Source organism: Clostridium fungisolvens (assembly GCF_014193895.1).
In the GTDB taxonomy this organism is placed as follows: domain Bacteria; phylum Bacillota; class Clostridia; order Clostridiales; family Clostridiaceae; genus Clostridium_AR; species Clostridium_AR fungisolvens.
The window spans coordinates 1,153,429-1,211,099 of sequence record NZ_BLZR01000001.1; the positions used below are offsets into that span (position 1 = coordinate 1,153,429).

At 31.2% G+C, this 57,671-nt stretch carries 56 protein-coding genes and 1 other annotated feature (2 of these 57 only partly in view); of the genes, 44 read left to right on the top strand and 12 right to left on the bottom strand.

Annotated features, from left to right (window positions below; all coding sequences use genetic code 11):
• The 11 genes from bsdtw1_RS04485 to bsdtw1_RS04535 all read left to right on the top strand — a co-directional run.
• Nucleotides 1–982, top strand: the 3' portion of a protein-coding gene (locus bsdtw1_RS04485; RefSeq protein ID WP_183276406.1) for an aspartate ammonia-lyase. The gene continues 416 nt to the left of window position 1, outside the view; only the last 982 of its 1,398 coding nucleotides appear in the window; the start codon falls outside the window, past its left edge; it ends in the stop codon at nucleotides 980–982.
• 14 nt (nucleotides 983–996) lie between these two features.
• Complete coding sequence (hydF, locus tag bsdtw1_RS04490; protein ID WP_183276407.1) at nucleotides 997–2,232, top strand: [FeFe] hydrogenase H-cluster maturation GTPase HydF; 1,236 nt, start codon at nucleotides 997–999, stop codon at nucleotides 2,230–2,232.
• 218 nt (nucleotides 2,233–2,450) lie between these two features.
• Nucleotides 2,451–3,113: a response regulator transcription factor gene (locus bsdtw1_RS04495; protein ID WP_183276408.1), complete on the top strand. Its 663-nt coding sequence runs from the start codon at nucleotides 2,451–2,453 to the stop codon at nucleotides 3,111–3,113.
• A gap of 21 nt (nucleotides 3,114–3,134) precedes the next feature.
• Nucleotides 3,135–4,505, top strand: a complete 1,371-nt coding sequence (locus bsdtw1_RS04500) for a sensor histidine kinase (protein ID WP_183276409.1) — start codon at nucleotides 3,135–3,137, stop codon at nucleotides 4,503–4,505.
• 14 nt (nucleotides 4,506–4,519) lie between these two features.
• Nucleotides 4,520–5,551: an adenosine deaminase gene (add, locus tag bsdtw1_RS04505; RefSeq protein WP_183276410.1), complete on the top strand. Its 1,032-nt coding sequence runs from the start codon at nucleotides 4,520–4,522 to the stop codon at nucleotides 5,549–5,551.
• 172 nt (nucleotides 5,552–5,723) lie between these two features.
• Nucleotides 5,724–6,206 carry a free L-methionine (R)-S-oxide reductase MsrC gene (gene msrC, locus bsdtw1_RS04510; RefSeq protein ID WP_183276411.1) on the top strand — a complete coding sequence of 161 codons (483 nt, stop codon included), beginning with the start codon at nucleotides 5,724–5,726 and terminating at the stop codon, nucleotides 6,204–6,206.
• A 782-nt stretch (nucleotides 6,207–6,988) separates the two neighbouring features.
• The gene (locus bsdtw1_RS04515) at nucleotides 6,989–7,180 is read left to right on the top strand and encodes a DUF4250 domain-containing protein (protein ID WP_183276412.1); all 192 of its coding nucleotides are present in this window, start codon (nucleotides 6,989–6,991) and stop codon (nucleotides 7,178–7,180) included.
• Between the two features lie 249 nt (nucleotides 7,181–7,429).
• Nucleotides 7,430–7,570: a hypothetical protein gene (locus bsdtw1_RS04520; protein ID WP_183276413.1), complete on the top strand. Its 141-nt coding sequence runs from the start codon at nucleotides 7,430–7,432 to the stop codon at nucleotides 7,568–7,570.
• A 36-nt stretch (nucleotides 7,571–7,606) separates the two neighbouring features.
• Nucleotides 7,607–9,484, top strand: coding sequence for a bifunctional diguanylate cyclase/phosphodiesterase (locus bsdtw1_RS04525; RefSeq protein WP_183276414.1), 1,878 nt, complete (start codon nucleotides 7,607–7,609; stop codon nucleotides 9,482–9,484).
• A gap of 133 nt (nucleotides 9,485–9,617) precedes the next feature.
• Nucleotides 9,618–10,997 (top strand): MATE family efflux transporter, encoded by a 1,380-nt coding sequence (locus tag bsdtw1_RS04530; protein ID WP_183276415.1) that lies wholly within the window; start codon nucleotides 9,618–9,620, stop codon nucleotides 10,995–10,997.
• A 43-nt stretch (nucleotides 10,998–11,040) separates the two neighbouring features.
• Nucleotides 11,041–11,276: a binding site (T-box leader), on the top strand.
• Between the two features lie 163 nt (nucleotides 11,277–11,439).
• Nucleotides 11,440–11,958 (top strand): tryptophan transporter, encoded by a 519-nt coding sequence (locus bsdtw1_RS04535; RefSeq protein ID WP_183276416.1) that lies wholly within the window; start codon nucleotides 11,440–11,442, stop codon nucleotides 11,956–11,958.
• A gap of 270 nt (nucleotides 11,959–12,228) precedes the next feature.
• Here the strand turns inward: bsdtw1_RS04535 and bsdtw1_RS04540 are convergent, their stop codons facing one another.
• The gene (locus bsdtw1_RS04540) at nucleotides 12,229–12,531 is read right to left on the bottom strand and encodes a hypothetical protein (RefSeq protein WP_183276417.1); all 303 of its coding nucleotides are present in this window, start codon (nucleotides 12,529–12,531) and stop codon (nucleotides 12,229–12,231) included.
• A gap of 413 nt (nucleotides 12,532–12,944) precedes the next feature.
• Nucleotides 12,945–13,883, bottom strand: coding sequence for a polysaccharide deacetylase family protein (locus bsdtw1_RS04545; protein WP_183276418.1), 939 nt, complete (start codon nucleotides 13,881–13,883; stop codon nucleotides 12,945–12,947).
• A 365-nt stretch (nucleotides 13,884–14,248) separates the two neighbouring features.
• Here bsdtw1_RS04545 and bsdtw1_RS04550 point away from each other — a divergent pair, with 365 nt between their 5' ends.
• From bsdtw1_RS04550 to bsdtw1_RS04560, 3 genes are all read left to right on the top strand, one after another.
• Nucleotides 14,249–14,890: a hypothetical protein gene (locus bsdtw1_RS04550; RefSeq protein ID WP_183276419.1), complete on the top strand. Its 642-nt coding sequence runs from the start codon at nucleotides 14,249–14,251 to the stop codon at nucleotides 14,888–14,890.
• 11 nt (nucleotides 14,891–14,901) lie between these two features.
• Nucleotides 14,902–15,459 (top strand): hemerythrin domain-containing protein, encoded by a 558-nt coding sequence (locus bsdtw1_RS04555; protein WP_183276420.1) that lies wholly within the window; start codon nucleotides 14,902–14,904, stop codon nucleotides 15,457–15,459.
• Between the two features lie 152 nt (nucleotides 15,460–15,611).
• A complete protein-coding gene (locus bsdtw1_RS04560) occupies nucleotides 15,612–16,175 on the top strand; it encodes an N-acetylmuramoyl-L-alanine amidase (protein WP_183276421.1) in 564 nt (187 codons plus the stop codon).
• A gap of 81 nt (nucleotides 16,176–16,256) precedes the next feature.
• On the opposite strand, the gene bsdtw1_RS04565 is transcribed toward bsdtw1_RS04560, so the two are convergent.
• Both bsdtw1_RS04565 and bsdtw1_RS04570 read right to left on the bottom strand, forming a co-directional pair.
• Nucleotides 16,257–16,760, bottom strand: a complete 504-nt coding sequence (locus tag bsdtw1_RS04565) for an amidase domain-containing protein (RefSeq protein WP_183276422.1) — start codon at nucleotides 16,758–16,760, stop codon at nucleotides 16,257–16,259.
• Nucleotides 16,761–16,939: 179 nt separating this feature from the next.
• Entirely contained in the window at nucleotides 16,940–17,659 is a 720-nt protein-coding gene (locus bsdtw1_RS04570) for a polysaccharide deacetylase family protein (RefSeq protein WP_183276423.1), read from the bottom strand.
• A 487-nt stretch (nucleotides 17,660–18,146) separates the two neighbouring features.
• Between bsdtw1_RS04570 and bsdtw1_RS04575 the strand changes: the two genes are divergently transcribed.
• The 7 genes from bsdtw1_RS04575 to bsdtw1_RS04605 all read left to right on the top strand — a co-directional run bounded on the left by bsdtw1_RS04575 (nucleotide 18,147) and on the right by bsdtw1_RS04605 (nucleotide 25,755).
• Entirely contained in the window at nucleotides 18,147–18,401 is a 255-nt protein-coding gene (locus bsdtw1_RS04575; RefSeq protein ID WP_183276424.1) for a hypothetical protein, read from the top strand.
• A gap of 577 nt (nucleotides 18,402–18,978) precedes the next feature.
• Nucleotides 18,979–20,205 (top strand): sugar ABC transporter substrate-binding protein, encoded by a 1,227-nt coding sequence (locus tag bsdtw1_RS04580; protein ID WP_183276425.1) that lies wholly within the window; start codon nucleotides 18,979–18,981, stop codon nucleotides 20,203–20,205.
• A 64-nt stretch (nucleotides 20,206–20,269) separates the two neighbouring features.
• A complete protein-coding gene (locus bsdtw1_RS04585) occupies nucleotides 20,270–21,199 on the top strand; it encodes a carbohydrate ABC transporter permease (protein ID WP_183276426.1) in 930 nt (309 codons plus the stop codon).
• A gap of 1 nt (nucleotide 21,200) precedes the next feature.
• Nucleotides 21,201–22,085 (top strand): sugar ABC transporter permease, encoded by an 885-nt coding sequence (locus bsdtw1_RS04590; RefSeq protein WP_183276427.1) that lies wholly within the window; start codon nucleotides 21,201–21,203, stop codon nucleotides 22,083–22,085.
• Nucleotides 22,086–22,373: 288 nt separating this feature from the next.
• Entirely contained in the window at nucleotides 22,374–24,095 is a 1,722-nt protein-coding gene (locus bsdtw1_RS04595) for a glycoside hydrolase family 13 protein (protein WP_183276428.1), read from the top strand.
• A 169-nt stretch (nucleotides 24,096–24,264) separates the two neighbouring features.
• Nucleotides 24,265–25,029 carry a prealbumin-like fold domain-containing protein gene (locus tag bsdtw1_RS04600; protein WP_183276429.1) on the top strand — a complete coding sequence of 255 codons (765 nt, stop codon included), beginning with the start codon at nucleotides 24,265–24,267 and terminating at the stop codon, nucleotides 25,027–25,029.
• Nucleotides 25,030–25,263: 234 nt separating this feature from the next.
• Complete coding sequence (locus bsdtw1_RS04605; protein WP_183276430.1) at nucleotides 25,264–25,755, top strand: dUTP diphosphatase; 492 nt, start codon at nucleotides 25,264–25,266, stop codon at nucleotides 25,753–25,755.
• A 129-nt stretch (nucleotides 25,756–25,884) separates the two neighbouring features.
• On the opposite strand, the gene bsdtw1_RS04610 is transcribed toward bsdtw1_RS04605, so the two are convergent.
• Complete coding sequence (locus bsdtw1_RS04610) at nucleotides 25,885–27,810, bottom strand: ABC-F family ATP-binding cassette domain-containing protein (protein ID WP_183276431.1); 1,926 nt, start codon at nucleotides 27,808–27,810, stop codon at nucleotides 25,885–25,887.
• Between the two features lie 227 nt (nucleotides 27,811–28,037).
• Here bsdtw1_RS04610 and bsdtw1_RS04615 point away from each other — a divergent pair, with 227 nt between their 5' ends.
• The 3 genes from bsdtw1_RS04615 to bsdtw1_RS04625 all read left to right on the top strand — a co-directional run bounded on the left by bsdtw1_RS04615 (nucleotide 28,038) and on the right by bsdtw1_RS04625 (nucleotide 31,419).
• Entirely contained in the window at nucleotides 28,038–29,423 is a 1,386-nt protein-coding gene (locus tag bsdtw1_RS04615) for an efflux RND transporter periplasmic adaptor subunit (RefSeq protein ID WP_183276432.1), read from the top strand.
• Nucleotides 29,416–30,129 carry an ABC transporter ATP-binding protein gene (locus bsdtw1_RS04620; protein ID WP_183276433.1) on the top strand — a complete coding sequence of 238 codons (714 nt, stop codon included), beginning with the start codon at nucleotides 29,416–29,418 and terminating at the stop codon, nucleotides 30,127–30,129. The genes bsdtw1_RS04615 and bsdtw1_RS04620 overlap by 8 nt, the downstream gene beginning before the upstream one ends.
• An 81-nt stretch (nucleotides 30,130–30,210) precedes the next feature.
• Complete coding sequence (locus bsdtw1_RS04625) at nucleotides 30,211–31,419, top strand: ABC transporter permease (RefSeq protein ID WP_183276434.1); 1,209 nt, start codon at nucleotides 30,211–30,213, stop codon at nucleotides 31,417–31,419.
• A 104-nt stretch (nucleotides 31,420–31,523) separates the two neighbouring features.
• Here bsdtw1_RS04625 and bsdtw1_RS04630 read toward each other — a convergent pair whose 3' ends face one another.
• Nucleotides 31,524–32,102 carry a hypothetical protein gene (locus bsdtw1_RS04630; protein ID WP_183276435.1) on the bottom strand — a complete coding sequence of 193 codons (579 nt, stop codon included), beginning with the start codon at nucleotides 32,100–32,102 and terminating at the stop codon, nucleotides 31,524–31,526.
• A 575-nt stretch (nucleotides 32,103–32,677) separates the two neighbouring features.
• Here bsdtw1_RS04630 and bsdtw1_RS04635 point away from each other — a divergent pair.
• Complete coding sequence (locus bsdtw1_RS04635) at nucleotides 32,678–33,979, top strand: aminotransferase class V-fold PLP-dependent enzyme (protein ID WP_183276436.1); 1,302 nt, start codon at nucleotides 32,678–32,680, stop codon at nucleotides 33,977–33,979.
• Nucleotides 33,980–34,083: 104 nt separating this feature from the next.
• Here the strand turns inward: bsdtw1_RS04635 and bsdtw1_RS04640 are convergent, their stop codons facing one another.
• Nucleotides 34,084–35,301 (bottom strand): 6-phosphofructokinase, encoded by a 1,218-nt coding sequence (locus tag bsdtw1_RS04640; protein ID WP_183276437.1) that lies wholly within the window; start codon nucleotides 35,299–35,301, stop codon nucleotides 34,084–34,086.
• A gap of 296 nt (nucleotides 35,302–35,597) precedes the next feature.
• Between bsdtw1_RS04640 and bsdtw1_RS04645 the strand changes: the two genes are divergently transcribed.
• The 14 genes from bsdtw1_RS04645 to bsdtw1_RS04710 all read left to right on the top strand — a co-directional run bounded on the left by bsdtw1_RS04645 (nucleotide 35,598) and on the right by bsdtw1_RS04710 (nucleotide 46,877).
• Nucleotides 35,598–36,149, top strand: a complete 552-nt coding sequence (locus bsdtw1_RS04645) for a manganese efflux pump MntP (protein ID WP_183276438.1) — start codon at nucleotides 35,598–35,600, stop codon at nucleotides 36,147–36,149.
• A 218-nt stretch (nucleotides 36,150–36,367) separates the two neighbouring features.
• Nucleotides 36,368–36,781: a Fur family transcriptional regulator gene (locus bsdtw1_RS04650; RefSeq protein WP_183276439.1), complete on the top strand. Its 414-nt coding sequence runs from the start codon at nucleotides 36,368–36,370 to the stop codon at nucleotides 36,779–36,781.
• A gap of 349 nt (nucleotides 36,782–37,130) precedes the next feature.
• Nucleotides 37,131–37,598 carry a MarR family winged helix-turn-helix transcriptional regulator gene (locus tag bsdtw1_RS04655; RefSeq protein ID WP_183276440.1) on the top strand — a complete coding sequence of 156 codons (468 nt, stop codon included), beginning with the start codon at nucleotides 37,131–37,133 and terminating at the stop codon, nucleotides 37,596–37,598.
• Nucleotides 37,599–37,600: 2 nt separating this feature from the next.
• Complete coding sequence (locus bsdtw1_RS04660) at nucleotides 37,601–38,578, top strand: beta-ketoacyl-ACP synthase III (protein ID WP_183276441.1); 978 nt, start codon at nucleotides 37,601–37,603, stop codon at nucleotides 38,576–38,578.
• A gap of 200 nt (nucleotides 38,579–38,778) precedes the next feature.
• Nucleotides 38,779–39,000: an acyl carrier protein gene (acpP, locus tag bsdtw1_RS04665; RefSeq protein WP_183276442.1), complete on the top strand. Its 222-nt coding sequence runs from the start codon at nucleotides 38,779–38,781 to the stop codon at nucleotides 38,998–39,000.
• Between the two features lie 16 nt (nucleotides 39,001–39,016).
• Entirely contained in the window at nucleotides 39,017–39,949 is a 933-nt protein-coding gene (fabK, locus tag bsdtw1_RS04670) for an enoyl-[acyl-carrier-protein] reductase FabK (protein ID WP_183276443.1), read from the top strand.
• Between the two features lie 6 nt (nucleotides 39,950–39,955).
• The gene (gene fabD, locus bsdtw1_RS04675) at nucleotides 39,956–40,897 is read left to right on the top strand and encodes an ACP S-malonyltransferase (protein WP_183276444.1); all 942 of its coding nucleotides are present in this window, start codon (nucleotides 39,956–39,958) and stop codon (nucleotides 40,895–40,897) included.
• Nucleotides 40,898–40,914: 17 nt separating this feature from the next.
• Complete coding sequence (gene fabG, locus bsdtw1_RS04680; RefSeq protein ID WP_183276445.1) at nucleotides 40,915–41,649, top strand: 3-oxoacyl-[acyl-carrier-protein] reductase; 735 nt, start codon at nucleotides 40,915–40,917, stop codon at nucleotides 41,647–41,649.
• Between the two features lie 13 nt (nucleotides 41,650–41,662).
• Complete coding sequence (fabF, locus tag bsdtw1_RS04685; RefSeq protein WP_183279734.1) at nucleotides 41,663–42,904, top strand: beta-ketoacyl-ACP synthase II; 1,242 nt, start codon at nucleotides 41,663–41,665, stop codon at nucleotides 42,902–42,904.
• 6 nt (nucleotides 42,905–42,910) lie between these two features.
• Complete coding sequence (gene accB / locus bsdtw1_RS04690; protein ID WP_183276446.1) at nucleotides 42,911–43,372, top strand: acetyl-CoA carboxylase biotin carboxyl carrier protein; 462 nt, start codon at nucleotides 42,911–42,913, stop codon at nucleotides 43,370–43,372.
• Between the two features lie 15 nt (nucleotides 43,373–43,387).
• Nucleotides 43,388–43,813: a 3-hydroxyacyl-ACP dehydratase FabZ gene (fabZ, locus tag bsdtw1_RS04695; RefSeq protein ID WP_183276447.1), complete on the top strand. Its 426-nt coding sequence runs from the start codon at nucleotides 43,388–43,390 to the stop codon at nucleotides 43,811–43,813.
• Nucleotides 43,814–43,834: 21 nt separating this feature from the next.
• On the top strand, nucleotides 43,835–45,178 hold the full coding sequence (locus tag bsdtw1_RS04700) for an acetyl-CoA carboxylase biotin carboxylase subunit (RefSeq protein WP_183276448.1): 1,344 nt from the start codon (nucleotides 43,835–43,837) through the stop codon (nucleotides 45,176–45,178).
• 13 nt (nucleotides 45,179–45,191) lie between these two features.
• Nucleotides 45,192–46,055 (top strand): acetyl-CoA carboxylase, carboxyltransferase subunit beta, encoded by an 864-nt coding sequence (accD, locus tag bsdtw1_RS04705; RefSeq protein ID WP_183276449.1) that lies wholly within the window; start codon nucleotides 45,192–45,194, stop codon nucleotides 46,053–46,055.
• Nucleotides 46,056–46,067: 12 nt separating this feature from the next.
• Complete coding sequence (locus bsdtw1_RS04710) at nucleotides 46,068–46,877, top strand: acetyl-CoA carboxylase carboxyltransferase subunit alpha (RefSeq protein WP_183276450.1); 810 nt, start codon at nucleotides 46,068–46,070, stop codon at nucleotides 46,875–46,877.
• A 98-nt stretch (nucleotides 46,878–46,975) separates the two neighbouring features.
• Here bsdtw1_RS04710 and bsdtw1_RS04715 read toward each other — a convergent pair whose 3' ends face one another.
• The 4 genes from bsdtw1_RS04715 to bsdtw1_RS04730 form a co-directional block, all read right to left on the bottom strand.
• Nucleotides 46,976–47,956: a biotin--[acetyl-CoA-carboxylase] ligase gene (locus tag bsdtw1_RS04715; RefSeq protein WP_183276451.1), complete on the bottom strand. Its 981-nt coding sequence runs from the start codon at nucleotides 47,954–47,956 to the stop codon at nucleotides 46,976–46,978.
• Nucleotides 47,957–47,977: 21 nt separating this feature from the next.
• A complete protein-coding gene (locus bsdtw1_RS04720) occupies nucleotides 47,978–48,766 on the bottom strand; it encodes a metal ABC transporter permease (RefSeq protein ID WP_183276452.1) in 789 nt (262 codons plus the stop codon).
• 1 nt (nucleotide 48,767) lies between these two features.
• On the bottom strand, nucleotides 48,768–49,448 hold the full coding sequence (locus tag bsdtw1_RS04725) for a metal ABC transporter ATP-binding protein (RefSeq protein WP_183276453.1): 681 nt from the start codon (nucleotides 49,446–49,448) through the stop codon (nucleotides 48,768–48,770).
• A gap of 99 nt (nucleotides 49,449–49,547) precedes the next feature.
• Entirely contained in the window at nucleotides 49,548–49,934 is a 387-nt protein-coding gene (locus tag bsdtw1_RS04730) for a hypothetical protein (protein ID WP_183276454.1), read from the bottom strand.
• 246 nt (nucleotides 49,935–50,180) lie between these two features.
• On the opposite strand from bsdtw1_RS04730, the gene bsdtw1_RS04735 reads away from it, so the two are divergent.
• From bsdtw1_RS04735 to bsdtw1_RS04745, 3 genes are all read left to right on the top strand, one after another.
• Nucleotides 50,181–50,579: a DUF6762 family protein gene (locus tag bsdtw1_RS04735; protein ID WP_183276455.1), complete on the top strand. Its 399-nt coding sequence runs from the start codon at nucleotides 50,181–50,183 to the stop codon at nucleotides 50,577–50,579.
• 102 nt (nucleotides 50,580–50,681) lie between these two features.
• Nucleotides 50,682–52,481: an oligoendopeptidase F gene (gene pepF / locus bsdtw1_RS04740; protein WP_183276456.1), complete on the top strand. Its 1,800-nt coding sequence runs from the start codon at nucleotides 50,682–50,684 to the stop codon at nucleotides 52,479–52,481.
• A 142-nt stretch (nucleotides 52,482–52,623) separates the two neighbouring features.
• Complete coding sequence (locus bsdtw1_RS04745; RefSeq protein WP_183276457.1) at nucleotides 52,624–53,604, top strand: rhomboid family intramembrane serine protease; 981 nt, start codon at nucleotides 52,624–52,626, stop codon at nucleotides 53,602–53,604.
• Nucleotides 53,605–53,912: 308 nt separating this feature from the next.
• Here bsdtw1_RS04745 and bsdtw1_RS04750 read toward each other — a convergent pair whose 3' ends face one another.
• The gene (locus bsdtw1_RS04750; RefSeq protein WP_183276458.1) at nucleotides 53,913–55,661 is read right to left on the bottom strand and encodes an ATP-dependent metallopeptidase FtsH/Yme1/Tma family protein; all 1,749 of its coding nucleotides are present in this window, start codon (nucleotides 55,659–55,661) and stop codon (nucleotides 53,913–53,915) included.
• Between the two features lie 189 nt (nucleotides 55,662–55,850).
• Here bsdtw1_RS04750 and bsdtw1_RS04755 point away from each other — a divergent pair, with 189 nt between their 5' ends.
• Nucleotides 55,851–56,816 (top strand): YkvA family protein, encoded by a 966-nt coding sequence (locus bsdtw1_RS04755; protein ID WP_183276459.1) that lies wholly within the window; start codon nucleotides 55,851–55,853, stop codon nucleotides 56,814–56,816.
• 43 nt (nucleotides 56,817–56,859) lie between these two features.
• Nucleotides 56,860–57,671 carry the 5' portion of a ribonuclease H1 domain-containing protein gene (locus bsdtw1_RS04760; RefSeq protein ID WP_183276460.1) on the top strand. 85 nt of this gene lie beyond the right edge of the window, so the window shows 812 of its 897 coding nt (coding positions 1–812); the start codon lies at nucleotides 56,860–56,862; its stop codon lies beyond the right edge, outside the window.

Below are 57,671 nucleotides of genomic sequence, written 5' to 3' on the forward strand. Positions count from 1 at the left end.
AAATGATGTTTGCCCAACTGCATTAAGAATTGCAGCTATAAGAAAGATTAGAAGACTTGCTAACGCTTTAGCAGATTTACAGGAAGCACTGCAAGTGAAAGAAAATGAGTTTGCCAATATCTTAAAGCTTGGAAGAACGGAACTTATGGATGCGCTACCTATGATGGTTGGGCAAGGGTTTGGTGCTTATGCAAAGGCTATAGAGAGAGATAGATGGAGGATTTATAAGGTTGAAGAAAGACTTAGAGTAATAAATATTGGAGGCACAGCAATTGGTACTGGTCTTAATGCAACAAATAAATATATTTTTATGATGACAGATATGCTTCAACAGCTTACAGGCCTTGGGCTTGCTCGTTCAGACTTTCCTATGGATGTTACGCAAAATGCTGATGTTTTTGTTGAAGTGTCAGGTCTTTTAAAATCCTGTGCTGTTAACTTAATGAAAATATCCAACGATTTAAGGCTTTTAAGCTCTGGACCTAAGGGTGGTTTTGGAGAGTTGATACTTCCAATGAAGCAGCCAGGATCCTCCATAATGCCAGGCAAGGTTAATCCAGTAATACCAGAGATGATAGCACAGGTGGCTATGAGGATTGTTTCAAATGACAGTGGAATAACTTTTGCTGCAGCCAGTGGGCAGCTTGAACTCAACGCCTTCATTCCTCTTATAACAGAAAATCTATTAGAATCCTTAGAGTTATTAGAAAAAGCTGTTATAATATTTAGAGAGAAATGTATTGAAGGTATTGAAGTAAATAATGACGTATGCAGAGAGAATTTAGAAAAATCTACGGCTATGACAGCTGCGTTAATACATCATATAGGTTATGATAGAGCAAGTGAAATTGCAAAAAAAGCATTGGCTTTAGGAATAACCTTAAGAGAAGTTATATATCTAGATAATATATTGACTAAGGAAGAAGTAGAGGCGATACTTAATCCTTTAGAGTTAACAAAGCCAGGTATACCTGGAAAGTAAGGAGAGAAGATTATATGAGTTTAAATTCTACACCTCGCTCAGAGCGAGTACATATAGCCCTTTTTGGAAGAAGAAATGCAGGTAAATCTAGTATTATAAATGCGGTTACAGAACAAGAAATTTCTATAGTATCAGAAGTTAAGGGAACCACAACGGATCCCGTTTACAAATCTATAGAGATACTACCGATTGGACCATGTGTAATAATTGATACAGCTGGGCTTGATGATAAAGGGGAACTAGGAGAACTTAGAATAAAAAAGACAATTGAAGTTTTAGATAAAGCTGATGTTGCAATAATAGTTGTAGATGGTGCTGTTGGAGTTACTGAAGAAGACATAAATATAGTTAAAGTAATAAAAGAAAAGAATATTCCTGTTTTAGGAGTATTAAATAAAATTGATGAATTAGTTTCTTATGATGAAGCTGCTCAAGAAATGGCAAAGAAGCTTTCTATTCAAGTAGTTCCAGCTTCAGCTGCTTTAAATAAAGGCATTAAGGAAATAAAAAACAAGATAATAAGCCTTTTACCTCAAGAAGAAGATAAATTTAAAATAGTTGGAGATCTTATAAATCCGGGAGATCTAGTTGTTTTAGTAACACCAATTGATAAAGCAGCTCCAAAGGGAAGATTGATACTTCCACAACAGCAGACAATCAGAGATATCTTAGAAAGTGATGCAATTGCGGTAGTTACAAAGGAACATGAATTAAGACAAACACTAGAGAGTCTTGGTAGGAAGCCGAAGCTCGTTATAACGGATTCACAGGTATTCCTAAAGGTTTCTGCTGATACTCCTAAGGATATAATGCTTACATCGTTCTCAATATTGTTTGCTAGATATAAAGGCGATCTTGCAGAGATGGTTAGAGGAATAAAAGCGATTAAGATGTTAAAGGATGGAGATAAGATACTAGTATCAGAAGGATGTACTCATCACAAGCAGGCTGATGACATAGCAAGAGTAAAAATTCCAAGATGGCTTAGACAGCTTACGGGAAAGGAATTAAGCTTTGAATATTCTTCAGGTGTAGTATTTACTGATGATGTTAAGCAATACTCACTTATAGTTCATTGTGGTGGATGTATGCTAAATAGAACTGCAATGTGCTCAAGAATAGATGATGCTAAGGCTTATAATGTCCCAATCGTAAACTATGGAATGTTAATAGCATATGTTCAAGGAATATTAGAGAGAGCATTAGAACCATTTCCAATGGCTAAACTAGAATATGAAGAATTAGATTAGAATAAAAATAGCTTAAGTGATTTAATGTCACTTAAGCTATTTTTATTGTATAGAAATCAGTTATGAAAGTAAAGCCTTCACAAAGTATATAAAAAATTGTATTTTAGAGCTAAAAACTTATTTAAAATTATATTGTAAAAAATATTAACTTTTTTGTAATAATTAGAGTATAATGATGATAATAAAATTAGCAAGATCCCTAAGAGGAGTGAAGAATTATGAGTTATAAGATATTCTTAGTTGAGGATGATAAGAATCTAAATACAGTATTATGCTCTTATTTAATAAGAGAAGGTTTTGAAGTGTCTAGCTTTTCAAAAGGTGAAGATGCGATAGAATCTATATACGAGAATCCTCATCTTTGGATTTTAGATATAATGTTGCCAGATGTGGATGGATTTACAGTTTTAAAAGAAATTAAAGCTAGCAATAAAAATATTCCAGTTATTTTTATATCTGCAAGGGATGCAGATATTGATAGGATAGTAGGACTTGAAATGGGTAGTGATGACTATCTGGCTAAACCTTTCATGCCTAGAGAGTTAGTTATAAGGACAAAAAAGCTGTTAGATAGAACATACAAAGAATTGGATCTATCAAGTGGTCAGTATTTATATGGGTATTTAATTGAAACAGATAAAAGAATAATAACAAAAGGTGGCGAGGATGTAGGACTTAGTTCTAAGGAGTTTGATCTTCTTATGCTTTTTTTAAATAATAAACAGAAAACTTTTTCAAGAGATGATATATTAAATATGATTTGGGGAGAAAGCTATTATGGGAGCGACAGAGTTGTGGATGATCTTGTGAGGAGACTCAGAAAAAGGATGCCTGAACTTAGAATTGAAACTGTATATGGATTTGGTTATAGACTTAATTAGAGTACATTTTGAGGTGTTGTTATGAAAAATAAATCTTTGACCTTTCAAGTTTGGTCTGTAAGTGCCGGTATAATAGCTGGAGTATTTATATGTTTAGTGCTGTACTTTAATATATCGATAAGTTCTTTTTTCACAGATGAAACTTATAAAACCATAGAATTAGCACAAGATACTTTCCTTCAATCAAAAAATAAGGATAAAAATTTGGAATTAGAAGAGATAAATACTGAAAATATAGGTATGATTCAAGATACAAGATCAGTAACTCAAGTGGTGTATCCATATCAAAATTTAAATATTATTAAGAGATTTTCTAGGTCTTCCTTAACTAATGATCTTATGAAGATAATTGAAAAAGAAACAAGGACTCAGAATGAAACCAGTAAAAGATATGATTATAAACTCAGTAGTGGTAGATTATATTATGTTATAAAAAAGACTAATTTTGATGGAAAAGATTCTTATCTAATATCTTTTATGATGGATACCTATAGAAATAAGCTTGTAAAGGATGTTACTGAAAAGCTAATAGTTGGAGGAATAATTGCTATAATGATAAGTTTAATGGTGTCTATGGCATTCTCAAACTACATAACTGCACCGATAAAGTTTTTGGAAAGCAGAGTAAAAAGAATAGCGAAACAGGATTGGTATGACTCACTTAAACTTGAAAGAGGAGATGAGCTTGGTGGTTTAGCAGAAAGTATTGAAGATATGAGAATCCAGCTTATAAAAAGAGATGAGTGGAGACAAAATATGCTTCAGCAGGTTTCACATGAATTAAAAACTCCAGTTATGGTAATTAGGAACTATGTACAAGCGGTTGAGGACGGCATTTATCCAAATGGAACTCTCGAAGGGACAATGAAGGTTATAGATGAAGAAGCTATAATGCTTCAGAAGAGGATAAAGGATCTGTTGCAGCTTTCGAAACTTGAATATGTAAACTCTAAACCTATTAAAAACCAATTATACTCATTATGTGATGTGATTTCCGATGTTTTTTATAAAATAAAAGCCAATAATATGGAGTTGCAATGGGATATAGAAACCTTGGAGGATGCACTAACGCAAGGAGATAAAGAGCAATTTACTATTGTACTTGAAAACTTGCTTGATAATGCATCAAGATATGCTAAGAAAAAGGTTGAGGTAAGTCTATATATAGAACAAGGAAAATATACTATAAGAATATACAATGATGGTGAAGAGATAGAAGAGAAGGATTTTGAAAACTTATTTCTACCTTTTACTAAGGGGAAAAATGGAAAGTACGGATTAGGTTTATCCATCGTAAAAGAAATAGTCCAGTATCATGGAGCTAATATACAAGCTAAGAATGAACATAATGGAGTGGCGTTTTATATTGATGGTATAAAAAATGTTGAATAAAAGAAGGTGATTATTTGGAACTTGAGAAATTATTATCTTTACCTAAGATACATCTACATTGTCATTTAGATGGTTCTGTAAGACCTGATACAATGCTGCAATTGATGAAACAAGATGGATATATAGAAAAAGACAAAAAGGAAGAGTTTATAAACCAAATAGCGGTGCTAGATAAAACTGTTTCCTTAGAAGCGTACCTAAAGAAGTTTGAGATTCCAATATCATTAATGCAAAGTAAAGAGAATTTAAAAAGAATAGCATATGAACTTATTGAGGATTGTAATACGGAAAATATAAAATATATAGAGATAAGATTTGCCCCTTGCTTCCATGGTAAAAATGGATTATCGATGGAAGAAGTTATTCAGGCAGTATTAGATGGTGCCAATGAAGGTAAAGATAAATTTGATGTGGAATTTAACTTGATTATATGTCTTCTAAGGCATGAAAGTTATGAAATAAATGAGCAACAGCTTTATGCTGCAAAAAAGTTTTTAGGTAATAAAGTAGTGGCTATAGATCTAGCAGGTGATGAACAAAAGTATCCTGCAGACCAATTTGTTAAACTATTTGATAAAGCTAAAAGTTTAGGATTTCATATAACTATACATGCAGGAGAGACCGGGAACTTTGAAAATATAGATAAATCCATAGAATTACTTCATGCAGAAAGAATTGGTCATGGTACAGCAGCAATACAAAGTGAAAAAACTATGAGTATTTTACTTAATAAAAATATTACTTTGGAGGTTTGTGTAACTAGTAATTATAATACCGGAATAATAGATAGAATTATTGACCATCCGATATATAAATATATTAAAAAGAATTTAATCGTTACAGTAAACACAGATAACAATACTGTTTCAAACACGACTTTGACTAATGAATATATTAAGATAATAAATAATTTTAAATTATCTGATTTAGAAGTAATTCATACAATAGAAAATGCAATAAACTTTGCATTTTGCGACGAATGCATAAAGAATAAGCTAAGAAAAAAACTTTTAGACATAGGAATTAAAAAAAGTTATGGGGATTAATAAAATAGTGAATTTATGTGGTTTTCAAAAAATGAGAATTGATTTTATTTATTTAACATGAAATTAGTGATTAAAAGTAACTTGTACTAAAAAAGATACTATGTTATAATTTCAAAAAGTTAAATAAAAAAGTTTGTTGAAATAAATAAACAAGATGATGGGGGCATAATAAATGGAAGAAATAAGAGTAGCGTCAGATACAAATAGAGAAGAAAATTACAAGTTTATGGTGTGGGGAGTAAGAGATCAACTTGAGACAGAAACTGATTTGATTGCAAACCTTTCAAATATCTCTGCGCTTATAAAATTTTATATGGATGATTGTAATTGGGCTGGATTCTATATTATGAGAGATGGAGAACTAGTACTTGGACCATTCCAAGGGTTGCCAGCATGCTATAGAATTAAGGTAGGAAGTGGAGTATGTGGAACTGCTGCACAAGAAAAAACTGTTTTACGTGTAGAAGATGTTCATGATTTTCCAGGTCATATAGCTTGCGATAGTGCTTCAAATTCAGAAATTGTACTTCCAATAATTAAGAATGGAGAAGTATTTGGAGTATTAGACCTTGATTCTCCAAATAAAGGTAGATTTGGAGAGCTAGAAGAAAAATATCTTAGAGAAGCGGTAGAGATAATCGAAAAACATATATAAATTAAAGTTAAGGTACTCTGTTGAAATTAAAAATGAGATAGATATAGCAAAAGACCTCCAACAAATGTTGGAGGTCTTTTGTTAGACTGATTTCTCAATCTAACAACACAAAGGACGAATATTTAATCAGGCATATAGTTAGAAGAGGTTAAAAGTGTAATACTACTAAGGACTTTTCTTAACGCTGATTTTGGATAGGGAGAATTAATCCTGTTAGAAAAATTTCGGCTAATCTACTAGATTCTTTGTCTTTTCAGTTAAAGTCCTTATCCAAAATCATTGATTTCATCTAGAAAGCCTTGATAACTTATAATATTTCTCCCCTTATCATAAGTTATTTTCCTGAGATAGTATAGTATATTGTAAGACAGGGGAATAAGTTCCAATAGTTACAAGCAAACTTTATATAATATTTAGAAATTTTTGATGTACAATCTATAAAGAAAATATAGTAAAATTATATCTGATGAAGATTTCAAAGCGTGTATTTCTATTAGGTGTTATTTATAATACGATTGATGGTTATAATTTTATTTGGAGCATGTATATGCAATAATTGCAGATCTAGATGTACAATATTTCTTGGGAAATGATAGCATATAGATAAACTACTTCATAATAGAATTTATCCAAATAAAGATTCGTAGAATTATCGAAATCTTTATTTGGAGTTTAATGATTGAAGTAGTTTATCTATAATAATGAAAATTGATTAGTAACTAAGAATATAATAGAGATATGGTATTAAACAAAATTAAATAGTAAAGAAGGAGAAGAGAAGAATGGATACTGAGCAAATTAAGAGTATGGATGCTTTTATACTACTAAGCATAATAAATATGAAATTAAGGGATTTTTACAATAGTTTAGATGCCTTGTGTGAAGATATGGATTTATCTCAAGATATACTAGTTGATAGATTTCTATCTGTAGGATATACATATCACCAAGAAACTAATCAATTTATTAGATAACTGATGATTATTATAAAAATAAGTTGGAAGTCTATGTAGATAAAAGGCTTGTTGAAAAGCCAACGCCTGTCAAATAAAGCTATAAATTATGATAAACATTCCAAGACTTATAGATTATGTCATAAGTTTATTAATAAATATAAGATATAATGTAAAAAAAATAATTAATATGAATAAATATGTTTCCAACAGTAATAATTTCTAATATAATAATTTATAAGTAAGATAACGTAAAGGAGATTATTCTTGATGAAAAAAGGAAAATTGTTATTATTAGCTGCTGCTTCAATAACATTAATAGCTACTTTGTTAAATGATAAAAATAGTTACAGTGAAGCTGATAGATCTGGAGCAGGAGAAACCTTAAATACAACAAAAGATAATCAATAAGTTACTTATACTATACATAAATTTGGAGGTAATTACTTGAAAAAGAATATATACATTTTGAGTTATGCTGTTTCGGTCATAGCAATGATAACTTTGAATATTGCAAGTCTGAGAATAGTAGGATTCGTATTTAATTTAGCAGTTATATCCTTCTTATTTATGGTGCTGTTAAAGCTAGATAAAGAAAAAAATATGCTGGTTGATTTAAACAAACAACTTCAGGAAGAGGAAGAAAAGTATACTGTTGCGATCGAGGGCACGAGAGATATAATATTTCAATGGAATATACTTAAAGATGAAGTTCATTTCAGCGAGAAAATTAAAGAAATAGTAAGTTTTAATGGTAATAACATTATTAGCTACGAAAAAGATTGGTTATCAATAATTCATGAAGGAGATAGAACCCTATCAAGTAAGAAATTATTAGATGCTATTGAGGATAAGAATGTTAATTATTATGAAACCGAATATAGAATAGTTGCTGAAGATGAAACCATAAAATGGCTAAATATTAAGGCAAAGATTATAAGAGATAATACAGGAAAAGCAACATGGTTATATGGATCAATGTGTGATTTAACTGATAAAAAGGAAAAAGAGCTTAAAATTAGTTATATGAGTTACTACGATTCGGTTACAGGTCTACATAATAGGAATTACCTTAAAGTACTTATAAATAAATATCTCAAGGAAAATAAGGTGAATCAAAATAAAGCAGCATTAATCTTAATAGATTTAGATAATTTTAAGTATATAAATGATGTTTTTGGTCATGATTATGGAGATGATATATTAAAAATTATAGCTCAGGCATTAAAAGATATTGTAAGTCGAAGAGGGGACTTATTATGCAGGTTTGGTGGAGATGAGTTTGTAATTTTTATGCAGGATATAGATGATTTAAAGGATGTTAAAGCAGTTGCAAAAGAGATAATTGATGTATTTAACAATACTAAAAATCTGATGGATGAAATGATATTTACTACAGCAAGCATAGGAATCACAGTTTTCCCAGATGATGCTGTTGATTATAAATCCTTACTTAGAAATGCAGATGTTGCTATGTACAAAGCTAAAGGAAATGGTAAAAATATTTATCAATTTTTTGATGATCAAATATCTCGTGAGCAAAATAGATTTTATACCTTGGAAAAAGGATTAAGAACCGCACTTGAAAAGAAGGAACTATATGTTCAATTTCAACCTAAAGTAGTTCTTGATGATTCTAAAATAATGGGTTTTGAGGCTCTTATAAGATGGAAGAGTGAAGAGCTTGGAATGGTAAGTCCCGTAGAATTTATACCAGTAGCTGAAAATACAAGGCTTATAATACCAATAGGATTTTTTGTAATTGAAGAAGTGTGTAAGAAGTGCAAAGATTTGCTTGAAAAAGGGCATGACGATTTTAAGTTAGCACTTAATTTATCGGAAATACAACTTAGAGATGATAATATAATTGAGTCATTCAAAAAGTTAACTGAAAAATATAATATAGAACCAAAGTATATAGAGATTGAAATAACAGAAAGCTTGCTTATGAAATCTTTTGATAGAAATATAAAGATACTAGCTTTCCTAAAGGGGTTAGGATTTAGTATTGCATTAGATGATTTTGGTACGGGATATTCTTCACTTAACTATCTTACCAAGCTACCTATCGATGTGCTAAAGATAGATAGAAGCTTTGTTTCTGAACTTGGTGGTAACTTAAAAAGTCAGTACATAGTAGAAAATATAATACAGCTTTCTCATAAGTTAGGTATTAAGGTTGTAGCAGAAGGTGTGGAATACAAAAATCAAGTTGATTACTTAAGAAGTATTTTCTGTGATTTTGTTCAAGGCTACTACTATAGTAAACCAGAAAACTATGAAAAGATTGTTGAGCTTATGGAAGAAAGATATATTGTTGCATAAGGTTTAGGAATGTGATTCCTAAACTTTTTTCCTGTAAAGGAAAATATAAAGTTTTTAAGAAGCATTTAATTAGACGTTTTTTGAAATAAGTGCAAGCTAGGTGCGTAGAACCTTATATCAAAAGGAGGCAAAAATGAAAAAAAGAATAACACTTACAGAAGGTAATATAGTTAAAACATTAATACAGCTTTCGCTACCTATAATGGGCACTTCATTTATTCAGATGGCTTACAATATGACGGACATGCTTTGGCTTGGAAATTATGGCAGTAAAGCAGTAGCTGCAGTTGGAACAGCTGGATTTTTTTCTTGGTTTGGAAATTCATTAGTGCTTATATCAAAGACTGGTGCTGAGGTGGGAGTCGCACAAGCTTTAGGGAAAAATGAAAATAGTGAAGCAAAAAAATTCATAAACAATAGTATAAGGTTAAACTTAATAATAGCTGTTTTGTATGGGGTGATACTCATCTTATTAAGAAAACCATTAATAGATTTTTTTAAATTAGGAGATAGTGATGTTATAAATATGGCAGATATATTTTTGATAATATCAGCCTTAGGAATGGTGTTTACTTTTATTAATCCTATCTTAACAGGAATCTTTAATGCATCAGGGGAGAGTAAGATTCCTTTTTTGATAAATACTGTAGGCTTAGTGTACAATATGGTTTTAGATCCTATACTTATATTTGGACTAGGGCCAGTACCAGAGATGGGTGTAACCGGAGCAGCTATTTCTACAGTTACAGCCCAGATGGTGGTGACTTTACTTTTTCTTTATGCACTAAAGAATAGAAAAGATGCATTTTTAAAAATTAAATTATTTGAAAAACTCGATATAAACTCGATTAAGAAGATCCTTAGATTAGGATTACCAGTAGCATTGCAAAATGGTTTGTTCTCAATATTTGCAATGTTTATTGCTAGAATAATAGCAGTATATGGATCAACTGCAATAGCTGTTCAAAAAGTAGGAGCTCAAATAGAGGCAATATCTTGGATGACTGCAGGGGGATTATCTACTGCATTAAGTGCTTTTGTTGGACAAAACTTTGGAGCTAAAAAATGGGATAGGATATTTAAGGGCTATTTTGCGACTATACTTCTCGCTTCAGCCATAGGTTTTTTTGCAACTATATTATTAGTTTTTGGTGGAAAGGCTATTTTTGGAGTATTTATACCGGAAACTGAAGCTATAAGCTTAGGAAAAATGTACTTAAGAATACTTGGGTATTCACAATTGTTTATGTGTATAGAAATAACAACAAGTGGAGCATTTAATGGTTTAGGTAGAACAATATACCCTTCAATAACTAGCATAGTGTTAACTGGTGCTAGAATTCCGTTAGCAATTATTCTTTCATCTCCGGACATGCTAGGACTTAATGGAGTTTGGTGGAGTATAAGCATAAGCAGTATACTAAAGGGAATAATCCTTACTGGAATGTTTGCTGTAGTTGTATTAATTCCTAAAAGAAAGGAATTAGGAGTTTTAGAAAAACTAGTTGAATAGGTATTGACATTGGCTGGAACTAGAATTATAATATATTTAAATAATGAATCCTTTGATAAGGGATAGTAGCAGGAATAAAAGTGTTACAGAAAGCTGCACTTGATGAGAAGCAGTACATGGATATCCGGTGAATGGGCCTTTGAGGAACAATACGAAATCTTTTGAAAGTAGTTGATGTCGTGTTCTGCACGTTATAGCAGAGAAGGTATGATTGTACCTGATAATGAGAGACCTTTATTGGTAACTTAGGTGGCACCGCGGATATACTCCGTCCTATTTTTATAGGATGGAGTTTTTTTATTTATCCAAAAACGTAAGTTTTAGCTACAAGTTGAACTTTAATTAGGAGCTAGGGAGGTGAATTTGATGAAGTGAAGTAATGAATATACTAATTTTAACTGCAAAGCAAATACAATAATAATAAATCAAGGGGGATTTTATAATGAAAACAAGAAAAATGATAATAAACGCCATACTTTTAGCAATTGGGGCCTTGCTTCATCAGATAACACCAGCGCTAGGATTGCCTATTCAGCCAGACTTCGCTCTTACTATGCTATTTATAATTCTAATGATAAATGATGATTATAAGACTGCTTTTATAGCTGGAATAATCATAGGAATTTTTACCGCTATGACAACTAAGTTTCCTGGTGGACAGGTACCAAATATTATAGATAAAATAATAACTGCAAATCTAGTTTTTCTTATACTAAAGGGTTTAAAAGGAAGAGTAAAAAATACTTTAACTATGGGGATAGTTTTACCTATAGGAACTCTTATAAGTGGACTTATATTTTTAGAGTCAGCGTCAATTATTGTAGGATTACCAGGAAGTTTTACAGCTCTATTTATGGCAGCAGTAGTTCCAGCAATGATATTGAATTTGATTGTTGGATTGATACTCTATAGAATAGTAGCTAGTTCATATAAAATGTATAATAGAACAGATATGATGTAATTAAAGATGAAACACTTCAATCCGAAATCTATTTTCAAAACTCTTCTGGGTTCTGAGAGGAGAATTTGAAAATATAAATTTAATTATGAAGTGGTTTATCTATAGAATTAAATAAAAAAGTATAAAAAGATAGTCTGTGATTAAACACAAACTATCTTTTTATGCATAAGGAAGTATGTAATTTTAATATTACATTCCTGTATGATTCAAGATTTGTGAAAAGGTTTAAATGATAAGGTCAAATGAAAAGTTCAAATATAAATAGAGTAATTATTCGTATTTAAACTTTACTATTATTTCTTTAATTTCACCTTTACTATTCTTTCTGATTTTAAAGTCTTTGATATCAGAAAAATCATTGCTTAACTGATAGTTTAATTCAGTTATTGTGGCTTTAGTTTTCTTAGCTAGATCGCTGTCTTCAACAACAGTAAACCTGTCTTTCTTTGTAGTTATTTCATTTTGAGTATCGTCTAAAATAACGTAATATTTGTCACCTTCGTCGATAACTAAGTACTCTTTACCTATAGTTAAAGTAGTGCATAATGTATTATTTGAACATTTTACTAACATATAGAAACCCTCCTTTTAATAGAAAATCCTCTTTACTCAAATATATCACATAATTTTGGAATTTAATCAATTTTTTTAAGAGAAAAACCGATTTAAAAGCAAGTTTGTAGATTGTAACAAATAAGTTTTTATATACAATAATATTATTATCAATAATTATAAAAATAACTTTATTATGATAGAATGAAGATTTATATTATAAAACTTTTGTATATATATATCTGTTTCATATAAAAACTAAATTGATAATTAGATTACAATCAAAAGTTAGTGAAATTATCAGCTAGTTGTATAAGATAGGACTGGAGTATATAGAAGCGTTATAAAAGTTTAAGTTATGCATGTTCAGTAATAGTGTAACTATCATTTTAGTATGCATAACTTAATGGTTGGAAGAGTATATGAAGTTATAGCTAGGTTAAAGTTTCGAATTCATAACCTTTGCTTTTTAAATCATTAATTATATCAGGTAAAGCATCAGCAGTGGTATTCTTGTCTTCAGAGTCATGCATCAAAATCACTAACTTATCTTGCCCTTTAAAGGTATGTTTATATCTATCTATAAGTTCTTGCTTGGTTTTAGGGTTACCCTCAGCATCACTTGTCATGGCATTCCAATCTAGAAATATATATCCCTGTTTTTTTAGGATATGGTCAACTTCAGCAGTTTTGTTCCAAGTTCTATGACCACCAGGAAATCTAATTACTCTAGTATGAAAGTTGTCTCCTAGCACACTTTTAAGAGTTTCATTATTTTTCTCTAAATCTTCTATGAAGAACTTAGTGTCTACATCTTTTTTAGGGTATAGTTTGTCAGGATCATGACTATAAGTGTGATTTCCAATAGAATTTCCTTGCATATACTCGTCAATTAGTAGTTTTCTTGATTCTGGATGTTTATCTAACTGATTTCCAACAATAAAGAATGTAGCTTTGATACTATTTTCATTAAGCGTTTTTAAAATTTTAGGGGTAACTTCTAAAGATGGCCCGTCATCAAATGTTAGAAAAGCTATTTTTTTACCATCAGATTTGATTTTGTTTTTCAACAAGAAATCTTGTATAATAGAGGCATCATAGCCATTTTTACCATGATTCATTGGTGGTTTTTCTAAATTATGCTCTTTAGAATTATCACTAGTATCAGTATTTATAACATGTTCTCTCTCATTAATATTACGGTCATGTGTAGGATTAATATTAACATTATTAGATACTGAAATTGCTGGAGGAGGTAATTTAGATTTATTATTGACATCATTAATGTGTAGAAAGATTATTGATATTAATGCAAATGCTATTATAAACGTTAATAAGAGATTTTTAGGTTTCAGTCTTTTTGATTTATGCAATTATTTTGTCCCTCCAATTTAATGCTTTTATTACTTCAAACTTATGTGCTGTCATAATAAAGAATGGTTGCTTAGTTTATCAAAAAAGCTTACATAACAATTATAAATGCTAAATTTAGTCATTTATTTACAAATTAATAAAAATAAATTACAAAATTAAAACAAAATTACTAAAATCAAATTTTTGATGTTGTAACTTTTGTTACCGTTATTTTATAAGTTTTATTATACAATAAAATTGTTAAATAAATATTATAGAAGATGTAAAAAATACTTATTATACTTTAAGTAAGTGTGAAGGATAGTAAAGCTTATTCAAACTTAATAAATATACATTACACAAATTTATACGAGGTGATATTAAAATGAGTTTATTTTTAGGAAAGATACATTATTGGTTGTTTAATAAGATAGAATGGTTTGAAGGTTTGGAAGAAAGTTTAGTTAAGTTAGCTGAACAAAAAGGAATAGATATAGAAGATTTAAGAAATGAAATTTATGCAAAGTACGGAGCTCCTGTAGAAGATAGACCTTTAGAAGATATGATTGATACTAGCAATATTCATGGATGGCTTCAAGGTAAAATAAGTGCTGCTGAATCAAGACAGGCTGCTTGGGTTACTAAACTACTTGAAAGAGATAGTTTATTAATAAATGATATGATTCAAGTATTTTCTGAGCAAGGTAAGATTGCAGCAGGAGAATATAAGACAGAAAAAGGTTTACCACAAACACCTGCAGAAATTTATACAGCGATGAATGATTATATATTAGAAGGAATGCCATGTGATAGGGTAAATGAAGTTACTGCTAATAGTGAAGAAAGAATCGAATGGGTAGCTACTCAATGCATTCATCACCAATACTGGGATAGAGAAAATGGGGATGTAGGATTATTTTATAGATTAAGAGATAATTGGCTTAAAGAATTTGTAAAGGAATTAAATAGTAACTTTGAATATAAGATAACTGATAATGGAACAAGAATTATAAAATTAGTAGGCTAGGATGTGATTAAATGGATTCAATCGAATTAATGATGGAAGAACATAAGAACATAAAAAGAATGCTAAAAGTAGTAAGAAGTTTTTGTTTTAAAGTGCTTAAAGGTACTGATGCATCTTATGATGATTTATATTTGATGATAGACTTTATAAGAAATTATGCCGATAAGCATCATCATGGTAAAGAAGAACAATTTTTATTCAACAAGATGCAAGAGGAGCTAAACGAAGCTATAAAGAAGACAATTCAGTTTGGAATGCTGGTTGAGCACGATCAAGGAAGGTTTTTTATTAATAGTTTAGATGAAGCAATAAAAAAGGTTTTAGCTGGAGAAGAAGAAGCAAAACTTGATGTGATAGCAAATGCAATATCATATGCTAATTTATTAGATAGACATATCGATAAAGAAGATAAAATTGTATACAAATTTGCAAAAAATAATCTTTCAGGTGAAACGCTTGCTTCAATAAATAAGAAGTGTGAAGACTTTGAAATAAATGCAGAGAATAGTGGTATACAAAATAAGTACTTAGATTCATTAAATAATCTAGAGAAAAAATATTTAGTATAAAATAAAGAGAGCTACCAAAATAACTTAAAGTTATTTGGTAGCTTTTTTCTTTTTATAATAACTGCCAATCGGTTTTAAACAATAATAGTTACCTTTATAAAAATTAAGCATAGTATGGATATATATAGAATAAAATTTTAGGTGGTGATAGAATGCGAATTGCAAAAGGTTCTACTATTAGTGGAGATGCTGGGCATAACTGTTATCCGGATGTTGGCGCTAAAGGAATAAGATTTGAAGATAGTTGCACAAGGGCTGTATGGAATCTTATAATGAAAGGTCTCCAAGAATTGGGGTATAAAACTAAAGATTGTACACCTTGGGAGAAAAATTTTAATTCTGCTGGTGCTTCTAAAGGTTATAGAGTTAGACTTGCAAATGAAAGTAATTCATCACTGCATCTTTCTATTCATTTTAATGCGGGAGGAGGAAGAGGAGTAGAGTGCTGGGTAAGTGAACTTGGAGGTAGATCAGAAAAGTTTGCTTATCGAATTTGTGAGGAAATCTCTAAGCTTGGTTATGTAAATAGAGGTGTTAAAAACAGTAACCTATACGTAACAAAATACACAAATATGCCTTGTGTATTAATAGAATGTTGTTTTATTGATTCACAAGAAGATATGGAAAGATATGATCCGTATACAATTGCTCAGGCTATAATAAAAGCGATTACTGGGGAAGCAAAATTTAATAAAGAAGAATCAGAAAGTGGATAAGCTATGTACGCAAAAAATTGAAGCTATGGTAGCCATAGCTTTCTTTTTTTATTCTATTCTAAAAGTTTTAATTTTTAATGATTATATAAATATCCTAACATAGTAGATTGTATCTTTAAAGTATTCGCTTCTGATATGGACATTTAAGCCATTATAAGTATGTTGTGATATTAAAGGTGTGCCTTCACCATCAAATGAAGTTACAATCGATCCGTGAAATATCTTTTTGTTTGAGTTTTGAAAGAAAATTAAATCACCTAATGTTAATTCTGAGATATCATTTAATAATTTTCCTTTTGGTCCGTAATTACTCCTTGTAGAGTTATTCATTAAAAACCAGTAGAGAGAACTTGCTACAGACCAGTTGATAGGGCATTTATAGTAAGGTGATGAAGATATAGATTGATAAAACCATGGTAAATCACTGTACTGCATTCTTGAACCACCGGCTAATAGACATTGTGATAAGAAGCTTGCACAATCACCACCTATCTTACCATAGGGCTTCATGTATACAAACTTGTTGTTGGGGGATAAAGCGTATTCGGTAGCGTAGGATACTGCGCTAATATTATTATAATACATAATACATCCATAAAAATTATTATATAATCATATTATTCAAATATAAATAAAACGTACTATGCAAATATCTAATTTAAATAGAATTTGTATTTTATAGCCTTTTCAATATAATTATTGAGAAGGCTATAAAACAATGTATACACATAAATGCGCAGATAATTACTATATACAAGCTGCAATTATCTATGTTTACTTAATCTATATACCTCAGGGGTATCTTCAGTTATTACCTTAAATTCATAACCATTGCTTTTATAGTAATCGATTATCTCTGGCAGTGCAGTTGCAGTGTTTTTATTTAGATAACCACAATGCATAAGTACTACAGCTGGATTCTTATCACTCTTTGCTCTGGAAAAAATCTTATATGGAGCTAAGCTAGGATTCATTCCATCAGTCGAATCTACATTCCAATCGTAGATTTTAAAATTGCTACTGTGAAGCGTATCTACCATTGCTGTAGTTAATTTATAAGAATTGTTGTTGCAACCAAATGGAAATCGTATTATAGTTGTTTTCACTCCAGTAACATCATAAATTATTTGTTGAGTTAACAACATTTCATCCACAAAGCTTTGATTGCTTCTATAAATCTTAGCTTTCTCATGACTATAAGTATGAAGACCTACTGCATTTCCTTCGTCAACTATTCTTTTTACTAATGTCTCTTGTCCTTTGATCATATTACCGATAAGAAAGAATGTAGCATTAACATTTTTTTCTTTTAAAATATCCAATACTCTATTATTTAATTTTCCGCTAGGACCATCATCAAATGTTAAATAAACTACCTTCTGTTCACTTAATGTTTCTTCGTATGCAAAAACATTAACAATACTTAAATTAGATAAAACTAATGATAAGAGGATACAAATTGCAATTCGAGTAGTATTCCTCATATAATCGCCTCCTAGAGATTAATACAAATTATTTATTTTCATCTTTTTATTATTTCAAATAGGGGAAAAATTATTGTTTTTTTTATTAGGTAATACAATCCAGTTTGGAAGTAGTTGTATAAACCAGTATAAAATACTATATTATGCAGTACTGAAAATTATAATTTACAATTTGTTCATGGATTTTTACTCAATAAATGATATAATGAAATCAATACAAGAATTCAATTAATTTTGTAAGTTATTTAAATAGGAATAAAAATAAATACATAGATGCCCAAATTAATATTTTGAAATGATCAGTTTATATTTTGAATATTAAGTTTTTTATTCTTTAGGAAATTGCAACTAAATTATATCTGTGGATAAATATGAGTAACGACTTAAAACATAATGTGATTTAAGAATAAAAAATAAGATCGATTTAGCGAATTTTTAACTGATATGTGCATATGTATATAAGGAGAAGAGGTATCGAATTTTAATTATGGAAAGTATAATCAAGATTTTAGTTATTATTGCAATAATAATAGGAGCCGTGATGTTGTTTAAACTCCTATTGCCAGTAATATTACTTATAGTATTTGCGATATGGCTATATAAAACTATAAAAAATAGTAGTATGTTTTCTGGGAGAAATAAGTACAAAAGGGATGAACCAATAAAACAGAACTTAAATGAAAATGTTAAACCTAATTCTACAGGAAGCAAAGTTGTAGATGTAGATTATGAAGAACTATAATTATAGTAATATAAAGTGTTTTTCTATTAAATATGAATTTTAAAAGCATCTTGAATAATAGGATGCTTTTTTATTCCATATACCATTTATATCAAATATAAAGTTGTGAATAAATATGTATAGACTGATTAGATGCAAATATAGGAGAAAGAATAAAAAAGAGAAATTATGTCGCCTGCCAAATTTTCCTCATATGCATTCGGAAAGGCAGATGCGTTAAAAAAGCTCGCTGAAGAAAGTCGCTTCAGCAAGCTTTTTTTACTTTGATTTTTTTATAAACATAAACATTTTAGTATTTAAAGGGATTAAATAAGTTTTTCCGTAATAAGCTAAAAGTGTACTTAGAAATTGGAATGAAGATATAATATGTAGCATTATAAAGAAATAGTTAAAATAATAAAGATAAATACTAATAATCGGTAAATAGCATAAAAAACAGTAAAAAATAACTTGAAAACATGTTGACAACGTATTCATTAGAATTTATAATGAAATTACAGTAAATCACAAACGTTAATGCAACCGATTGCGCTAATGTTTGAAATATTATAAATTAATTAATTATGGGGGGTACAATATGAGTAAACGTGTAAAGGTTTTAGCAACAGTAATGTCAGCTCTAGTAATTTCAAGTGCATTTATAGGATGTGGAAAGAAAGATGATTCTACAGCTGCAAAGGATTCTAAGGGTGGAAAAGAATTAGTTGTTTGGTCACATTTAATGACTAATGAAGTAAAAGAATTAGACAAGATTGCTCAACAATGGGCTAAAGAAACTGGTAATAAGGTTAAGGTTGTAGAGGACAAGGGTGATTTCCAAGCTTATATCCAAGCAGCTCAAAGTTCTAAAGGTCCAGACATAATGTATGGTTTAGCAAATGATAACCTTGGAACATTCCAAAAAGCTGGTGTATTAGCAGAAGTTCCTTCTGGAGTTATTGATAAGAGTAAATTTGCATCTCAATCAGTAATTGATGCTGTTACTTTACAAGGTAAACAATATGCAGTTCCAATAGCTATGGAAACATATGCATTATTCTATAATACTGATAAAGTAAAAGAAGTTCCTAAATCAATGGACGAGTTAGTTACTAAGGCTAAAGAAGTTGGATTTAAATATGATGTTAATAACTTCTATTATTCATATGCTTTCCTTGCTGCAAACGGTGGATACGTATTTAAGAATAATAACGGTTCATTAGATGCAAAAGATATAGGATTAAACAATGAAGGGGCAGTAAAAGGATATCAATTTATTCAAGATTTAGTTGTTAAAAACAAGTTTATGAGCGCTGACATAAAAGGTGATGGAGCAAAGGGAGACTTCCAAGCTGGTAAGACAGGTTTCTATATCTCAGGTCCTTGGGATGTTAAGGGATTCCAAGATGCTAAAGTTCCATTTAAAGTAGTTCCACTACCACAAACTAATGGAAAAGCTACTCCATCATTCATGGGAGTTCAAACAGCATTCGTAAGTTCAAAATCTAAGAACCAAGATACAGCTTGGGAATTAATGAAATACTTAAACGACAAGACTCCATTAGTACTATTTGAAACTGGAAACAGAATACCAGTATTAAATGATGCTTTAAATAGTGACAAGTTCAAAGCTAGTGAAACAGCTGTACAATTTGCTGAACAAGCTAAAGTTGCAGAGCCTATGCCAAACATACCTGAAATTCAAGCTATGTGGACACCTGGTGCAAATAACTTACAACTTTTAACAGCTGGAAAAGTAGATGCTAAAAAAGCTGCTGATACTACAGTTGAACAAATCAAACAAGGTATTGCACAACAAAAATAATTTAGGTTAAACTATATAGGGGGATAAATCCCCCTTTTTTAAAAAATAATTAGGGGGGTTAGTTGTGGAAAGAGTTACAAGCAATAGAAGAAATGGATTAAAAGCAATTCCATATTTATTACCAGCACTTATTTCAATATTTATCTTTACAGTATTACCAATTATATATACAATATATGTCTCTTTGACTGATTTCACCATGTATAACCGAGATACTTATCATTTTGTAGGATTGAACAATTTTAAAGAGGTATTAACAGGACCTTTTAAACAGGTTTTTTTACCGGTTTTTGGATGGACATTTTCATTCGCATTGATTTCAACAGCAGCATGTTTTTTTGTAGGATTGATAATAGCGCTTGTTCTTTCTAATAAAAATATGAAAGAAGCGTTCGTATATAAGGGTTTTTTAGTTATTCCTTGGACTTTACCTGTGGCGGTAGCAATACTATCCTGGCAAGGACTATTAAATACTGACTATGGTGCAATTAATACAATTTTAATTAATCTTCATGTATTAAAAGAGCCTTTACAATGGCTTACAAACCCATGGTGGGCAAGAACAGCAATCGTAATAGTAAATATTTGGTTAGGCTTTCCTTACATGATGAATATATGTATTGGAGCTATATCCGCTATATCAGAAGATCAATATGAAGCAGCAGAAGTAGATGGAGCTAGTAAATTTGTTCAATTTAGAAAAATAACCTTACCTGAACTTGCAAGAACAGCATATCCTTTACTTATATCTTCTTTTGCATTTAACTTTAATAACTTCGGATCTGCATTCCTTCTTACTGCAGGTGGACCAGCAAGACTTGACACTCAATTTGCAGGGTATACAGATATTCTTTCATCAACAACATATAAGTTAGCAACACAATTCGGAAGATATGACATAGGATCAGCACTTTCTATAATAATATTCTTAATAATAGCTACAATTTCAGTTGCACAAATGAAGGCATCAGGACAATTTAAGGAGGTTGATTAGTATGTTATCTACTAAAGAATCTAGCAGTATTAGAACTAATTTGAAATATAAGAAAAAACTTAGACCTTCTGAAGTGAGAAACCTTTGGCTTGGAAGGGTATTTATATGGATAGTTGTTGTTATAACTATGATTCCTATAGTCGCAGTAGTAACGTCATCAATGGCTTCAGGAGATGCCTTTGTACAAACTACCTTTTTTCCTAAAGTATGGACATTTAAAAACTATGCTAAGGTATTAAATGAAACAGATTTTCTTATCTGGATGAAGAACTCAATGATTTTATGTTTTTCAGTAGCCTTTATTCAGTTAGCAATGACTTTACCAGCAGCATTTGCTTTTGCTAGAGTAAGATTTACAGGAAGAAAAAATGGTTTAATGACATTACTTGTTCTTCAATATTTTCCAGCTACAATGGCACTACCAGCAATATTAGGTATTGCTTATAAGTTCGAATTCATGGATAAGTTTTGGGCACTAATAATTTTACTTGCAGGTGGATCTGCTTATAGCATATGGCTTCTTAAAGGATTTATTGACGGAATTCCTAAGGATTTAGATGAAGCGGCATATGTTGATGGAGCAACTACTTGGCAGATGTTCATTAGGATAATATTACCATTAACAAGATCAATGCTTGTAGTTATGTTCTTGTTCTCATTCGTTGGAACATTCTCTGAATTTATGCTTACTTCTGCGTTAATGAAGGATGCAGCTAATCAGACTATAGCAACAGGATTACAAAGCTTTATAAAAAATCAATTTTCAGCAAACTGGACACAATTTTCTGCAGCTGCAGTAATGGCATCACTTCCTATTTCTATAGTATTTACTGGATGTCAGAAGTTTATTGCTCAAGGACTTGTTGCTGGATCAGTAAAGGGTTAATAGTTAAAGACTTTAAGTCATTAGATAATATAATGCTTGATTAAAAATTTTCAAAATCTTATTGGTAGAATCCATAAGGTTTTGAAAATTTTAATTATATAGCAAGATTTAATATTAATTTCAACAATATCCTTAAACATAGACTAAAATAAACATATCAATAATAATTTATATAAAAATAATAACACTATTGGTACATTAGCTTTCAGTGAATTTTATAGTCTTTATAAAAAGAAAGTATATTTAAACAGCTAATGATTACCTAATCTATAATAAGAGGTGGAACATATGAACAAACATGCAATACATCATATAACAGAGGCTCCTTATGCATATGGTACAGGAGAAAAATCTTTACATTTGAAACTTAGAACAGCAAAAGACGATTTGAAATCAGTAGCTGTTTACTTTAAGGATAGATATGATTGGGAAAATGAATTTGATAGTATAGAGTTGAAAAAAGCAAATACTTCTGATCTTTTTGATTACTATGAAATTGATATTGAAGTAGAAGAAAAAAGATTTAGATATTTCTTTGAACTGGTAGATTTAGAGGATAATAAATATTATCTTAATGAAAGAGGTTTAGTTGATAAAAAACCTAGCAATCCTAATGCGTTCCAATTCCCATTCCTTTGTAAAGCAGATTTATACAAAGAGGTAGAATGGGCACAAGAAGGGGTAGTTTATCAAATCTTTCCAGACAGATTCTACAATGGAGATAAGAATAATGATCCAAAAGGAACGCTTCCTTGGGGTGGTAAAGTAACTCCTGAAACTATGTTTGGAGGAGATCTTCAAGGGATAATTAATAAAGTAGATTATCTTAGTGACTTAGGCGTAAGTATACTTTACATGACACCTATATTTAAGTCTAGATCTAACCACAAATATGACACAACTAACTACTATGAAATAGATCCTCAGTTTGGAGATAATGAAACACTAAGAGAATTGGTTAAAAAATGCCATGATAATGGAATTAAGGTTGTTTTAGATGCAGTTTATAATCATTCAGGAAGTGATTTTTTTGCTTTTGAAGATTTAGTAGAGAAAGGTGAGAAATCAAAATATAAGGATTGGTATTTTGTTGACTCTTATCCAGTAGATATGGAGGAAGTCAACTATGTAACATTCGCAAATAAGGTTTCGAGGATGCCTAAGTTGAATACAAGCAATCCTGAAGTTAGAGATTATTTATTAAAGGTATCTAAGTATTGGATTGAGGAAATAGGAATAGATGGTTGGAGACTAGATGTTTGTGATGAGGTAGATCATGCGTTTTGGAGAGACTTCAAAAAAGCTGTAAAGGAATCAAAAGATGATGGATTTATAATTGGTGAGATAATGCATGAATCTAATTCCTTCTTAAAAGGAGATCAGTTAGATTCGATAATGAACTATCCTTTTAGAGAATGTTGTTTAGACTTTTTTGCAAGAAAAGCTATAAATGCTGATGAACTTGATCATATTCTTGCTGAGAGCAGAGCCTTATATATGAATTCAGTGAATAGACAGTTACTAAACCTTATAGATAGTCATGATACAGCTAGATTTTTAACTGAATGTGAAGGCGATAAGGATAAGATGAAACTTGCTATTGCACTTCAATACACATATATAGGAATACCATACATCTACTATGGTGATGAGATTGGAATGGAAGGTAAAAATGATCCTGATTGCAGAAGATGTATGATATGGGATAAAGAAAAACAAGATTTGGATATATTCAACCTATATAAATCCTTAAATGATGTCAGAAAGAAATCAAAAGCTCTTGTGTATGGAGATTATACTAATGTATGCAAGGATGGGATGGCATTAGGTTTCATTAGAAGCTATAAAGATGAAAAAGTATTAGTTTTAATAAACAATAATGAAGATAAATATGAATATTTATTAGATATGAATGGTTTAGCTTACGATTTATATGAAAATAAAAAGCAAGCTATTGATGGCAAAATAGTTTTAGAACCAATGTCATTCAAAATTTTAAAATTAAGTTAAAATTATATTTTAACAGTACAGCAAAAAGACAACCTCTATTAAATATTGGTTGTCTTTTCGCATATATTAAAAATATAAACTTATGATTTAACTTACTGTCGAAGTTAATCACATAACTGGTATCTCTTACATAATATGTAGAAGAAGGATGAAAAGGAGGGGTACCACTGTGGGTATGAAATTTTCTGACAATCTATATAACAATGAAACCTTAGAATGGCTAAATGGTAATTATGAACTTGGAAGTGATTTTGCGTCAAATAATCAGGTGAATATTGAGAATAATTTTGACGTAGATGTAGATCTTGAGCAATTTAATGAAGCTACCATTAGAGAAGAAAAACGTAATAGCGGATGCAAGGATAATCAACAGGATGAACATCATGAACATCATGAACATCATGAACATCATGATGATTGCCACGATGACCATCATCATGAAAGAAAAGGTGGCAGAATAGTATTTACATCAAGACTTATTAGTGTAGATGGTGAACCAATCAGTGGAGTAAGAGTTTTTCTATTAAGATTGGATACTTGTGGTTGTGAAACAAAGTTCTGTCTTGTATCATCAAAAATTACTGATAGAAATGGTAGAGCTGTATTTGAAGGATTGAGAGATGGTATTTATAAAGTGGTTCAACCAATAGATAAATGCGTTTTTAGAGATCCAATTTATATTCCAAGTGATCAGGTTACTATAGACAGAAATCACAGAGAACGTCAAGTTACAGCTGTAAACAGAATTAGAAGAGAAGTTTTAGCAAACTTTAATGAGAATAGATGCTGTAACAATTTCGATAATTGTTGTGGAAGATTTGGTAACAACTGTGGCGGATTTAGAAACAACTGCTGCGATGATTTTGGCTTTGACGGTTTCTGGATTTTATTATTGTTATTCGGTTTCTGTGGCTGCGGATTCTGGTTTATATAACATGAGTAAATTATAAAATAGATAAGGTGCCATTTAGGCATCTTATCTATTTTATATTTTTTTGTTATAATAAAAGAAAATTATATATATGAAGATTGTTATAGAAAACATACAAGATTTTTATATAACTACGAGTATAAATGTTATCTATAATCTACTAATAAAAAGTTATAGATTACTGGTACATCTATATTATATTAGAACAATATTAAAAAAGGACGGAAGATATTAAATATGAAAATAAGAATTAAATATTTTGAAGGAGCAACAAAATTAAAAAAAATAGAAAAAGGTAATTGGGTTGATGTATATGCAAACAAAGACGTATTTATTAAAGTGGGAGAAAGAGCAATGATTCCATTGGGATTTGCATTAGAATTACCACAAGGGTGGGAAGCACATCTAGCACCTAGAAGTTCAACATTTAAAACATGGGGAATCATTCAAACTAATTCAGTTGGAGTTGTTGATGATACCTATATAGGTGATAATGATCAATGGCATATGCCGGTATATTGTTTGCAAGGTAAGCACTTAGAGAAATATTCAGAAGTACTCTCAGATGAATCCTTGTGTGAGATGGAATCAGAAGGAACCTGGATAAAGAGCGGAGATAAAATAGGACAATTTAGGATAATGGAGGTCATGCCAGAATTGGAATTTGAAGAAGTAGAATCTTTTGGAAATAGCGATCGTGGCGGCTTTGGTTCTACTGGATTAAGATAAAATAGGTACATACATATAAAAATATGCTTTAGTGGATAAGAAACCACTAAAGCATATTTTTTACTCAAAAGGAAAGTATAAAGTTTTTATAACAGTTAATATAGAGATTTCAATGGGGTTACAAGCTTTTTAAGAATTAGCTTCTAATTCCTCCCATTGTTCATATAAAGAATCTATTTCTTCTTGAGTGGAGATAATCTGTTTATTAACCTTTTCACTCTCTGTTGGATTGGAATATACTTCTTCTAGGCATAAATCTTCCTGTAATTTTAATAGTTTCTCTTCAAGTATAGAGATGTTTTTTTCTAGAGTTTTTAATTTTAAACTGTTTTCTTTTTCTAATTTTTCAGCTTCCTTTTTCTTTTTTCTTTCTTCTTTGATTTGAGTTTTAGTCTTGCCGAGCTGTTCTTCTTCTAATCCTTCATATCTATTAGGGTTTTTCTTCTTTTCGGTATAATAGTTATAATTTCCTAAGTACTCTTTAATTCCACTTTGCTCTAATTCGTATATCTTGTTTATAACTTTGTTTAAAAAATATCTATCATGTGATATTACAATTAAAGTTCCATCATAATCAAGGATAGCTTCTTCTAGAGCTTCTCTTGACATTATATCCAAGTGGTTTGTTGGTTCGTCTAGCAATAGAAAATTCGATTTAGAAAGCATAAGCTTAAGAAGATTTATTCTGCAACGCTCTCCACCACTTAAGTTATCTATTTTTTTAAATACATCTTCATTGAAAAATAAGAAAGAAGCTAAAGCTGTTCTTATTTCTGTAGTACTCATCTTAGGAAATTCATCCCAAACTTCATCAATTACTGTTTTATCAAGATTTAAATTAGACTGCTCCTGATCGTAGTAGCCTAAAAATACATTTTTTCCTAAATAGGTGATTCCGCTATCAGCTTTTATATCTCCCATTATTATCTTGAAAAGAGTAGTCTTGCCTCTACCGTTTTCACCTATTAATGCGACCTTGTCACCTCTTCTAAGATCAAAGTTAACATCTTCAAATAGTAATTTATCACTGTATCCTTTGGATAGATTCTCTACATGGATTACATCATTGCCACTTTTAATTTGTGACTGAAAAGAAATTCTTGTTCCATTTTTTTCTTTATCAGGAGCATCGACCTTTTCCATTTTATCTAAAGCCTTTTGTCTGCTTTCTGCAGCACGGATGCTTTTTTCCCTATTAAACGATCGAAACTTTTCTATGATATCTTCTTGCCTTTTAATTTCTGCTTGCTGGAGGTTGAATGCTTTTAATTTGGCATCATAATCTTTTTTTCTAAGTTCTAAATACTTAGTATATGGAGCATTATAACAGTTAACATGACCATTTATAAGTTCATATGTATGTGTTGTTATACTGTCTAAGAAAAATCTGTCATGGGATATTACTAAAACAGTTCCCTTATAGCTTTTAAGATATTCTTCAAGCCATTCAATGGCATCTAAATCTAAGTGATTAGTAGGTTCATCTAATAAAAGCAAATCTGGCTTTATTAAAAGTAATTTACAGAGGGCTACCCTTGTCTTTTGGCCACCACTAAGAACATTGATAGGCTTATCGAAGTCCTCTTCTGTAAATCCTAAACCTTTTAATACTCTAGAGATTTCTCCTCTAAAAACGTAACCGCCTCTATTTTCATATAGTTCATGACCTTGAGTGTAATCCTTGATTAACTTATCATGATATTCTTGTTTTGATGAGTCATAAGGTTCATTCATTTTCTCTTCAATTGTTTTTAGCTTTTTTTCAAGATTCATTAAATCAGAGAAAACTAAAAGCATCTCATCCATTATTGTATTAAGGTTTTCTAAAGCAAGATGCTGTGAGAGATATCCCAAAGTGCTATTTTTATCTATAAAAACTTCACCGCTATCATAAGATACTTCTCTCGTAAGTATACGAAATAATGTGGATTTTCCTTCACCGTTTGCCCCTATGAGTCCCACTTTTTCGCCTTCATTTATATTAAAAGTTACATCTTTTAAAATCTCATCTATACCAAAACTTTTTTTTATATTTTTACAACTTAAGATTATCATAAATAAAACTCCTTTATACTGACAATTATAAATGTATAAAACAAAAATAAAATTCGTGATTTTAATTTTGTTTCACAAATGCAAACACGATTAATTATACTATCCATATCACTTTTACACAAATATTCAAATAAATAATATTATTAATAATATTATTTAAACTATTATATATAATAATACTGTAAATAGGCAAGAAGCTTAAGAAAGGAAGTGAACCATTAGAAGATATGAACAAAAGAAAAAAGATAATAACATTAATTGGAGTAATAATATTGATATGCACTGCTTTTGGATTTTTTCAGTTTAGAAAAAATAAATCTAACAACATTTCTGTAAAAACTATAATAGTAACAAAAGAGAACATTAAGTCTTACTTAAATACAACAGGAGTTGTTAAGGCTAAAAATATTAGAGATTATTACGGTTCACAATTAAAAGTCACCAGCATCAACTTTAAGGTTGGAAACAAAGTGAAGAAAGGTGACGTTCTAATGAGCTTCGATACATCGGATCTGCAAAATGCTGCTAAGCAAGCTAAAATTCAATATGATAGCGCAATTTTACAAAGGCAGGATTTATTAAATCAAAATGCTAAGATAAGCAGTAAAATTAATGATCTAGATAGTGAAATAGCAGATGTTAAGAGTAAAATAGAGCAACTTAAGTTAGATAGAAATATAGCAACTAATAATTATGGATTTATAAATACTGTAAGTGCATTAAAAGACAAGATAACTAATAAGGAAAAAAAGTATTCAAAAGAGGCAACTAACATTTTGGATAATAATGAGCATGATTCCCAAATGGTTCAAACTGACAGTAGTTCAAGTGTAGCTGTTTTACAGCAGTTATCTAAAGTTTTAACTACGCTTGAAACACAAAGAAATAGCATACAGCCAATTTCAGAAGAAAAACTTAAGCAGATGGATAATACAGTTGCTCTTGCTAAGATTGCCTTTGAATCAGCTAATTCTAGACTAAAATATATGCCAGAAAATTTGACTGCTGATTTTGACGGAACTGTCACTTCGTTAAATGCAGCTATAGGAAGTATAGCGAGTCCGACATCAGCAACCGTAACTATTGAAGATTTAGAAAATTTAAAAGTAATTGTATCTCTAGGAAAATCAGATATTGATAAAGTAAAAGTAGATCAGAATGCTACAATCAGAAGCAATGGAAAAGAGTACAATGGGAAAATAACTTTTATAAGTCCTTCAGGCAAAAAAGGAGTATCAGGAATTGGTATGATGGCGGCTACCACTAGTAATGATGTAACTATGGATGCTGAAATCGAACTTTACAAATCCGATGAAAATTTAAAAGCAGAATTTGGTGTAGATGTGGATGTTTTACTTGCTGAGAGAAATTCGGTGGTAACAGTACCTATGGAAGCAATAAAAGCTGTAAAAGGAGGGCGTTATGTTGTATATACCGTAGATGCCAACAGGAAAGTATCTGAAAGAGAAGTAAAACTAGGAATACAATCTGAGACAAATGCAGAGATTCTTAAAGGTGTAAATACAGGTGAAAGAATAATATTAAATCCAAGTACTATGATAAGGGATGGGATTATAGTTAAGCTTAATAGCAGAGGTGGAGCTAATGATTGAAATATCTGAGATATACAAGACCTATAAAGCAGGAGAGTTAAACTTTACTGCGCTTAAAGGTGTAAGCTTTAACATAAAGAGAGGAGAGTTTACTTCTATTATGGGGCCATCTGGCTCGGGGAAGAGTACTTTGATGAATATACTTGGGTGTTTAGATAGATTGGATACAGGTAGGTATATACTTAATGGAGAAAATGTATCGAATATGACTGAAAATGAACTCGCAAAAGTAAGAAATAAGGAAATAGGTTTTGTTTTTCAAAACTTCAATCTTTTACCTAGGATGACTATACTTGAAAACGTAGAGCTGCCTATGATATATGCTGGTATTTCAGCTAAGGAAAGAAGGAGTAGGGCACTTTTAGCCTTAGAGAAAGTTTCACTTACAAATTGGATAAAGCATAAACCTAATGAAATATCTGGAGGGCAAAAACAAAGGGTAGCTATAGCAAGAGCTATAGTAAATTCTCCATCAGTAATTATGGCTGATGAACCTACAGGAAACTTGGATTCTCAGGTCAGTTTAGAGGTTATGAAAATATTTCAAGATTTAAATGAAGAAGGAGCCACTATAATAATGGTCACCCATGAACCAGATATAGCAATGTATACAAAAAGATTAGTGAAAGTTAAAGATGGACTAATAATTAACGATGAGAAAGTTAAAAATAGAATAATTATCAATAATACAGCGCTTCAAACGTAATTATATTGTTAAAATGTTTTTGAGTTTGAGGCATCAAGAAACGGTGTTCTAATTAATACTAATTAATTTAGGGGGATTGAGATGGACTTTATAGAAAACTTTAAGATGTCCCTAGACAGCATTAAAGCTAATAAGCTAAGATCGTTCTTGACGATGTTAGGAATAATAATAGGAATAAGTTCTGTAATTGCAATATTATCACTCGGAAATGGTGGGAAAGCTAGTATCACTGGAGAACTTGAAAAAATAGGTTCATCTACAGTGGAGTTAAAGGTGTCTGGACAACAAATTGCTAAATCAGATTATTTCAATATCAATGATGTGAAGGCTATAAAGGATAAGAGTGAAAATGTTAAATACATATCTCCATTAATACAAAAATCAGGAATAGTAAGGGTAAATGATAGAAGTAAGAGGGCTGTAGTATATGGGGGGAACACAGATTTTAGTTATATACAGAATTACGAGTTCCTCTTTGGGCGCTTTTTCAATGAAAGAGAGATGGAAGATGGAAAAAATGTAGCTGTTATCGACGAAATCACTGCTGAATATCTATTCGGGTATAAGGATATTATAGGAGAGTCTATATTAATAGGAAGAAATAATTCACCTAAAAAAGTGACAGTTATTGGTGTAACAAAATCTTCTGAGCTTATGGTAGGTTTTGCACAAGATCAAATTCCGGCTTTTATAGCTATGCCAGTTGCTACTATAGAAAATATTTATGATCTTAGTGATAATTTTGATAGTATGTACGTTTTAGCTGAAACTAAAGATAATGTTGATACTGCAACAAGTGATTCAATAAATATTTTGGAGTCTAGACATAATAACAAAGGTAAAGATGCATATACTGGAGAGAAGCTTATGAAACAGGTTGAGCAAGTAAATAAGGTTATAGATATCTTTACTTCGTTTATAGGAGCAGTTGCAGCTATATCTCTGCTTGTAGGTGGAATTGGAGTAATGAACATTATGCTTGTATCAGTAACCGAAAGAACAAGAGAAATAGGCATAAGAAAGGCAATAGGAGCAACTACTAACTTGATCTTAGTTCAATTTCTAACTGAATCTGTAATTATATCTTTAATAGGTGGAGTAATTGGAATGATTATAGGTATTTTAGGTGCTTTTGCTATAGGTAGGTTAGCTAACGTTACACCTATTCTGTACATTAAACACATATTTCTCGTAATATTATTTTCTATGAGCGTAGGAATATTTTTCGGTATTTATCCTGCTCGAAAAGCTGCAAAGTTAGATCCAATAGATGCATTGAGATATGAATAAACAATAAAAAGGATATCGTCTGTTAGATTTTTTGCGTAGACATTAGAAAAGGCAGATGGACAAAAAACTCGCTGAAAAATATTACTTCAGCGAGTTTTTTATGGCTATTCTTTTGAAGAATATTTTATAGAAAGTGCAATTAGCTTCTTTACAATCATTTTGGAAACTGGAAAAGGAATTTTATAGGCTTCAAGGCTTTTCATAATTGAACTATTATTTTCTTCTATTTTACCAAATATTTGATTAACCTTATCGCTAGTCAGTTTATCATCAAAGTCATTATCTATATCTTCAAAAAGTTGAACAGGGACAGGTACATAACCTCTATTAATCTCAGTGGAACTGTTAAAAAGTGAATTAAACCAATATGTTGAAGAAAGCTTTATTTTGTTGAAGTTATCTCCAATTGCAGACCTATTATTAAACCCATTCAAGTAAAGATTGTTTGTAAATGGCATTGAATTTTCGGTGAATGGAACTACGTTCTCTGAAAAAGGAGCTGAGTTTTCTAAAAAAGGAACACTATTCTCTGAGAATGGAACAAAATTATCTGAAAATGACTTAGTATTATCATAAGTAGATAATAGATTTTCAGAGAAAGGAGAATCATATTCTCCTATAAATGGCTCAAAACTCAAATCATCATTAATTGGTTTATCCATGTACTTCCTATCAGGATACATTTTAATACCTCCAAATAAAACTCTTATAATTATATGTTTAAATAATATGAAGATTTAATGAAAGTAGACTAATATATTCAAAATTTAATTTTTATTATAGGAGATGTTAAAACATCGTGTTGAAATTAAATGGTCATCCATCCGATGTTTTAATGAGCTTACGCAAAGAATTAATATGATTTTGTCATATTCCATGGCTAAAACTGTAAACTCACTACGTTCGAACAGTACAGTTTTTTAACGCCATTCCATCTGACCAAATCATTTAATTCTAATAGCTCGCTCATAGAACATCTCCTGTATAACCATTTAATTTCAACAATATCATTAACCGTATCATGATCATATGTTATATCGGTGTATGAAATTAAATATATAACATTTTAGGATATGTTGAGTATTGTATTACTGTGGTTGGTATTCTAATGAGTTTCGCAAGTAATTGGTATGAATGCTTCTTTCAAAAACCTCATATAGCTATGCAATATTGAAATAATTGTAAAAATATAAGAATATGAAGAGTTTGATGTACATTAGTACGAGGTGTGAATAGTATATATTGGAGGGAGTTTGTTATGATGAAAAAAAGAGAAATGAACTTTAGAGAATTATTTTTGGGTATAGAACAAGCTATTCCTTTAGCAAATGGACGAAAAATAACTCCTATTAATTTCGATAATGCTGCTACCACACCTGCAATGAAGCAAGTTTTGCGCTGTGTCAATAAGTTTTTACCTCTTTATGGATCTATAGGTAGAGGCAAAGGATATAAATCAAAAGTTAGCACAGAACTATATAACGATGCTAGAGATGAAATATTAAAGTTTTTCAATCTGAGCGATAGGGATGACTACACTGTAATATTTGTAAAAAATACAACTGAAGGCATTAATACTCTTGTTAATGTTTTGATTGAAGATAGTTCAGAAACTGTTCTAACAACTAGAATGGAGCATCATTCAAATGACTTACCATGGAGAGAAAAATGTGAAGTTGAGTATGTTGAGGTAGATCATAATGGGAGATTAAAAATTGATCAATTTCAAGAAAAATTAGATAAAGCTAGAGGAAGTATAAAACTAGTTAGTGTAACAGGGGCCTCCAATGTTACTGGTTATATAAACGATATTCATAAAATAGCTAGAATTGCTCATAAAAATGGTGCTGAAATAATAGTCGATGGGGCACAATTAGTTCCGCATAGAAAAGTTGATATGAATTGTGTAGACGAGGATGATGATATCGATTATTTGGTTTTTTCTGCTCATAAGATGTATGCGCCTTTTGGAAGTGGAGCGATAGTTGGTAAGAAGCATAAGTTTAATAATAAGTTGCCCTTATTAAAGGGGGGAGGAACAGTAGATATTGTTACCGATGATGAAGTTTACTGGTTAGATGCACCTGAGAGAGATGAAGGTGGTACTCCAAATGTGTTAGGGGTTATAGCTTTGGTAGCGGCTATTTATGAGTTCAACAGGATTGGATTTAATAACATTGAGGAGCATGAAGACTTACTTAGAGATTATCTCTCAGAGGGGCTAAGAAGTATGCCAGATGTTATTTCCTATGGGGATTTAAATGATAAAAACAAACTGGGATTAATATCTATTAATTTAAGAGATATTTATCATGAAGAACTAGCTGGTATGTTATCGGACTTAAGAGGAATAGCTGTAAGAAGTGGTTGCTTTTGTGCTCAGCCGTATGCTAAACGTTTATTGGATGTTACAGATGAAGAAGTGCTAAGTTTTATACGTGGAAGTAGAGGTAGAAAACCTGGTATGGTAAGGATAAGCTTTGGTATGTACAATACAGTAAATGAAATTAATGAGTTTCTAAATGTATTGGAGTATATAATAAGAAAACATCTATACTAATAAATTGTTTGCTTATCTAACAGGAGATAGTGAAACAATACAGGCTATATGAACCAGATATTCATATAGCCTGTATATATATGTAAACATGAAATTAAGAATAATTACATTCTGAAAACTCTATATTTTGGTAGAGAGTCTGAAAGCTTATAAGCCGGTTGATCAAAAACTAATGGTTTAAGATATTCAATTGCTTCAATAGTTAGGTTATTACCTTCTTCATTTATCCATTCTGTAGGAAAATACTTAACCTTATTAGCTACCTTATCTGCTTCTATCAAGAAGGTAGAAGAACTATAAACTTCAGTTTCTTCTCTTTTTATAGCTACCATATAACCAGAATGGCCATCTGCAGCATACTTAAGAGCATCTCTTCCAACCATTTTAGCTTCATCAAAATCAACTTTTGATGCTGAATGCATAGCACATCTTTGTAAAACTCCAAGTTCTAGTGTTTTTACTCTATTAGTTATACCTGCATTTATTATTAGAGTACGAAGATAATGAGCAACACCACCAAGTTGAGTATGACCGAATTTATCATGTGCTCCACCTTGGGAAGACATTGTTAGAAAGTTACCATTTTCGTCTCTAAGACCTTCAGATGCTACTATGTAAACATGGTTATTTCTCTTAAATGTTTCTCTAACATCATTTATAAACTTTATCGTATCAAAAGCAACTTCTGGTAGATATATGAAATCAGCTGCTTTTTTGTCCCCCACGCTAGCTAGAGCTCCAGCAGCAGCTAACCAACCAGTATCTCTACCCATTGTTTCTAATATGAATATTCCATTATCCGTATATACAGTAGAATCTAAGTAGGTTTCTATTGTAGAAGTAGCTATGAATTTTGCAGCACTACCAAAGCCTGGTGTATGATCAGTAAACATTAAATCATTATCTATAGTCTTTGGAATACCTATAAATTTAATATCGATATTATGATCTTTTGCATATCTGCTAAGTTTAGCAGTAGTATCCATTGAGTCATTTCCACCTATATAAAAGAAAGCCTTTATATTTAGTTCATTAAGTATAGACATAAGGGAAACATATTCATCTTCACATACTGAAGAATCTTTTAGCTTGTACCTACAAGAACCTAACCCAGATGATGGAGTATGTTGAAATACTTCAAGCTCTGCGCTATCCATTTCAGATAAATTAATTATCGTTCTATTTAATATTCCTTCTATACCATTTAATCCAGCATAGACGTTGTCATATATATTTAAATCCTTATTAGCTTCAACCAAACCAAAAACACTAGAATTTATAACTGAAGTTGGGCCTCCTGATTGGGCAACAATACAATTCATTATATCTCTCCTTTGTACTGAGTAGTTTAAATGTGCTATACTATTTGTCTAAATAATATGTACAATGAATACTATACTACAAAATATGATAAATATAAAGTCTATTAGAGTAAATACATATAATTTATATATTTAGAATTGTCTCATAATTAAGCTTAAATATTATGGAAGATTTAATTTTTTTAGATGTAGTATTTGAAGAATAAATTTGAAACCTTAAAAATACAATATTATTGTATGAATTTATGCAAATATATGCTTAAATTTTGAAAGTTAAAAGAAAAGAGGGACAAACTATGGAAATGAAAAGTTTATTAATTATCTCAGTTGCACTGGCAATGGATGCATCGGCCATTGCTCTGAGTATAGGTATAAATTGTGCTGTTAGTAAAACTAAGAAAATACTTTTCGCTATTTCATTCGGTTTCTTTCAGTTTTTGTTATCATTTATAGGTACTTATTTTGGTGTATTATTTGAAGAATATGTTACTTCTATACCTAACATAATAGGCGGTATGGTGATTGCTTTTACAGGTGTAATGATGATAAAAGATGGGATGGAGCAAAAAGATGAATGTTTACTGCTCAATCCAAAGATGTACTTTATTCTTGGAATTTCGGTAAGTATAGATGCTTTGGTAGTTGGATTTACAGTGTTTCACCATGTTGAAAGTACAATTTCTATATTGTTTAACTCTATAACAATTGGCTTGGTAACATTTGTGCTTAGTATTTGTGCTTTTTTCTTTTCAAGATATATGAGAAGAATAGAACTGATTTCAAAATATGCAGATTATATAGGTGGTATAATCCTTCTACTTTTTGGATTAAAAATGATATTTGCATAATCTTAGATTTATACGCTCAATGATCAGATTATATGTAAAACCTTTATTGCTATGAGAAAGGGAATTGAAATATAAACTTTATTATGAAGCGATACATCTACAAGATAAAATTGGACAAGTATAATATGAAAGAACTCAATGCAAAATTATATACAATTCAATATGTTGAAAACAGCACAATATATGTTATAATGAAATAAAAATGTTAGGAGCAAAATATGAGAGTTGGCGAATACTTAGGTGAAAAAGGAATAAAGGTTACAAAGAGTAGGATAGCCATATATAAAATTCTCTCAGACAATGATTCTAGTGTTTCTGCAGATTATATTTATGATAGATGTAAATCAGTTGGGATGGATATAAATCTTTCAACAGTATATAGAACTTTGGAAGTATTTGAGGCTAAACAAATAATTGAAAAATTCGATTTAGGTAATGGAAAGTACTCGTTTGCTATAAGAAAAAATAAACATATGCATAAAATAGAGTGTTCTGAATGCCATAAGGAGATAGAAGTGCCATGTCCAATGCAGCAAATTGAAGAAATCCTTAAGAATCAAACGGGATTTGTGTTAACAGAACATAGGTTAGTGCTTAAAGGAATATGTGAACAATGTAAAAATAAAGATTAAACTAAGTGTAAATAAATTGTGAATTGTAAAATTTATTTTTAAGTTTCATTTAAACAGAATAACACTGAATATATATAGCTTTATTTTAAAAATATTTATGTTTAGGTATGATGACAGTTAAATTAATTACATAATTATGAATTAATTAATAATAGATATGGAATAATATAATGCTATGATTGTTTTCACTACATAAAAGTGAAATAATCATAGCTATTTTTAATTAAATGGATTAAATATCTAATTTTAAGCATATATAGCGAAAAACTATCTATTGACTCAAATAAATAATTCCCATATACTTTGAATATAAAAAAGTTTGATTATCAAAATATATTTAGGAGGCAATATGAATAATACTCATAGTATTATCAATTCTCTTCTCGTGGATATCTTTAATGAGATTTTAAATATAGAAGAATATGCATTGCAATCTGGTAGATTCAATGATGTGTCTATAACAGAAGTTCATACTGTTGAGGCTATAGGTTATTATGATTCAAAAAGTATGAGTGAAGTAGCCAAACAATTAAGTATAACAGTTGGCACACTTACGATTGCAATAAATAATCTTGTTAAGAAAGGTTATGTTGAGAGAGTAAGATCTGAGGAAGATAGAAGAGTAGTTAAAATTAGTCTTACCAAGAAAGGTAAGTTACTTTATAGAATTCATGAAAAGTTTCACTTAGAGATGGTAAAAGTAACAGTGACAGACTTATCTGAAGAAGAAGAAGCTGTACTGGTTCATGCTCTACAAAAATTAAATGTGTTTTGTAGAAATACATATGATTTATTTAATAAAGAAAGCAAGGAGTAGTTATGGTTTATACAAAGATAATATCAACAGGAAGTTATGCACCAAATAATATAGTTACTAATGATGATTTATCTAAAATAGTTGAAACAGATGATCAATGGATTAGTTCTAGAACAGGAATAAGAGAAAGAAGAATTTCTTTAGGAGAAAACACTTCAGCATTAGCTGCAAAAGCTGGCTTAGATGCAATAAATAATGCAGGACTTACGCCAATGGATATAGATTTGCTAATAGTAGCAACAACTACTCCAGATATGTTTACACCATCAACAGCATGCATAGTTCAAGATATCATTGGAGCTAAAAAAGCTTATGCTTTTGATGTAAGTGCTGCATGTTCAGGTTTTATATATGCTTTATCTGTAGCCGATAAAATTATGAGAGCAGGAGAAGAGGTTAATGCTTTAGTAATAGGAGCAGAAACCCTTTCTAGAATAGTAAACTGGAATGATAGAGGCACTTGTGTTCTTTTTGGAGATGGAGCTGGTGCAGTAGTACTTAAGAAGAGTGAAGAAAAGGGAATAATAAGTTCTGTGCTAGGATCCGATGGAACTTTGGGAAGAAGTTCTCTTACGTCTGGAGAATTCGTTCCTAAGAATCCATATATTGAAAATGATAATAAAGAAGATGATATCTATATAAATATGGATGGAAAAGAGATCTTTAGATTTGCAGTTAATAAGATTCCGCAAGCAGTAAATGAAGTGTTAGCAAAAGCTGAAACCTCGTTAGATGAAGTAAAGTTAATATTTCCACACCAAGCTAATCTTAGAATCGTGGACGCTGCGGCTAAGAAACTAGACTTACCTAAAGAGAAGTTTTATGTAAATCTAAATAAGTATGGTAACACATCAGCTGCATCTATTCCTTTAGCATTAGATGAAGCAAATAAAAATGGATTGCTTCAGCAAGGGGATAAGTTAGTTTTAGTTGGTTTTGGTGGAGGACTCACTTGGGGATCTGTATTCTTACAATGGTAGAATTAACTTAGGTGTAAACAAGTTGCGAAACTTAATATTAATTAAAAAAAGTTTGCCAATTTTACTGGCTCAACAAAAGTAAAATAAAGTAGCCATCTTTTTTAAATAGAACTAAAAGGTGATTTTTTTAAGATTATGTCTTTATTTTAAATAGGTAGCCGGATAAATATAAATTATGAAATTATTAGGAGGAAAAAATAATGGTATTAGAAAAAATAAAAGAGGTAATAGTAGAACAATTAGGAGTAGATGCTGATGCAATAACACTTAAAACAACATTCCAAGAAGATTTAGGTGCTGATTCTTTAGATTTATTCCAAATAATCATGGACTTAGAAGAAGAATTCAATGTAAAAATAGAAGACGTAGAAGCTATAAAGACAGTTGGAGATGCAGTTACTTATATCGAAGAGAGAGTTTAATCCTTAGGAGGAAAATATGATTAAGGCAGATATTTGTGAACTTCTAAATATACAATACCCTATCTTACAAGGGGGTATGGCTTGGGTAGCAGATGCATCATTGGCATCTGCTGTATCAAATGCTGGGGGTCTTGGAATAATTGCAGGAGCAAATGCACCGGTTGAATATGTTAGAGAGCAAATAAGAAAAGCAAAAACTTTGACAGATAAACCTTTCGGAGTAAACATAATGCTTTTAAGCCCAAATGCAGATGAATTAGCTAGAGTAGTTTGCGAAGAAGGTGTAAAAGTTGTAACTACTGGAGCTGGTAACCCAGGAAAATATGTTGAGATGTGGAAAAATAACGGAATAAAGGTTATTCCAGTTGTACCTTCAGTGGCATTGGCAAAGAGAATGGAAAGATGTGGTGCAGATGCTGTTATTGCAGAAGGTTGCGAATCTGGTGGTCATGTAGGTAAGCTTACTACTATGGCTTTAGTACCACAAGTAGTAGATGCAGTAAATATACCAGTAATAGCTGCAGGTGGTATTGGTGATGGAAGAGGAATTGCAGCAGCAATTATGCTTGGTGCAAAAGGAGTGCAAGTTGGTACTAGATTTTTAGTTGCTAAAGAATGCACTATACATCAAAATTATAAAGATATTGTAATAAAGGCTAAAGACATAGATACAATGGTTACTGGAAGAGTTACAGGTCATCCAGTTCAAGTTATCAAAAATAAGCTTGCTAAAAGATTTGAGGCATTAGAAAAAGAGAATGCTCCAGTTGAAGCTTATGATGAACTAGGACGTGGGGCTTTAGCTAAGGCTGTTGTTGAAGGGAATCCTGACGAAGGTTCGTTTATGGCTGGACAGATAGCTGGTATGATATCAAAAGAACAAAGTTGTGAAGAAATCATAAAAGAGATGTTTGATAAATATGATGAACTTATAGCGAAGTTTAACTAGGAGGATATGATGAAAATAGCATTATTATTTTCCGGCCAAGGTGCACAATACGTTGGAATGGGAAAAGAATTATATGATAATTATGAGGTTGCAAGAGAAATATTTAATGAAGCTGATGAAGCCTTAGGATTTTCACTTAAGGCTATGTGCTTTGAAGGCCCAGACACAGAATTAAATAAAACTGAAAATACTCAACCTGCTATTTTAACTACATCTATTGCTGCTCTTAAAGTTATACAAGAAAAAGGAATAAATTTTGATGTAGTTGCTGGGCTTAGCTTAGGTGAATACTCAGCCCATGTTGCGGCAGGAACTATGAGCTTTAATGATGCAGTAACTTTAGTGAAGAAAAGAGGATTCTTTATGCAGGAAGCTGTACCTCTAGGTGTAGGGGCAATGTCTGCAGTACTTGGTATGGATAAAGATGTTCTTAATTCATGTGTTAACGAATGCAAAGAGTTTGGCGTAGTTGAAGTGGCTAATTATAACTGCCCAGACCAAATAGTTATTGCCGGTGAAAAGGATGCTGTTGAAAAGTGCGGTGCTTTACTGGCTGAAAGAGGAGCAAAAAGAGTTATTCCATTAACTGTGAGTGGTCCTTTTCATACATCGATGATGAAGCCAGCAAGTGAAAGATTATTTGGAGAATTGGATAAAATAGAATTAAATGAATTAAGTATTCCACTTATTAGTAATGTTACTGCTGAATATGTAAGTTCAACTACTGATATAAAGCCTTTACTAGTTAAACAAGTAATGAGCTCAGTAAAATGGGAAGATTCTATAAAACTTATGATAAATGATGGTGTAGATACTTTTATAGAGGTTGGACCAGGGCGTGCTCTAAGTGGCTTTGTTAGAAAGATAAGCAGAAATGTAAATATATTTAATGTTGAAGACATTAAATCTTTAGATAAAACTATTGACGGATTAAGCAAGTTAAATTAATAGGAAGGTGTGAATTCATGTTAAAGGGAAAAACTGCAGTAATTACTGGAGGAAGTAGAGGAATAGGAAAAGCTATTGCTATTAAGCTTGCTGAAATGGGAGCTAATATAGTAGTTAACTATAGAAGTAGCTCTATAGACGAAGTTTTAACTGAGATAAAATCATTTGGTGTAAATGCTATAGGTGTGCAATGTGATATATCTAACAGTGAAGACGCTGATAAACTTATAAAGACAGCATTCGCTGAGTTTGGTTCTGTAGATATACTTGTTAACAATGCAGGAATAACTAAAGATGGACTAATAATGAGAATGAAAGATCAAGATTTTGACAGTGTTATAAATACAAATCTTAAAGGTACATTCAATACAATAAGATCAGCATCTTCTATAATGATGAAGCAAAGAAGTGGTAAGATAGTAAACTTGACTTCTGTAGTAGGCATTACTGGAAATGCAGGTCAAGCAAATTATGCTGCATCAAAAGCAGGGGTTATAGGTCTTACTAAATCTGTAGCTAGAGAACTTGCTTCTAGAGGTATAACATGTAATGCGGTAGCACCTGGATTTATAGAAACAGATATGACAGACGCATTATCAGATAAAGTGAAGGAAGCTACACTAAATACAATTCCTTTAAAGAAATTAGGAACTACTGAAGATGTTGCTAATCTTGTAGGATTTTTAGCAAGCGATTTATCAAATTATATTACTGGCCAGGTTATAAATGTTGATGGCGGAATGGTTATGTAAGGATGGTGGAATGATGGAAAGAAGAGTTGTAGTAACGGGAATGGGAGCGATAACTCCTTTAGGAAATAGTGTTGACTCTTTTTGGAATGGTATTAAAGAAGGCGTTTGTGGAGTAAACGAAATAAAAGCTTTTGATACTACTGAACAAAAAGTAAAACTTGCTGCAGAGGTAAAAGATTTTGTCCCTGAAGAATATATAGACAGAAAAGAAGTTAGAAGAATGGATAGATACTGCCAATTTGCATTAGCTGCAGCACAACAAGCAGTAGAAAATTCAAAATTGGATCTTGATAAAGTTAATAAAGAAAGATTAGGAGTTATTGTTGGTTCAGGTATAGGAGGTCTTGCTACCATAGAAGAACAAACTATAAAACTTCATGAAAAAGGACCTACAAGAGTTTCACCATTTTTCATACCTATGTCAATATCAAACATGGCTGCAGGTAATATAGCTATAAGATTTGGTGCAAAGGGAATATGTACTTCAGTAATAACTGCTTGTGCAAGTGCTACTAATTCTATAGGTGAAGCTTTTAGAAACATAAAATTTGGATATAGTGATATAATGATAGCAGGTGGTGCTGAAGCTTCTATAACACCTCTTGGTATAGCAGGATTTGCATCTATGAATGCTTTATCAAAAAATGAGAACCCTAAGAGAGCATCTATTCCTTTCGATAAAGATAGAGAAGGCTTTGTTATGGGAGAAGGTGCAGGAATACTGATCCTTGAAGAATTAGATCATGCACTAGCAAGAGGAGCAAAGATATATGGAGAAGTAGTTGGATATGGAAGCACTTGTGATGCTTATCACATGACTTCACCTTCACCAGAAGGCGAAGGCGCTGCTAGAGCTATGGAACTTGCTATTACAGAGGGAAACATATCTAAAGAAGAAGTAAGCTATATAAATGCTCATGGAACAAGTACTCCTTACAATGATAAATTTGAGACAGTAGCTATAAAGAGATTATTTGGAGAGCAAGCTTATAAAGTACCAGTTAGTTCAACAAAATCAATGACTGGTCATCTTTTAGGAGCAGCTGGAGCAATAGAAGCTATAGTGGCAATTAAGGCAGTAGAAGAAAACTATATACCAGCTACAATTGGTTATGAAAATGTTGATGAAGACTGTGATTTAGATTATGTAGTGAATACAGGAAGAAATCAAGAAGTTAAGTATGTACTTTCAAATTCCTTAGGATTTGGTGGTCATAATGGTGTACTTCTATTTAAAAAATGGACTGAGAGGTAATGTTTTATGGATTATGCTTCAATTAAAGAATTGATTGGAATAATCAATTCTTCTGATCTTACAAACTTCGAAATGGAGTTTGACGGAGTTTCTCTTAAGATGAGTAAAGATAATAATGTGAGTGCTCCAAAAACAACTACAACAAAGGAAATAAAAGCTGTTGAAGCTAGCAAATTAGAATATATATCTGAAAGCAAGACAGAAAAGGTTGTTGAAGAAGTAGAAGTTAAAGGCGGAACGTACGTAAATTCTCCAATAGTAGGAACATTTTATACTTCAGCAGGTAGTGAGAAACCAGCTTTTGTAAAGGTTGGAGATAAAGTGAAAAAAGGCGATGTACTTTGTATCATAGAGGCTATGAAGATTATGAACGAAATACAAAGCGAAGTGGATGGAGAAATTGTTGAAGTACTAGTTTCTAACGAACAGATGGTAGAATACGGCCAGAAGTTGTTCAGAATTAAATAATAGGAGCTGATTTATATGTTAGATATAAAGCAAATACAAGAAATAATTCCACATAGATATCCATTTCTATTAATAGATAGAGTTTTAGAACTTGAAGAAGGAAAGAGAGCAGTAGCAATAAAAAATGTGACAGCAAATGAAAACTTCTTTCAAGGACATTTTCCAGGTCATCCAGTAATGCCAGGAGTTTTAATAGTTGAAGCTTTAGCGCAAACAGGAGCTGTAGCATTACTTTCGTTAGAAGAAAATAAAGGTAAGATAGCTTTCTTTGGCCGCATCGATAAAGTTAAATTTAGAAGACAGGTAGTTCCTGGAGATACTTTAAGACTTGAAGTTGAGATAATTAAAGCAAAAGGACCAGCTGGTATAGGAAAAGGCATAGCATACGTAGGCGATGAAAAAGCTGTTGAAGGCGAGTTTATGTTCGCTATAGGAGACTAATTCCTTAATTGAGGTGATTAAATGATAAGAAAGATACTTATAGCCAATAGAGGAGAAATAGCAGTAAGAATAATAAGAGCATGTAGAGAGATGGGAATAGAAACTGTAGCTGTTTACTCAGAAGCAGATAGAGATTCCCTGCATGCACAAGTTGCTGATGAAGCAGTTTGTATAGGACCTGCAAAATCTAAGGATAGCTATTTAAATATGGGCAATATAATCAGTGCCGCAGTACTTACAGGAGCACAGGCTATTCACCCAGGATTCGGATTTTTATCAGAGAACTCAGTATTTGCAAGAATGTGTGAAGAATGCAATATTAAGTTTATAGGACCATCACCTAGTACTATAGAAATGATGGGAGATAAATCAAAAGCAAGAGAAGTAATGATAGATGCTGGAGTTCCAGTTGTTCCTGGAACAGAAGGTATTATAGAAACTTTAGAAGAAGCTTATAATAGTGCTGAGAATATAGGATATCCTGTTATGGTAAAAGCTTCTGCTGGTGGTGGCGGAAAAGGTATTAGAATTGTTCATAAAAGGGAAGAATTAGAGAAGGCATATGAAACAGCAAAAAGTGAAGCAAAGGTAAACTTTGGAGATGACAGGATCTATATGGAAAAGTTTATAGAAAATCCTAGACATATAGAGTTTCAGATATTAGGTGATGAGCACGGAAACATAATTCACCTAGGAGAAAGAGACTGTTCACTTCAAAGAAGAAACCAAAAGGTTTTAGAAGAAGCTCCTTCTGTTGTTTTAGACAAGGACTTGAGAGACAGAATGGGAAATGCTGCAGTAAAAGCTGCAAAAGCTGTGGACTATAAAAATGCCGGAACTATAGAATTTCTTCTTGATAAAAATGGAAGATTCTACTTTATGGAAATGAACACTAGAATACAGGTTGAGCATCCAGTCACTGAGATGGTTACAGGTATTGACTTAGTGAAAGAGCAAATTAAAATAGCAGCAGGAGAAAAACTTTCAATTACACAAGAGAGCTTAGAGATAAAGGGTCATGCTATTGAGTGTAGAATAAACGCCGAAAATCCACATAGAAACTTTGCACCTTCTCCAGGAAAGATAGAATTTCTTTTCATGCCAGGAGGAAATGGTGTAAGAATTGACAGTGCAGTGTATAATGGATATGTAATTCCACCTCATTATGATTCTATGATAGCGAAACTAATAGTTTTTGGTAAAACTAGAGAAGAAGCTATAGAAAAGATGAAAAGAGCCTTGTGGGAATTCACTATAGATGGTATTGATAATAATATAGACTTTCAATTAGAAATATTGAATCATCCGAAATTTATAGATGGAAAGTTTGATACCGGATTTATAAATAAGGAAATAATAAAATAATAGGTGAAAGCTTATGGGATTGTTTAAAAAGAAAAAATATTTTACTGTTCCTATGAATGTAGAAACAAGTAAGGCAGAGGAGGAGAATCAACCTGCAATTCCGGATGGAATGTGGGTTAAATGCAACTCCTGTGGAAAGATTATATACAAAAAAGAAATAGATGAAAATCATAAAATCTGCACTAACTGTGGTGGATACTTTAGAATGTCTGCAGATGAGAGAATAGCATCAATAATTGATAGGGGAACTTTTAAGGAATTTAACTATGGAATGATAGCTAAAAATCCATTAAATTTCCCTGGATACAAAGATAAGCTTATTGAAAGTCAAGAAAAATCAGGTATCACTGACGGAGTAACTACTGGTCTTGGAAAGGTGAACGGCAAAAATGTAGTATTAGCTGTTATGGATAGTAATTTTATGATGGGTAGTATGGGCTCTGTAGTAGGAGAAAAGATAACTCAAGCTATAGAGATTGCCACAGCTAGAAAAGAACCAGTAATTATCTTTACATGTTCTGGTGGAGCTAGAATGCAGGAAGGCATTCTTTCACTAATGCAAATGGCGAAAACAAGTGCTGCTTTAAAGCGACATGATGAGGCAGGTTTATTATATATATCAGTTATTACAGATCCTACAACTGGTGGAGTTACAGCTTCTTTTGCCAGTCTAGGTGATATAATTTTGGCTGAACCTAAAGCTCTTATAGGTTTCGCAGGAAGAAGAGTAATAGAACAGACCATAAAACAAAAGCTTCCAGATGAATTTCAAACTTCTGAGTTTTTATTAGAACATGGCTTTGTTGATAAAATAGTGAAGAGAGAAGAAATGAAGGAAACTTTATCAGTACTTCTTTTGCTTCATGGATGTAAATAAGGATGTGACTTTATGAGTGAAGTATTAAGTGCATGGGAAAGATTAATGATAGCACGTATGGCTGATAGGCCAACTGCTTTAGATTATATTGATAGAATATTTACTTCTTTTGTTGAACTTCATGGAGATAGATCCTTTGGAGATGACAAATCTATAGTTAGCGGTATTGGAATGTTAGATGGTGAACCTGTTACTATAATTGGCATTCAAAGAGGAAGAGATATTAAGGAAAATATAGAAAGAAATTTTGGAAGCCCAAATCCAGAAGGATATAGGAAAGCTTTGAGACATATGAAGATGGCTGAAAAGTTCAATAGGCCTATAATATGTCTAGTAGATACAAAAGGAGCTTTCTGTGGTGTAGGAGCTGAAGAAAGAGGCCAAGGAGAAGCAATTGCAAAAAACCTTATGGAGATGGCTGGCATGAATGTTCCTATGATATCTATAATAATAGGCGAAGGTGGAAGCGGTGGTGCACTTGCTTTAGCTTTAGCGGATAGAGTATGGATGCTTGAAAACTCAATATATTCAATTCTTTCACCAGAAGGTTTCGCATCTATATTGTGGAAGGATTCAAAAAGAGCTAAGGAAGCTGCTGAAGTTATGAAGATAACATCTTTGGATCTATATAAGATGGGTGTCATCGATAAGATAATAAAAGAACCTGTTGGTGGGGCTCAAAAAGATGTGGATTTTGTAAGTATAAGCATAAAGGAAAACCTAGTAAAAGAACTTAAAGTTCTAAAAGAAAAAACAAAAGAAGAATTACTAGAGTTTAGATATAGAAGATTTAGAAAATATGGTGAATTTGATTATATATAATAGGCATAAAAAATCTCTAATGTATCTTTCATTAGTGATTTTTTTACTGTATAGGAAAGTATAAAATCCAAAGGGACTCAAAGTGAGCCCTTTGGATTTTATACATACCCATTTAATCCTCTTATTGAGACTTCTCCAGAATAAAGAGGTCTTACACTACCATCTTCATAGGAAACCATAAGGTTCCCATCTTCATTTAAATCTATTGCTTTCGCAAAAGTTTCATTTCCTCTATGTATTATCTTTATATCTTTTCCTAAAACTGATGAATTTGATTTACATATGTCTAAAGCTGTCTGTACAGAGCCGTTTAGTAGGAATTCTTTGTAAAGTATTTCAAAATTATTAAGGATATCAGCTAAAAGGATTTTTCTATCAACTACTTTAGAACCTTCTATCCTAAGAGAAGTTGCTTTATCTATAACTTCTTCAGGAAAATCTGATGATTCCAGATTCACATTGATTCCCATGCCAATTACTATGTAATTAATTTGAGATAGTTCACAACTCATCTCAATTAAAATTCCACCAATTTTTTTATTGTTAAGGATTATATCATTTGGCCATTTTATCATAGTATTAAATCCATGTTTAAGCATTGCTAAATGTACTGCTGCAGCAGCAACTTGGGTTATTCTAGTAACCAATATTGGGTCAATGGCTGGTTTTAATATAACTGAGAACCATATGCCCTTATATTTAGGCGATATCCATGTTCTATCAAAGCGACCTTTACCTAAGGTTTGCTCTTCGGCAATAACAACAGTTCCGTCTTTGGCTTCGGTGGCTATTTTTTTACTATAGGTATTTGTGGAGTCTATCGAGTCAAAATATAAGATATCTTTAACAAAGTTGCTGTTGTTTAAATAAGGCTTTAGCTCTGATTTATTCAAATGATCTGGAGAGAATATAAGCTTATAACCTTTTTTTGTGTAGGACTCTATATTGTATCCGTCTTCCTTCAAAGATTTTATGCTTTTCCATACTGCAGATCTTGTTATTCCAAATTCCTTGCAGATAGTTTCACCAGATACGAAATCTTTACTTTCCTTTAGTATTTCTAAAATTTTTTCCTTCATAAAACACCTTTATCCTATAAATCATTCTTTTTTAAAGAGTATGAGTACTATTATTAATAAAGCTACTGAAGTTAAGGCTATAGTACCACCTGGAGCAGAATTAAAATAATAGGATGTTATAAGTCCTACTAAAATATCTATAACTCCAAAAATCATTGAAAGGATTAAAGTAACTGAAAAACCCTTTTTCATCTGCATAGCTGTAGCCACAGGAACTACAATTATGGAGGATATAACTAATATTCCCATGACCCTTATAGAAACAGATATGGTTGCACCTACAATTAATGTAAAAATGTAGTTGACCAATTTTACATTGATTCCAGATACTTTTGCACCTTCTTCATCAAAGGTTGTATATATTAATTTCTTATAAAGTAGTGCTATGGTTACAAAGCATATCAATCCTATAATGCTTATGAGATACAAATCGCTTTTAGAAACAGTCAAAATACTTCCAAAGAGATAACTGTTAACTTTGGCACTGGCTTTACCACTACTTATTAATACAATGGCTATACCTAAACTTAATGTTAAAATTATAGACATTACAAGTTCTGCATACTTTTTAAAGTAATCTCTTAATAACTCTATTACAATGGCGCATACGGATGTGAAAATAAATGCTGTAATTATTGGGTTAAAACCAAAAACTAATCCGATTGCTACTCCAGCAAAAGACGAATGTGATAACGTATCTCCAATCATAGAGTATCTTTTTAAAACTAAGAATAAACCTATACAGGGACATAACAGTGATATAATAAATCCTGCAAGAAAGGCATTCCTCATAAACTCAAGTTCAAACATACTATTCTACCTTCCTATCTAAGTAAATTCTATTGTCACTGATTATCTTTTTGTATTGATCTACTTCATACAGTGTTGCTGAACCTTCATAAAGTTCAAGGATATGTGTAGAGTAATCTATTGCCATTCTTAAATTATGTTCTACAGAAATTACAGTTATTTTGTGCTGTTGATTAAGCTTTCTTATTAAGTCATAAATTTCTTTCTGAGATAAATGGTCTACCCCTGTACTCAATTCATCTAAAAATAATAATTCAGGCTCTCCCATTAATGCTCTAGATATAAAAATCTTTTGTTGCTGTCCACCTGAAAGGGCACCGATAAGTTTATTACAATACTGAAGCATGTTGACTTTCTCAAGAGCTCTATTTATAGATGATTTATCCTTAAGATTAAGAGCGTTAGCATGGCAGTCTAATACTTCTTTGACTGTAATGGTAAACTGAGAATTAAAGCTATCAACTTTTTGTGGAACATAACCTATTTTACTTGTATTAAGTTCTACTTTGCCTTTATTAGGCGATAATTGGTTTAACATTAATTTAACTAATGTAGTTTTAGAACTACCGTTAGGACCTATTACTGAAACAAAAGCTCCTTTTGGAATATGTAAATTAATGTTATTTAATATATAAGGTTCTTTACCTGTATATGAAAAACATAAATCTTTAACTTTTATCAAATTTATCAGCTCCGTTTTATAATCTAAAGTTTATTATACAACTAAATGCAAATGGTTTGCAACAAAAGGACAAGATAAATACATTTAGTTTTATAAAAACTAGTTATTTTTAGCTGCTAATGTTGAAATATCCTTTACATCATCTAACTTCCACATGCTACCTTTAGTTTTAGATAGAGAAAGTTGATATTTTTTTCTTATGTGTGGGGATTCGTAATATAAACCTTCAACTTCCACTATAGCTTTATTATCATCAGAAAATAACAGCTTCATTCCATTTACGGTAAGAACTTTACTTTTGTTAAATATTCCAGTAGTCATATAGTGGTTAGTAGCATAATTAAGATCCTTACATTTAGAATTGGTCATATTTATGTTTATCAAAGAAATTATAGAAATTACTATGGCTGAAGCTAAGGCTACTCTTGCAAATCTAAACTTATTAGCTAATCTTTTTTTGTTTTTAATTGGGATTATACTTTCCATATGATGACTCCTTAAGTGTTTAAATTTTTGAAATTATAAATGCTCACAATAAAAATATATTACCAAATTATGTAAAATAAATAAAGCTTAATGAATAATATTTCATATATACTAGAAGCTATGGACAAAATAAATCTAGTATATAAAGTTATTATTAAAATAAAATGTATAAGAATACTTGAAAATATGGTTATTATAACAATATAATATACTTATAATTTTTTTAAGATTGAAAGGATGAGCGTTATGGATTTTTCATCATTAGTACTTATAGAGAAAGATAAGGAAACAGGAAATATATTAAGTGAGTTAGGCAGCTACTCAGTAAATGAAGGTGCTGTTTATGTTACAAAATTATATTGTATAGATAATGAAGTAAGTTTATATTTTGACACAAAGAGAGATGTGGAAGAATGGGAATATTCAGCTATATTTGATCTTTTTGAGATAGAAGCTTTTGAAGAACTTGGTTACAAAATACAGGAAAAGGATGAAGAATATAATCCAACTTGGGTGGTAAGTTTTCCATATGATACTGAGCATGAGGAGACTAGAGCTGTTATTAACGAATTATGTTCTATTATAAAGGATAAAATAGAAAAAGTTTTTGAAGATATTAAAGGTAAGGAAGATGAATATAAATAGATTAATAACATTTAACATATTTTTATAATAACTTTAAAGGTAAAAGTTAATTATATCATATGAAGTAATTTTTATTTGAAATTAATGAGAGGAGAATGAGAAATGGCTGAAGTAAAAAGTCTTAAAAAAAGAGAAGAAATAGACTTAAAATACAAGTGGAAAGTAGAAAAGATATATAATAGCACAGAGCAGTGGGAAGCTGATTTTAAAAGCTTAAAAGAAGAAGCTCTAGAGACAAGAAAGTATGAAGGGAAATTAGGCGATAGTAAAGTTTTAGAAACTTTTCTAAAGCTTAATGAGAAGATCGTAAGAAAAGCAGAAAAGTTAATGGTATATGCTCACTTAAGATCTGATGAAGATACTTCAAATCCTGAGTTCCAGATAATAAGAAGTAAAATAGATTCTTATTTCGCTGAACTTGCTAGTTATGTTGCATTTTTTGAACCAGAGATTTTAGCTCTGCCAGATGGTACTATAGAAAGATTTCTTCAAGAAAACCCTGAATTAAAGGTTTATGATTTCTTGTTAAAGAGTATCTTGAAAGAGAAACCACATATACTTACAAAAGAAATGGAAGAATTGTTAGCTTCAGTATCAGATTGTTTAGATGCACCTTCTAATATTCACAACATGCTTACTAATGCTGATATGAAGTTTTCGGTTATTAAAGATGAAGACGGCAACGATGTGGAACTTACAGAAGGGAATTATTCAGGCTTTATAAGAAGTAAGGACAGAAGTGTCAGAGAATCGGCATTTAAAGCTTTATTTAAGGAATATAAAAATTTAGAAAACACTCTTTCTGCTTCATTAACATCTTCTATCAAAAATTTTATTTTTAATGCAAGAGTAAGAAAGTACTCAAACTCACTAGAGGCATCCTTAAGTCCAAATGATATTCCTTTAGAAGTTTATACAAATTCAGTAAAGACAATGAATGATAATCTAGAGTCTTTACATAGATATGTTACTTTAAAGAAAAAACTTTTGGCATTGGATGAGATTCATATGTATGATTTATATGTTCCTGTTGTTGATATAGAAAAAGAACATATTGAGTATGATAAAGCAGTAGAGATGGTAACAGAAGGGCTAAATCCTTTAGGTGCAGAATATTTAGGGATATTCTCAGAAGGAATAGAAAGTGGTTGGATTGATGTATTTGAGAACAAAGGTAAGAGAGGCGGAGCTTATTCAAGTGGGGCATACGATACAATGCCGTATGTACTTCTAAACTATAACTTCTCACTAAATGATGTTTCAACACTTGCACATGAGATGGGACATTCAATTCATACTTATTATTCATCAAAAAATCAACCATACATTTACTCAAACTACACATTATTCTGTGCTGAAGTAGCGTCTACAACTAATGAGATAATTCTTATACATCATTTGATAGATAAGGAACAAGATAAGAAAAGAAAACTATATCTTGTGAATCAAGAATTAGAACAAATAAGAGCTACAGTATTCAGACAACTTATGTTTGCTGAATTTGAACTAAGAACCCATGAGCTTATGGAACAAGGTGAAGCTTTGAGTCCTAAAGAACTTAATGGTATATGGCATGATCTTAATACAAAGTATTTTGGATCAGATATGATTGTAGATGAAGAAATTGATAGTGAATGGTCAAGAATACCACATTTTTACAGAGATTTCTATGTATATCAGTATGCAACTGGTTATGCAGCTGCATCTGCTTTTGCTAAGGCAATACTAGAAAACGGAGAAGAAGCTGTAGAAAAATATAAAGGATTCTTAAAGGCTGGTGGATCTGATTATCCAATAAATGTTCTTAAGAAGGCCGGAGTAGATATGACAACGCCAGCACCACTTGAAGCTACAATAAATAGATTTAACGAACTTTTAGATATGCTTGATGAGTTAATATAGAACTTACTATAAAAAGTAATTGAAGGTTAACATCTATAGAGGCTTTTTTGTGGATTTGTTTTGAAAATTTTATAATTTCCTGTAAAGTAAAAAAGGATTGCTTAGGCGGTCCTTTTTATAAATAATAAATATGGAGAAAGTTATGAAAGTAAATGAAAATTCAATATTACAATTTTTGGTGAAGGAACAAGGGTTCTTTGTAGAAGAATATTACTGCAATCCACTAGAAGAAAAAAGATGGATTGCTTTAAGGGAGATAGAGAGTGGGATTTATGCGGTAATCGTTTCAGAAGAAAAAAATGAAACTGTATCAGCAGAATACGCAGGCTATTATCTTAGAGAAAAAGGGCAAGAATTTGCTTTGATTAATGTAGTTATTACTGATGGCAATTATAGTGGAACTGAAAATCAAGTGTTTTATTCGAGAGTTATTTATGATAGAAGAAGTAACGGGGTTACACAATATGAGCGAAATGGAGAGTTTGTATATAATTGCATAAAAGACATGACAGAAAGAGGGACAAAAAAGATATCATTAGAAGGTAAATCAAAGATAACTTTTGGTCTTATTGTAATAAATGTGGTAGTGTTCTTAATTACTGCATTAGTTTCAGGTAACTTTGGTGATATAGATACATCAGTGCTTGTATACTTTGGTGCCAAGCAAAATGAATTAATTCAATCAGGCCAATACTATAGACTTATAACTGCAATGTTTTTACACGGAGGTATAATTCACATAGCATTTAATATGTATGCATTATATTCACTAGGAAATCTAATCGAGAACATATACGGTAAGTGGAAATACTTGCTTATATATTTTTTAGCAGGAATTTTATCAACTACAACAAGTTATATTTTTTCGCCTTATGTTTCTGTTGGAGCTTCAGGAGCTATATTTGGGCTATTTGGTGCGGCTGTAGTTTTTGGTTTGAAAGAAAGAAACAGAATAGGAAAGAATTTTTTAACCGAAATAGCTACGGTTATAGGAATGAACATAATAATAGGACTATCTTCACGTAATATAGATAACTTTGCACATTTTGGAGGACTGCTTGGTGGTATAGTTATAGCTTTTCTACTATACGATAATAAAAAATTCAGACAACAAGAAGTATAAGCTGTTTAAGTAAAATAAATTAGAACAAGCTAGTAGTTAAAGATACCTTTTTTAATTAAGATGATGTTAAAGCACCGTGTTGAAAATTAAGAGGTTAGTCGTACGATGCTTTAATGAGCTTACGCAAAGAATTAATATGATTTTCTCATATTTTTAAGCATAGCCTTAATTAAGCAAAAAGACTCTCGATAAATCGAGAGTCTTTTTGCTTTTTGTTTCTTAGGTATAAATTAAAGTAATTAAAAAGTTCTAAAGAATTTATTAAAATGAACTACTGTAATTATATTAAATTAGACCTAGTATAATTATTAATTAGACATTTCACGATGAAGATCTTCTGTATAAAGAGTTTCGTCACTAAGAAGATGTTGAGACATACTATGAAGTTTATCAATATTTGCAAGTAGAAGTTCTTTTGTCTCATCATATAATTCATCGATCATAGCTTTACATTCTTCTATAACTGAGGTTCCACAAGAATTTGATAAATCACCTAAACTTGATATCTTCAGTAATCCAAGATTTTTACCCATTCCATACTCTGATATCATGTCTTTAGCAAGACTTGTTGAATGACTTATATCACTATAAGCTCCTGTGGTTATATTTTCGATACCAAAAATAATTTCCTCGGCAGCTCTTCCACCAAGCAGAACCATAATTCTTTTTCTTAAATAGCTATAGGTTTTGTAGGCTGAATCCTCAGGTATTGTAAGGGTATATCCTCCAGCTCCTTTAGTTGTAGGAATTATAGTAACTTTAGAAATCTTTTCTTCAGGAAGTTTGATAAGTGAAACTATAGCATGTCCTGACTCGTGATAAGCTGTTATCTTTCGATCTATATCTCTAATTGAGCTTCTATCATTTTTTTCATGGCCGGCGATTACTATTGAGAAAGCTTTGTCCATATGTTCTTCAGTTATATAGGTAGAATCTTCCTTTGCGGCTAATATAGCAGCTTCATTTACTAAACTTTCTAGCTTAGCTCCAGAGAAGTAAGTTGTCTTATTGGCCCAATCTCTAACATCAATGTTGTTAATAGGTTTATTTTTAAAATAAAGGTTAAGGATTTTTTCTCTTGCATTTACGTCAGGTAAAATTACTTCAACGTGTCTATCAAATCTACCTGGTCTTAATAATGCAGAGTCTAAGATATCTAATCTATTTGTTGCAGCCATAATTACTATGCCTTCTTGTTCACCAAAGCCAGACATTTCTGTTAGAAGAGCATTAAGAGTTTGGTCACGTTCATCATTTCCGCCTGATGTCTTCCCCCCATCTCTTCTTTTTCCGATAGCATCAATTTCGTCAATAAATATTACAGCTTTTCCGTTGGCTCTAGCTTTCTTAAATAAACTTCTTATTCTAGCAGCACCTACACCTACATACATCTGCACGAAATCAGAACCACTTACTGCATAGAAAGGAACTCCAGCTTCACCTGCTACAGCTTTAGCAAGTAAAGTTTTACCTGTACCTGGTTCACCATAAAGTATTATTCCCTTAGGTAATCTTGCTCCATACTTTTTATACTTTTCTGGATTTTTAAGAAAATCAACTATATCTTGAACACTTTCCTTAGCTTCTTCATTTCCTGCCATAGATTCAAAACTGAATCCCTTTTTTTCGCTGTCTTTTACATCAGCACCATCAACTACGGTCATGTTAGAAGTGGATGTACGTCCGCTATAAACTGCCATATAAATTATAGAGAAAACTGATATAGTCAATATGACTGAAGGAATAGTCTTTTGTATTGGAGCAGCCGATGAGCTATTAACCTTAACTCCTTTTGTAAGTAGGTTTTCTTTAAAGCTTGGACTGTTTGGATTCTCAACTAGATAGCTTTCTCCAGTTTTAAGATATACCGTCAATTTCGATGAGTCATTAATTTGTACATTTGATATTACATTTGAGTCTAAATCCTTCACAAATTCAGAATAGTTTTTTTCTACCTTCGTAGTAGGTAGATAATAGGTATAGAATATTAACGCAGATAAAGACATTATTGCAGTTAATATAGGAACAATAATCATCTTGTTTTTTAATTTATTCATTGGTATCCCCCTACCTTAAATCATTTATCATAATTAAAATTATACGTTTTTAAATTTAACTGTCTAATCAAAATCATAACTTTTGCCAATGTAAGTTATGGATGTTTTGGCTTTAAAAAATATAGCAAATAATGTATACTCAATAGATGGATGTATTTATATAAATATAGGTTAAGAGGGGGAGAGCATATGCATGTTTCTCAGGTTACAGCTAGATTAAGTGGACAAGATGTCATGTCCATATTAAATGATTTTGTAAAAGTTGATGGTTTAAGTTTTGAGAATATAAAAATTTGGAATACTATAGAAGTAGAGGGAAACTTTAAGAAAATAGTAAACATAAAATTTAAAGGTGAAGTTGAGATAATAAGCATACATAATAATATACTTACACTGAACATATCACGAGTGAAGATAATGAAGGTTGGGATTTTAAAATTTATCAAGAATTTTGCCCTGAAGCTTAGCCTGAAAAATTTTAAGTACATGGGCATATCGGCTAAAAAAGATATAATTAAAATTGATATAAATAGTATATTAAGACTAGTTCCTTTTTTAAATTTGAACGTAGGAAATCTTTGCTTGAAAGAAGGGTTCATATTAGCTGATATAGATTCTGCAACTATCGATTTAAAAAGAATAGGGGAGGCACCTGAGGTAACTACAGAAAAAATAGAGGAAGAAGTACCAAAAGAGGAAGTTGCATTAATCAATGTTCAGAAGGTTAAGGATAGTTATTCTGATACAAGAGAAAAAGTTGCTGAGAAGATACCTAAGAGGTTGAAAAAATATTCAGATTATCTATTTATAATACCTGACATAGTTGCTTTAGTGTATAGGTTATTGAAAGATAAAAGAGTAGCTAAAAAGACTAAGATTGTGCTAATATCTTCTATGGCATATATAACATTACCTTTTGATATCTTACCTGATAAGATACCTTTTGTTGGAGGTATTGATGATTTAGGTGCGGTATTTTTTGCTATTAACAGAATAGTAGAAGATGTTCCGCTAGAAATCATACTAGAAAACTGGCAAGGTAAAAATGAATTTATAGATGTACTTAGAAGTTCTGCTGAGTACTTAACTAGATATACAGCTGCTAAAAACATAGAGAAAGTTTATAGTGCAATTAACCAACTTGTAGAAGTTTAAGATTCTTAGAAAAACCATAAAACGAAGAAAAGCGAGGCTACAAATGGGCAAAAAAGTATATGCAATCAAAGAAGGTTTTGATTTTAATAAGAATGAAAAAGTTCAAGATTTAATAGTGAACACTTGGGATCAGTGCTTAAAGCTGGTGAAGGGTGTAAAGGGAGCAAAATATAAAAGTTTTGAAAGTATAGAAGAGGCAAAAGCCTTTTTAAAGGAACAAGGGAATATATTAAAAAAAGGTGAAGATAATTATCCATTAGACTGCCTTCATGCATATGTTGATGGAAGCTACAACGTGAGTACAGAAGAGTATGCCTACGGGGTGGTAGCTGTTAGAAATGATGTTGTTCAGTACATAGGTAGTGGAGTAGGTAAAAGTAATTCGGAAAAAAATATAAGACAAATAGCTGGTGAGCTAGAAGCAGCAGTAAAAGCTACAGAGTATGCTTTGCTTTCAGGAGAAAAAAAGTTAGTTATTTTTCATGACTATGCAGGAATTTGTTATCATGCCACTGGATTTTGGGAAAGAAAAGATGAATCATCGAAGAAATATTATGAAAAGATGAATGAATTGATGAACAAGGGCATAGAAGTTATATTTGTCAAAGTGGATAGTCATACTGGAGATTTCTTTAATGAATTGGTAGATGAAAAATGTAAGGAACAATTAGGAATAGATTCTGAAAAAGTAGTTGAAAAGTGGTTATCAAGCAACAAATTAAGAGTCTTGAATAGCAATGTAAAATACGAAATAGAAAAAGTTGCACCAAAGTATGCAGATAACATTTTAATAGAAAATGAAAGTTTAGGGCAGGATACTGTTGGTATTGAAATACCTGATTCAATTAATGATAT

Excerpts from the sequence above, each read along its gene's own strand:
- bsdtw1_RS04590 (WP_183276427.1), top strand. The coding sequence starts at position 21,201 with ATGTTATCTACTAAAGAATCTAGCAGTATTAGAACTAATTTGAAATAT.
- bsdtw1_RS04660 (WP_183276441.1), top strand. The coding sequence starts at position 37,601 with ATGGTTTATACAAAGATAATATCAACAGGAAGTTATGCACCAAATAAT.
- bsdtw1_RS04555 (WP_183276420.1), top strand. The coding sequence starts at position 14,902 with ATGGATTCAATCGAATTAATGATGGAAGAACATAAGAACATAAAAAGA.
- bsdtw1_RS04755 (WP_183276459.1), top strand. The coding sequence starts at position 55,851 with ATGCATGTTTCTCAGGTTACAGCTAGATTAAGTGGACAAGATGTCATG.
- bsdtw1_RS04605 (WP_183276430.1), top strand. The coding sequence starts at position 25,264 with ATGAAAATAAGAATTAAATATTTTGAAGGAGCAACAAAATTAAAAAAA.
- bsdtw1_RS04735 (WP_183276455.1), top strand. The coding sequence starts at position 50,181 with ATGGATTTTTCATCATTAGTACTTATAGAGAAAGATAAGGAAACAGGA.
- accB (WP_183276446.1), top strand. The coding sequence starts at position 42,911 with ATGGATTATGCTTCAATTAAAGAATTGATTGGAATAATCAATTCTTCT.
- pepF (WP_183276456.1), top strand. The coding sequence starts at position 50,682 with ATGGCTGAAGTAAAAAGTCTTAAAAAAAGAGAAGAAATAGACTTAAAA.
- bsdtw1_RS04750 (WP_183276458.1), bottom strand. The coding sequence starts at position 55,661 with ATGAATAAATTAAAAAACAAGATGATTATTGTTCCTATATTAACTGCA.
- bsdtw1_RS04550 (WP_183276419.1), top strand. The coding sequence starts at position 14,249 with ATGAGTTTATTTTTAGGAAAGATACATTATTGGTTGTTTAATAAGATA.
- acpP (WP_183276442.1), top strand. The coding sequence starts at position 38,779 with ATGGTATTAGAAAAAATAAAAGAGGTAATAGTAGAACAATTAGGAGTA.
- msrC (WP_183276411.1), top strand. The coding sequence starts at position 5,724 with ATGGAAGAAATAAGAGTAGCGTCAGATACAAATAGAGAAGAAAATTAC.
- bsdtw1_RS04650 (WP_183276439.1), top strand. The coding sequence starts at position 36,368 with ATGAGAGTTGGCGAATACTTAGGTGAAAAAGGAATAAAGGTTACAAAG.
- bsdtw1_RS04625 (WP_183276434.1), top strand. The coding sequence starts at position 30,211 with ATGGACTTTATAGAAAACTTTAAGATGTCCCTAGACAGCATTAAAGCT.
- bsdtw1_RS04570 (WP_183276423.1), bottom strand. The coding sequence starts at position 17,659 with ATGAGGAATACTACTCGAATTGCAATTTGTATCCTCTTATCATTAGTT.
- bsdtw1_RS04540 (WP_183276417.1), bottom strand. The coding sequence starts at position 12,531 with ATGTTAGTAAAATGTTCAAATAATACATTATGCACTACTTTAACTATA.
- bsdtw1_RS04730 (WP_183276454.1), bottom strand. The coding sequence starts at position 49,934 with ATGGAAAGTATAATCCCAATTAAAAACAAAAAAAGATTAGCTAATAAG.
- bsdtw1_RS04710 (WP_183276450.1), top strand. The coding sequence starts at position 46,068 with ATGAGTGAAGTATTAAGTGCATGGGAAAGATTAATGATAGCACGTATG.
- bsdtw1_RS04515 (WP_183276412.1), top strand. The coding sequence starts at position 6,989 with ATGGATACTGAGCAAATTAAGAGTATGGATGCTTTTATACTACTAAGC.
- bsdtw1_RS04620 (WP_183276433.1), top strand. The coding sequence starts at position 29,416 with ATGATTGAAATATCTGAGATATACAAGACCTATAAAGCAGGAGAGTTA.
- bsdtw1_RS04595 (WP_183276428.1), top strand. The coding sequence starts at position 22,374 with ATGAACAAACATGCAATACATCATATAACAGAGGCTCCTTATGCATAT.
- bsdtw1_RS04530 (WP_183276415.1), top strand. The coding sequence starts at position 9,618 with ATGAAAAAAAGAATAACACTTACAGAAGGTAATATAGTTAAAACATTA.
- fabD (WP_183276444.1), top strand. The coding sequence starts at position 39,956 with ATGATGAAAATAGCATTATTATTTTCCGGCCAAGGTGCACAATACGTT.
- bsdtw1_RS04495 (WP_183276408.1), top strand. The coding sequence starts at position 2,451 with ATGAGTTATAAGATATTCTTAGTTGAGGATGATAAGAATCTAAATACA.
- fabG (WP_183276445.1), top strand. The coding sequence starts at position 40,915 with ATGTTAAAGGGAAAAACTGCAGTAATTACTGGAGGAAGTAGAGGAATA.
- bsdtw1_RS04645 (WP_183276438.1), top strand. The coding sequence starts at position 35,598 with ATGGAAATGAAAAGTTTATTAATTATCTCAGTTGCACTGGCAATGGAT.
- bsdtw1_RS04575 (WP_183276424.1), top strand. The coding sequence starts at position 18,147 with ATGGAAAGTATAATCAAGATTTTAGTTATTATTGCAATAATAATAGGA.
- accD (WP_183276449.1), top strand. The coding sequence starts at position 45,192 with ATGGGATTGTTTAAAAAGAAAAAATATTTTACTGTTCCTATGAATGTA.
- bsdtw1_RS04520 (WP_183276413.1), top strand. The coding sequence starts at position 7,430 with ATGAAAAAAGGAAAATTGTTATTATTAGCTGCTGCTTCAATAACATTA.
- bsdtw1_RS04500 (WP_183276409.1), top strand. The coding sequence starts at position 3,135 with ATGAAAAATAAATCTTTGACCTTTCAAGTTTGGTCTGTAAGTGCCGGT.
- fabF (WP_183279734.1), top strand. The coding sequence starts at position 41,663 with ATGGAAAGAAGAGTTGTAGTAACGGGAATGGGAGCGATAACTCCTTTA.
- hydF (WP_183276407.1), top strand. The coding sequence starts at position 997 with ATGAGTTTAAATTCTACACCTCGCTCAGAGCGAGTACATATAGCCCTT.
- bsdtw1_RS04560 (WP_183276421.1), top strand. The coding sequence starts at position 15,612 with ATGCGAATTGCAAAAGGTTCTACTATTAGTGGAGATGCTGGGCATAAC.
- bsdtw1_RS04745 (WP_183276457.1), top strand. The coding sequence starts at position 52,624 with ATGAAAGTAAATGAAAATTCAATATTACAATTTTTGGTGAAGGAACAA.
- bsdtw1_RS04700 (WP_183276448.1), top strand. The coding sequence starts at position 43,835 with ATGATAAGAAAGATACTTATAGCCAATAGAGGAGAAATAGCAGTAAGA.
- bsdtw1_RS04565 (WP_183276422.1), bottom strand. The coding sequence starts at position 16,760 with ATGTATTATAATAATATTAGCGCAGTATCCTACGCTACCGAATACGCT.
- bsdtw1_RS04655 (WP_183276440.1), top strand. The coding sequence starts at position 37,131 with ATGAATAATACTCATAGTATTATCAATTCTCTTCTCGTGGATATCTTT.
- bsdtw1_RS04720 (WP_183276452.1), bottom strand. The coding sequence starts at position 48,766 with ATGTTTGAACTTGAGTTTATGAGGAATGCCTTTCTTGCAGGATTTATT.
- bsdtw1_RS04535 (WP_183276416.1), top strand. The coding sequence starts at position 11,440 with ATGAAAACAAGAAAAATGATAATAAACGCCATACTTTTAGCAATTGGG.
- bsdtw1_RS04610 (WP_183276431.1), bottom strand. The coding sequence starts at position 27,810 with ATGATAATCTTAAGTTGTAAAAATATAAAAAAAAGTTTTGGTATAGAT.
- bsdtw1_RS04635 (WP_183276436.1), top strand. The coding sequence starts at position 32,678 with ATGATGAAAAAAAGAGAAATGAACTTTAGAGAATTATTTTTGGGTATA.
- fabZ (WP_183276447.1), top strand. The coding sequence starts at position 43,388 with ATGTTAGATATAAAGCAAATACAAGAAATAATTCCACATAGATATCCA.
- bsdtw1_RS04640 (WP_183276437.1), bottom strand. The coding sequence starts at position 35,301 with ATGAATTGTATTGTTGCCCAATCAGGAGGCCCAACTTCAGTTATAAAT.
- bsdtw1_RS04615 (WP_183276432.1), top strand. The coding sequence starts at position 28,038 with ATGAACAAAAGAAAAAAGATAATAACATTAATTGGAGTAATAATATTG.
- bsdtw1_RS04715 (WP_183276451.1), bottom strand. The coding sequence starts at position 47,956 with ATGAAGGAAAAAATTTTAGAAATACTAAAGGAAAGTAAAGATTTCGTA.
- fabK (WP_183276443.1), top strand. The coding sequence starts at position 39,017 with ATGATTAAGGCAGATATTTGTGAACTTCTAAATATACAATACCCTATC.
- bsdtw1_RS04630 (WP_183276435.1), bottom strand. The coding sequence starts at position 32,102 with ATGTATCCTGATAGGAAGTACATGGATAAACCAATTAATGATGATTTG.
- bsdtw1_RS04580 (WP_183276425.1), top strand. The coding sequence starts at position 18,979 with ATGAGTAAACGTGTAAAGGTTTTAGCAACAGTAATGTCAGCTCTAGTA.